This is a genomic window from Bacillus sp. (in: firmicutes), from assembly GCF_031983925.1.
Taxonomy (GTDB): Bacteria; Bacillota; Bacilli; order Bacillales; family Bacillaceae_G; genus Bacillus_A; species Bacillus_A pacificus.
Window position 1 is genome coordinate 115,344 of record NZ_DALYZR010000010.1, and the last position, 52,427, is coordinate 167,770.

Annotated in this window: 57 protein-coding genes and 1 pseudogene (1 of these 58 only partly in view); 15 read left to right on the forward strand and 43 right to left on the reverse strand. The window is 33.9% G+C overall.

The features are described 5' to 3' along the window. The 3 genes from RTP99_RS22430 to recQ form a co-directional block, all read right to left on the reverse strand. Positions 1 to 608, reverse strand: partial view of a class I SAM-dependent methyltransferase gene (locus RTP99_RS22430; RefSeq protein ID WP_001003783.1) — the 5' portion only. The gene continues 136 nt to the left of window position 1, outside the view; 608 of the gene's 744 nt are visible here — the first part of the coding sequence; its start codon is at positions 606 to 608; the stop codon falls past the left edge of the window. 164 nt (positions 609 to 772) lie between these two features. Continuing rightward, positions 773 to 1,156, reverse strand: a complete 384-nt coding sequence (locus tag RTP99_RS22435; RefSeq protein ID WP_000546571.1) for a gamma-glutamylcyclotransferase family protein — start codon at positions 1,154 to 1,156, stop codon at positions 773 to 775. Positions 1,157 to 1,181: 25 nt separating this feature from the next. Next, a complete protein-coding gene (gene recQ / locus RTP99_RS22440) occupies positions 1,182 to 3,299 on the reverse strand; it encodes a DNA helicase RecQ (RefSeq protein ID WP_000494287.1) in 2,118 nt (705 codons plus the stop codon). A gap of 1,058 nt (positions 3,300 to 4,357) precedes the next feature. Between recQ and RTP99_RS22445 the strand changes: the two genes are divergently transcribed. The 3 genes from RTP99_RS22445 (at position 4,358) to RTP99_RS22455 (ending at position 6,052) form a co-directional block, all read left to right on the forward strand. Beyond that, positions 4,358 to 4,981, forward strand: a complete 624-nt coding sequence (locus RTP99_RS22445) for a hypothetical protein (RefSeq protein ID WP_000283730.1) — start codon at positions 4,358 to 4,360, stop codon at positions 4,979 to 4,981. Positions 4,982 to 5,109: 128 nt separating this feature from the next. Continuing rightward, complete coding sequence (locus RTP99_RS22450) at positions 5,110 to 5,466, forward strand: hypothetical protein (RefSeq protein WP_000606242.1); 357 nt, start codon at positions 5,110 to 5,112, stop codon at positions 5,464 to 5,466. A gap of 133 nt (positions 5,467 to 5,599) precedes the next feature. Beyond that, positions 5,600 to 6,052 (forward strand): hypothetical protein, encoded by a 453-nt coding sequence (locus tag RTP99_RS22455; RefSeq protein ID WP_000877603.1) that lies wholly within the window; start codon positions 5,600 to 5,602, stop codon positions 6,050 to 6,052. On the opposite strand, the gene RTP99_RS22460 is transcribed toward RTP99_RS22455, so the two are convergent. The 4 genes from RTP99_RS22460 to RTP99_RS22475 all read right to left on the reverse strand — a co-directional run bounded on the left by RTP99_RS22460 (position 6,053) and on the right by RTP99_RS22475 (position 9,118). After that, complete coding sequence (locus RTP99_RS22460; protein ID WP_000576893.1) at positions 6,053 to 6,202, reverse strand: hypothetical protein; 150 nt, start codon at positions 6,200 to 6,202, stop codon at positions 6,053 to 6,055. A 235-nt stretch (positions 6,203 to 6,437) separates the two neighbouring features. Next, complete coding sequence (locus tag RTP99_RS22465; protein ID WP_000501816.1) at positions 6,438 to 7,268, reverse strand: GH25 family lysozyme; 831 nt, start codon at positions 7,266 to 7,268, stop codon at positions 6,438 to 6,440. Positions 7,269 to 7,693: 425 nt separating this feature from the next. Further along, entirely contained in the window at positions 7,694 to 8,428 is a 735-nt protein-coding gene (locus tag RTP99_RS22470; RefSeq protein WP_000135295.1) for an N-acetylmuramoyl-L-alanine amidase, read from the reverse strand. Between the two features lie 240 nt (positions 8,429 to 8,668). Next, on the reverse strand, positions 8,669 to 9,118 hold the full coding sequence (locus tag RTP99_RS22475; RefSeq protein ID WP_000824888.1) for a DUF6884 domain-containing protein: 450 nt from the start codon (positions 9,116 to 9,118) through the stop codon (positions 8,669 to 8,671). Between the two features lie 295 nt (positions 9,119 to 9,413). Between RTP99_RS22475 and RTP99_RS22480 the strand changes: the two genes are divergently transcribed. Further along, positions 9,414 to 9,611, forward strand: coding sequence for a DUF4017 family protein (locus RTP99_RS22480; RefSeq protein ID WP_000789868.1), 198 nt, complete (start codon positions 9,414 to 9,416; stop codon positions 9,609 to 9,611). Between the two features lie 18 nt (positions 9,612 to 9,629). On the opposite strand, the gene RTP99_RS22485 is transcribed toward RTP99_RS22480, so the two are convergent. From RTP99_RS22485 to RTP99_RS22500, 4 genes are all read right to left on the reverse strand, one after another. After that, positions 9,630 to 11,276: a M3 family oligoendopeptidase gene (locus RTP99_RS22485; protein ID WP_000931136.1), complete on the reverse strand. Its 1,647-nt coding sequence runs from the start codon at positions 11,274 to 11,276 to the stop codon at positions 9,630 to 9,632. Positions 11,277 to 11,380: 104 nt separating this feature from the next. Next, entirely contained in the window at positions 11,381 to 12,310 is a 930-nt protein-coding gene (ppaC, locus tag RTP99_RS22490; RefSeq protein WP_000416846.1) for a manganese-dependent inorganic pyrophosphatase, read from the reverse strand. A 211-nt stretch (positions 12,311 to 12,521) separates the two neighbouring features. Then, on the reverse strand, positions 12,522 to 13,187 hold the full coding sequence (locus tag RTP99_RS22495) for a lytic polysaccharide monooxygenase (protein WP_000850067.1): 666 nt from the start codon (positions 13,185 to 13,187) through the stop codon (positions 12,522 to 12,524). 197 nt (positions 13,188 to 13,384) lie between these two features. Then, complete coding sequence (locus tag RTP99_RS22500; RefSeq protein ID WP_001180580.1) at positions 13,385 to 13,888, reverse strand: GNAT family N-acetyltransferase; 504 nt, start codon at positions 13,886 to 13,888, stop codon at positions 13,385 to 13,387. A 107-nt stretch (positions 13,889 to 13,995) separates the two neighbouring features. Here RTP99_RS22500 and RTP99_RS22505 point away from each other — a divergent pair, with 107 nt between their 5' ends. Further along, positions 13,996 to 14,292: a P-loop NTPase family protein gene (locus RTP99_RS22505; RefSeq protein WP_000398675.1), complete on the forward strand. Its 297-nt coding sequence runs from the start codon at positions 13,996 to 13,998 to the stop codon at positions 14,290 to 14,292. 139 nt (positions 14,293 to 14,431) lie between these two features. On the opposite strand, the gene RTP99_RS22510 is transcribed toward RTP99_RS22505, so the two are convergent. From RTP99_RS22510 to RTP99_RS22540, 7 genes are all read right to left on the reverse strand, one after another. Continuing rightward, positions 14,432 to 14,869 carry a carboxymuconolactone decarboxylase family protein gene (locus RTP99_RS22510; protein ID WP_011040414.1) on the reverse strand — a complete coding sequence of 146 codons (438 nt, stop codon included), beginning with the start codon at positions 14,867 to 14,869 and terminating at the stop codon, positions 14,432 to 14,434. A 31-nt stretch (positions 14,870 to 14,900) separates the two neighbouring features. Beyond that, complete coding sequence (locus tag RTP99_RS22515; RefSeq protein ID WP_000437003.1) at positions 14,901 to 16,391, reverse strand: alanine/glycine:cation symporter family protein; 1,491 nt, start codon at positions 16,389 to 16,391, stop codon at positions 14,901 to 14,903. Positions 16,392 to 16,521: 130 nt separating this feature from the next. Then, positions 16,522 to 18,006 (reverse strand): aldehyde dehydrogenase family protein, encoded by a 1,485-nt coding sequence (locus RTP99_RS22520; protein ID WP_000956379.1) that lies wholly within the window; start codon positions 18,004 to 18,006, stop codon positions 16,522 to 16,524. Between the two features lie 18 nt (positions 18,007 to 18,024). Then, the gene (dapA, locus tag RTP99_RS22525) at positions 18,025 to 18,921 is read right to left on the reverse strand and encodes a 4-hydroxy-tetrahydrodipicolinate synthase (protein ID WP_000789613.1); all 897 of its coding nucleotides are present in this window, start codon (positions 18,919 to 18,921) and stop codon (positions 18,025 to 18,027) included. A 17-nt stretch (positions 18,922 to 18,938) separates the two neighbouring features. After that, the gene (locus tag RTP99_RS22530; RefSeq protein ID WP_001025539.1) at positions 18,939 to 19,880 is read right to left on the reverse strand and encodes a proline racemase family protein; all 942 of its coding nucleotides are present in this window, start codon (positions 19,878 to 19,880) and stop codon (positions 18,939 to 18,941) included. Then, the gene (locus RTP99_RS22535) at positions 19,877 to 20,914 is read right to left on the reverse strand and encodes a proline racemase family protein (protein ID WP_046647340.1); all 1,038 of its coding nucleotides are present in this window, start codon (positions 20,912 to 20,914) and stop codon (positions 19,877 to 19,879) included. Before RTP99_RS22535 ends, RTP99_RS22530 begins: the two co-directional genes overlap by 4 nt. Beyond that, entirely contained in the window at positions 20,911 to 22,086 is a 1,176-nt protein-coding gene (locus RTP99_RS22540; RefSeq protein WP_046647342.1) for an NAD(P)/FAD-dependent oxidoreductase, read from the reverse strand. The genes RTP99_RS22535 and RTP99_RS22540 overlap by 4 nt, the downstream gene beginning before the upstream one ends. A 180-nt stretch (positions 22,087 to 22,266) precedes the next feature. Between RTP99_RS22540 and RTP99_RS22545 the strand changes: the two genes are divergently transcribed. From RTP99_RS22545 to RTP99_RS22560, 4 genes are all read left to right on the forward strand, one after another. Then, positions 22,267 to 23,928, forward strand: a complete 1,662-nt coding sequence (locus RTP99_RS22545) for a sigma-54 interaction domain-containing protein (protein ID WP_000885709.1) — start codon at positions 22,267 to 22,269, stop codon at positions 23,926 to 23,928. Between the two features lie 74 nt (positions 23,929 to 24,002). Continuing rightward, positions 24,003 to 24,275 carry a (2Fe-2S)-binding protein gene (locus RTP99_RS22550; protein ID WP_000182236.1) on the forward strand — a complete coding sequence of 91 codons (273 nt, stop codon included), beginning with the start codon at positions 24,003 to 24,005 and terminating at the stop codon, positions 24,273 to 24,275. Beyond that, a complete protein-coding gene (locus tag RTP99_RS22555) occupies positions 24,272 to 24,604 on the forward strand; it encodes a (2Fe-2S)-binding protein (protein WP_000087050.1) in 333 nt (110 codons plus the stop codon). The genes RTP99_RS22550 and RTP99_RS22555 overlap by 4 nt, the downstream gene beginning before the upstream one ends. After that, positions 24,601 to 25,845, forward strand: a complete 1,245-nt coding sequence (locus RTP99_RS22560; protein ID WP_001000578.1) for an NAD(P)/FAD-dependent oxidoreductase — start codon at positions 24,601 to 24,603, stop codon at positions 25,843 to 25,845. The genes RTP99_RS22555 and RTP99_RS22560 overlap by 4 nt, the downstream gene beginning before the upstream one ends. A 57-nt stretch (positions 25,846 to 25,902) precedes the next feature. Here RTP99_RS22560 and RTP99_RS22565 read toward each other — a convergent pair whose 3' ends face one another. The 3 genes from RTP99_RS22565 to RTP99_RS22575 all read right to left on the reverse strand — a co-directional run bounded on the left by RTP99_RS22565 (position 25,903) and on the right by RTP99_RS22575 (position 27,527). Next, entirely contained in the window at positions 25,903 to 26,625 is a 723-nt protein-coding gene (locus tag RTP99_RS22565) for a hypothetical protein (RefSeq protein WP_000746568.1), read from the reverse strand. Between the two features lie 156 nt (positions 26,626 to 26,781). Further along, on the reverse strand, positions 26,782 to 27,090 hold the full coding sequence (locus RTP99_RS22570) for a YxcD family protein (RefSeq protein WP_000447760.1): 309 nt from the start codon (positions 27,088 to 27,090) through the stop codon (positions 26,782 to 26,784). Further along, the gene (locus RTP99_RS22575) at positions 27,078 to 27,527 is read right to left on the reverse strand and encodes a hypothetical protein (RefSeq protein WP_000914477.1); all 450 of its coding nucleotides are present in this window, start codon (positions 27,525 to 27,527) and stop codon (positions 27,078 to 27,080) included. Before RTP99_RS22575 ends, RTP99_RS22570 begins: the two co-directional genes overlap by 13 nt. A 259-nt stretch (positions 27,528 to 27,786) precedes the next feature. Here RTP99_RS22575 and RTP99_RS22580 point away from each other — a divergent pair, with 259 nt between their 5' ends. Further along, on the forward strand, positions 27,787 to 28,551 hold the full coding sequence (locus RTP99_RS22580; protein WP_000447224.1) for a DUF1836 domain-containing protein: 765 nt from the start codon (positions 27,787 to 27,789) through the stop codon (positions 28,549 to 28,551). A gap of 234 nt (positions 28,552 to 28,785) precedes the next feature. Next, a complete protein-coding gene (uptA, locus tag RTP99_RS22585; protein WP_000254808.1) occupies positions 28,786 to 29,391 on the forward strand; it encodes an undecaprenyl phosphate transporter UptA in 606 nt (201 codons plus the stop codon). A gap of 39 nt (positions 29,392 to 29,430) precedes the next feature. Here the strand turns inward: uptA and RTP99_RS22590 are convergent, their stop codons facing one another. Beyond that, entirely contained in the window at positions 29,431 to 29,919 is a 489-nt protein-coding gene (locus RTP99_RS22590; protein ID WP_000711955.1) for a DinB family protein, read from the reverse strand. A gap of 140 nt (positions 29,920 to 30,059) precedes the next feature. Here RTP99_RS22590 and RTP99_RS22595 point away from each other — a divergent pair, with 140 nt between their 5' ends. After that, complete coding sequence (locus tag RTP99_RS22595) at positions 30,060 to 30,284, forward strand: hypothetical protein (protein WP_000558702.1); 225 nt, start codon at positions 30,060 to 30,062, stop codon at positions 30,282 to 30,284. 38 nt (positions 30,285 to 30,322) lie between these two features. On the opposite strand, the gene dltD is transcribed toward RTP99_RS22595, so the two are convergent. From dltD to RTP99_RS22640, 9 genes are all read right to left on the reverse strand, one after another. Beyond that, the gene (gene dltD, locus RTP99_RS22600; protein WP_000782324.1) at positions 30,323 to 31,504 is read right to left on the reverse strand and encodes a D-alanyl-lipoteichoic acid biosynthesis protein DltD; all 1,182 of its coding nucleotides are present in this window, start codon (positions 31,502 to 31,504) and stop codon (positions 30,323 to 30,325) included. 264 nt (positions 31,505 to 31,768) lie between these two features. Next, positions 31,769 to 32,296, reverse strand: a complete 528-nt coding sequence (locus tag RTP99_RS22605; protein ID WP_000461352.1) for a GNAT family N-acetyltransferase — start codon at positions 32,294 to 32,296, stop codon at positions 31,769 to 31,771. 116 nt (positions 32,297 to 32,412) lie between these two features. Then, entirely contained in the window at positions 32,413 to 34,035 is a 1,623-nt protein-coding gene (locus RTP99_RS22610; RefSeq protein ID WP_046647349.1) for a peptide ABC transporter substrate-binding protein, read from the reverse strand. A gap of 21 nt (positions 34,036 to 34,056) precedes the next feature. Then, entirely contained in the window at positions 34,057 to 35,058 is a 1,002-nt protein-coding gene (locus tag RTP99_RS22615; protein ID WP_000755410.1) for a C40 family peptidase, read from the reverse strand. A 39-nt stretch (positions 35,059 to 35,097) separates the two neighbouring features. Further along, entirely contained in the window at positions 35,098 to 36,159 is a 1,062-nt protein-coding gene (locus RTP99_RS22620) for a dipeptide epimerase (protein WP_041184676.1), read from the reverse strand. A 143-nt stretch (positions 36,160 to 36,302) separates the two neighbouring features. Further along, on the reverse strand, positions 36,303 to 36,629 hold the full coding sequence (locus RTP99_RS22625; RefSeq protein ID WP_000271328.1) for a DUF3870 domain-containing protein: 327 nt from the start codon (positions 36,627 to 36,629) through the stop codon (positions 36,303 to 36,305). Positions 36,630 to 36,888: 259 nt separating this feature from the next. After that, positions 36,889 to 37,245 (reverse strand): FtsB family cell division protein, encoded by a 357-nt coding sequence (locus tag RTP99_RS22630; protein ID WP_001228718.1) that lies wholly within the window; start codon positions 37,243 to 37,245, stop codon positions 36,889 to 36,891. Between the two features lie 388 nt (positions 37,246 to 37,633). Continuing rightward, on the reverse strand, positions 37,634 to 38,230 hold the full coding sequence (locus RTP99_RS22635; protein ID WP_000981414.1) for a DJ-1/PfpI family protein: 597 nt from the start codon (positions 38,228 to 38,230) through the stop codon (positions 37,634 to 37,636). Continuing rightward, positions 38,227 to 38,718, reverse strand: coding sequence for an ankyrin repeat domain-containing protein (locus RTP99_RS22640; protein WP_000404573.1), 492 nt, complete (start codon positions 38,716 to 38,718; stop codon positions 38,227 to 38,229). The genes RTP99_RS22635 and RTP99_RS22640 overlap by 4 nt, the downstream gene beginning before the upstream one ends. A 184-nt stretch (positions 38,719 to 38,902) precedes the next feature. Here RTP99_RS22640 and RTP99_RS22645 point away from each other — a divergent pair, with 184 nt between their 5' ends. Further along, positions 38,903 to 39,334 carry a cytidine deaminase gene (locus tag RTP99_RS22645; RefSeq protein ID WP_000942286.1) on the forward strand — a complete coding sequence of 144 codons (432 nt, stop codon included), beginning with the start codon at positions 38,903 to 38,905 and terminating at the stop codon, positions 39,332 to 39,334. A gap of 259 nt (positions 39,335 to 39,593) precedes the next feature. Here the strand turns inward: RTP99_RS22645 and RTP99_RS22650 are convergent, their stop codons facing one another. The 3 genes from RTP99_RS22650 to RTP99_RS22660 form a co-directional block, all read right to left on the reverse strand. Next, positions 39,594 to 39,824: a hypothetical protein gene (locus RTP99_RS22650; protein WP_000789031.1), complete on the reverse strand. Its 231-nt coding sequence runs from the start codon at positions 39,822 to 39,824 to the stop codon at positions 39,594 to 39,596. 196 nt (positions 39,825 to 40,020) lie between these two features. After that, positions 40,021 to 40,284 carry a hypothetical protein gene (locus RTP99_RS22655; RefSeq protein ID WP_000432426.1) on the reverse strand — a complete coding sequence of 88 codons (264 nt, stop codon included), beginning with the start codon at positions 40,282 to 40,284 and terminating at the stop codon, positions 40,021 to 40,023. 202 nt (positions 40,285 to 40,486) lie between these two features. Beyond that, complete coding sequence (locus RTP99_RS22660) at positions 40,487 to 41,251, reverse strand: class I SAM-dependent methyltransferase (RefSeq protein WP_000490891.1); 765 nt, start codon at positions 41,249 to 41,251, stop codon at positions 40,487 to 40,489. Between the two features lie 189 nt (positions 41,252 to 41,440). Between RTP99_RS22660 and RTP99_RS22665 the strand changes: the two genes are divergently transcribed. After that, positions 41,441 to 41,722, forward strand: a complete 282-nt coding sequence (locus RTP99_RS22665; protein WP_011040419.1) for a hypothetical protein — start codon at positions 41,441 to 41,443, stop codon at positions 41,720 to 41,722. A gap of 59 nt (positions 41,723 to 41,781) precedes the next feature. Here the strand turns inward: RTP99_RS22665 and RTP99_RS22670 are convergent, their stop codons facing one another. The 3 genes from RTP99_RS22670 to RTP99_RS22680 all read right to left on the reverse strand — a co-directional run bounded on the left by RTP99_RS22670 (position 41,782) and on the right by RTP99_RS22680 (position 45,793). Further along, positions 41,782 to 43,575, reverse strand: a complete 1,794-nt coding sequence (locus RTP99_RS22670; RefSeq protein ID WP_000516710.1) for a Xaa-Pro dipeptidyl-peptidase — start codon at positions 43,573 to 43,575, stop codon at positions 41,782 to 41,784. A gap of 201 nt (positions 43,576 to 43,776) precedes the next feature. Further along, positions 43,777 to 45,153 (reverse strand): sensor histidine kinase, encoded by a 1,377-nt coding sequence (locus RTP99_RS22675; protein WP_001037286.1) that lies wholly within the window; start codon positions 45,151 to 45,153, stop codon positions 43,777 to 43,779. After that, complete coding sequence (locus tag RTP99_RS22680; RefSeq protein ID WP_000865980.1) at positions 45,146 to 45,793, reverse strand: response regulator transcription factor; 648 nt, start codon at positions 45,791 to 45,793, stop codon at positions 45,146 to 45,148. The genes RTP99_RS22675 and RTP99_RS22680 overlap by 8 nt, the downstream gene beginning before the upstream one ends. Before the next feature lie 121 nt (positions 45,794 to 45,914). On the opposite strand from RTP99_RS22680, the gene RTP99_RS22685 reads away from it, so the two are divergent. Beyond that, the gene (locus tag RTP99_RS22685) at positions 45,915 to 46,334 is read left to right on the forward strand and encodes a hypothetical protein (RefSeq protein ID WP_000591782.1); all 420 of its coding nucleotides are present in this window, start codon (positions 45,915 to 45,917) and stop codon (positions 46,332 to 46,334) included. Between the two features lie 51 nt (positions 46,335 to 46,385). Here the strand turns inward: RTP99_RS22685 and RTP99_RS22690 are convergent, their stop codons facing one another. From RTP99_RS22690 to RTP99_RS22715, 6 genes and pseudogenes are all read right to left on the reverse strand, one after another. Further along, a complete protein-coding gene (locus tag RTP99_RS22690) occupies positions 46,386 to 46,838 on the reverse strand; it encodes a GNAT family N-acetyltransferase (protein WP_000651674.1) in 453 nt (150 codons plus the stop codon). Between the two features lie 229 nt (positions 46,839 to 47,067). After that, positions 47,068 to 47,772 (reverse strand): alpha/beta hydrolase, encoded by a 705-nt coding sequence (locus RTP99_RS22695; protein ID WP_000916871.1) that lies wholly within the window; start codon positions 47,770 to 47,772, stop codon positions 47,068 to 47,070. A gap of 226 nt (positions 47,773 to 47,998) precedes the next feature. Next, on the reverse strand, positions 47,999 to 49,375 hold the full coding sequence (locus RTP99_RS22700) for a 5'-methylthioadenosine/adenosylhomocysteine nucleosidase (protein WP_001079702.1): 1,377 nt from the start codon (positions 49,373 to 49,375) through the stop codon (positions 47,999 to 48,001). Positions 49,376 to 49,396: 21 nt separating this feature from the next. After that, a pseudogene (locus RTP99_RS22705) lies at positions 49,397 to 49,950 on the reverse strand (phosphotransferase). Between the two features lie 13 nt (positions 49,951 to 49,963). Beyond that, positions 49,964 to 50,716 (reverse strand): WecB/TagA/CpsF family glycosyltransferase, encoded by a 753-nt coding sequence (locus RTP99_RS22710; protein WP_046647368.1) that lies wholly within the window; start codon positions 50,714 to 50,716, stop codon positions 49,964 to 49,966. 12 nt (positions 50,717 to 50,728) lie between these two features. Continuing rightward, a complete protein-coding gene (locus RTP99_RS22715; protein ID WP_001002158.1) occupies positions 50,729 to 52,312 on the reverse strand; it encodes a M3 family metallopeptidase in 1,584 nt (527 codons plus the stop codon). Between the last annotated feature and the right edge of the window lie 115 nt (positions 52,313 to 52,427).

Consider the following 52,427-nt stretch of genomic DNA (forward strand, 5'->3'; position numbering starts at 1 on the left):
CATAGATTACTAATCTCATCTACCGTATAACAACGTAAAGACTGTGTAACTATATCATTTGGATTATTAGGATGCCACCAATGATCTAACATTCTTTCATTTATGCTATCATATTCATATTTTCGCATAGCTGAACTTAAGAGCATTTCTTGTCCACTTACCTTTTTCCAATACAATGGTTGATAAATATCAATAAGTGCACATCCATCATCCTTCATCCAATTTTTAATCCGTTTTAATAGAATCAATTGTTCATCATCTGTTCCTACACCAAACCCATCTAAATAACTAACAACATCAAACTTTTCTTCAAAATTAATTTTATAAAAATCAGCGCAATGAATAGCAATATCATTAGTAGAATGCTCTTTTGCAAACATAACTAACTCTCGTACAAGCTCAACAGTAGTCATCTTTACACGTAACTTAGACATCGCCCTTGCAAAACCGCCATTTCCTGCTCCCAGTTCTAACATCGACTGAAATGGATGTCCAATTTGCTCTTTAACTTCTTTAGCGAGCTGCTCTAACCAGCTTTCTGTATTTATATCGTAATTCGACAGTTCAAATTGTTTTTGATAAAACTCCCTCACATCTAATTCGTTCATTATTCTCCTCCTGTAATAAGTTTTCCCGCTGTAGGTGACCGACTAATTTTCTGACACCTATGAAATTCCCTATATTTACAATTTATCAAAATAATAAGAATTTTGGAAGTAGTAAAACAAAAAGCAGATAACGGAAAATCCCACTATCTGCTCTACGGCTGCTCTTATTGTCCTTTTTGATATTCTACCCAATCACCAGAAATGATAACTTTCTTCAGCATCTCTTTGTCTTGAGCAACATACACAAATGCACGTATTTCTCTATCACCAAAGTATATTGTTTCGGTGATTCGGTCATATAAATCACTCTCTGCATTACCTGTGTATTCTTCCAGTTCATCTAATTTTTGCAGAACAGCATCATTTACTTCATAAACTTCTCCATATACCTTATCTTTATTTGAACAAATCATCGCTGGATACCCTTCGTTTGTATCAAATAATTTGCCATACGTCCATGCTTCGTCTACAATGCATATTGCACCTTGCATATAATGAGCATTCGTTTGCTCTTTTCTTAACGTGCCATACACAAAAACGTGATGCATAAATCCCTATCCCCTTTACATGTCACTACTTTCTAATTTGTAAATAAGCACGAATCATAAAGTAACTCACTTCATTCGGAAGTTGTTCCTTAATCGATTTCAGACCACCATCAGCATTTTGCACAGCAGTTTCAATCAGTTGTTCGTATTCTGCAGGAACAAAACTGTTCCAGTCTACTTCCATTCCATCTTCAAAACAACGAATTAAATGATTTTCAATCGTTTGTCTTGATAATCCACGTTCTTTCGCAATTTCATCTAGATTAATACCTTGTTTATACATTTCATACGTTTCCAAATGTGAATTTGCTGAAGCTTTCCCTGATTTTTTCCGCTCTGTCACCACTTCTGTTTTAATAGTTTCAGCATAGTTTGGGTTTTCCTCAATAAAGTGCTGAACTGCTTGTAAGAAGTGCGAACCATACTTCACAAGTTTGTGTTCACCAATCCCTTTCACAGTTAAAAGTTCAGAGTCGCTTTGCGGCATTTTTGCGCACATATCTTTCAACGTTTGGTCAGAGAAAATAACGAATGGAGGTACCCCTTCTCCTTGCGCAATTTCTTTACGTACTTCGCGAAGTACTTCAAATAAAGGATGATCTTGAACGATTTGTCTTGTCTCTACTCGTTCTTTACGTAAAACATTCTCTTTACCAAGTAACACTTCTTTCCCTTTTTCCGTTACTTTTAGTGTCGGGTAAGTACCATGTTCAACTGCAATTAGCTCGTCTGAAATTAAAAACTCAATAAATTCACTCACTTCTTTTACACTACGATTTGATAAAAGTCCGTAAGTTGGCAAAGTATGAAAATTAAATTCAATGACTTTCTTATTTTTAGATCCAGTTAGTACTTGTGCAATCATTTGTTTACCAAATCGTTGGTTCGTCCTAATCATACAAGATAAAACCATTTGCGATTCTCTCGTCACATCGATACTTTCTCGGTCGTCTGTACAATTACCGCAGCGGCCACAATCTTCTTTTGGTTCTTCTCCAAAGTATTGCAAAATAAATGATTGTAAACACTGTTCTGTATGACAGTAGTCAGTCATATTTTGCAGTTTTTCAAGTTCATTTGAAAAACGAGACTCTCCTGTCGATTGATCAATTAAAAAGCGTTGTACTTGTACATCTTGAGAAGAATAAAGCAATATACATGCACTATCTAATCCGTCACGGCCAGCACGTCCTGCTTCTTGATAATAACTTTCCATATTTTTTGGAAGTTGATAATGGATAACGTAACGAATATTCGATTTATCAATACCCATCCCAAACGCAGATGTGGCTACCATTACACTCACTTCATCACGTAAAAAGAGTTCTTGTTGCTCATTTCGATCGTTATCACTCATACCGGCATGATATTTTGATACAGAAACTCCCGCTTTCATTAAATCCTCATACAACTGATCAACTACTTTTCTAGTAGCTGCATATATAATCCCAGATTCCTTTTGATTTTGACGAATATAATCCGCTAAATATGCATTACGATCTTGTCCCTTAATAACAGAAAATGATAAGTTCTCGCGCTCAAACGTTGTCATAATCGTGTTTTCTTGATTAATTCCAAGCGTGTTGCAAATATCATCACGAACTTGTGGTGTTGCCGTAGCAGTTAATGCTAATACGAGCGGCTTTTCTGGAAGATAATCTAATATACGGTGTATATGTAAATAGCTCGGACGGAAATCATGTCCCCACTGCGAAATACAGTGCGCCTCATCAATGGCAATCATCGGGATTTTCATATCGATCAGTTGGTCAACAAACTCCATTGAATCAAGTCGCTCTGGCGCTACATAAAGTAACTTATAATGGCCCTGTTTCGCTAATTGAATTCGTTGATTCGCTTCTGTAATCGAAATAGAACTATTAATATATGTAGCTGAAATACCATTTTGTACTAATGTATCTACTTGGTCTTTCATAAGCGATATTAAAGGCGATATAACTAACGTTGTTCCTTCAAATACTAATGCGGGAATTTGATAACAAATTGACTTACCACCACCTGTAGGCATAATACAAACTGTATCTTTCCCATCTAATACATTTTTAATTGTTTCATCTTGTCCTCTTCGGAATGACGAATAACCGAAATAAGACGCTAAAAGTTCTTGTGCTTTTGTAAACAAAAAAGAGTCACCTGCTTTTCTTTATCTTTCATCTACTCCTATTATATCATCTCTTATGCGTCATGAAAGTGATGAATACATGACTAACGTCCTGCTTTTTCATTATTTTATGCTTCTTTACGTTTTAGAGATTGATTAACAACTATAACGAATTTCTAAATAAATACACATTTTATTAATTCTCCTTGAATACTACTAATCTTATACATATGAATTCAGGAGGTTACTATATGAAGCACCATAATATTAGTTTCATCAAACAGAAAAGCGTATCGAACCAACCCCAATTCTCAAATAATGAAGCGTGGAAATATGAATCATACTATAAGTACCAACCATTATTTTCTTATAGAAAGCTTTTTCATTTTCTTTCTCAACTTTTTAAACGTTAATACACGTGCGAAATAGATCGTTCATAATAATTTTCTCAATATGAACCTTATAGACTTAATACAATACAGTTGTTAACATATGAAATATTCTGTTTGATCCCCCCCTTAAGTTGACCTGCTTATTTGTGCAGGTCTTTTTTGATTTATATATATTTCAGTACACTTTTAGATGTGATTGTAAATCTTTTCTCCATTTTATAACCATACTCCACTCACAACAAATGATGATAATAGCAAGAAGTAAAATATAAGTTTTTAACATTTAATAAAGTAAATCTTTTTTTCTCAATACACAAAACGAATTTCACTTGTTACTATTAAAGTACTCCAGATGAGTTTTTGCTCATCGACATTATCTAGTCCAAGGGATCTGCCGCGGGAAGCAGATCCCTTGGACTTTATTAAAGATACACTTTCATTTGGACACATTTACCAGGTTTTTTTAAGCGAATTTTATGATAATATTACGTAGTCGAGTCCGACATCTCGGCAATACCCTTTTGATGCTCTGCAACTTCCCTTGCAGAGCATCTTTTACTTTATATTCGTTTTATCTGTATATCACAATTAAAACACTCAATTTTTAAAAATAAGCGAGGACACGTAACTAAATATAAATTTCCATCATACTTTGAGTTATACATGTTCAAAGGAGTGTTACCGTTTATGTATCCTTATTGGCAATCGTATTACTCCCCCTATCATAACCCTTATGTACAGTTTGATACATCTGTACGTAATTACCGAATTAGCAAAAACGAGAATTTTTTAAAAGGTTATATGCGTTCCTTATGGGAACAACACGTTGCTTGGACGAGATTAGCTATTATAAGTATTGTTTTTAATTTACCTGACGTAAACATTACAGTTGGACGGCTTCTTCAAAATGCAACACATATGGGACTGTCGCTTGAACCATTCTATGGTGAGGATGCTGTAAAAAAATATAGTGCACTAATTAAAGACCACTTAGTAATTGCAGCGGATCTTGTTAAAGCAGCAAAAGCTGGTGATCAAAATTCAGCTACTGCTATAGGGGAAAAATGGTACGCTAACGGAGATGAAATTGTTGCATTTCTTACTAGCATTAACCCATATATTGATAAAGAAGCATTTAGAAACATGTTTTATGAACATTTAGCACTAACTAAGGCAGAAGCACTGGCATTCCTAAATAAAGATTATGAAGCAGGCGTAAAACTGTACGATAAAATTGAAAAAGAAGCTTTAGAAATGGCCGACATGATAACAAACGCAATCGTAAAGCAATTCCCGCAAGTATTTCAATAACAATAAGCCGATTTGAAAACCAAATCGGCTTATTGAACTTTCTATCAATGATATTTCACCTGTCCTCTTTACATTTAACGTATATCGATATATTTTATTAATATCCGTTTTTTATAGGAGGAAACAGTTTGATTAACGCCATTGGTCTCGTATTTATACTCACAAATAAATATGAGAAAAAGAAGAAAGTTTATCTAAATGAAAAATTCGCATTAATAGACATTATTGATTCTAAGGAAGTAATTGATGATGAAGGAAACTCACTAGTAGAACTAACATGTAAATACAGTATATATTTAGATGAAAAATACTACTGTAAATCTCTTGATGATTATACTGGACAAGTCTTTCCTTTCTTAAGTGCTAAAATAGGAAAAGGAATTCTCAGAAACTTAAATTATTATTTTTCTTACGTTGATGTATACGATAAAAAACCACCGGTTAAAGAAATTAGACCACTTATGAAACAAGTAACTAACAGATAGCAAAAAATACAAAAAAGAAAGCATCTAACTCTGGATGTTTTCTTTTTTATTGAAAACTCATCAAATTTCATCCTCTTCTAAAAGTATGTATCCAAGCATATTTTAAATTAAAAACATTGGAGGATTAGACTGAATGAAATACTCAGAAACTATTGTAAGTAAACGACTACGAACGCTTAAAATGACGGGTATATTTTTCATGCTAGTATTAATAGCATGGATTGGATATACAAAATTACTTTATAAAAACGGATTTCTTCAAGAAAAAAAGAATTCAGTAGAAGTAATGAATACTAGCATTGCAGGAGAAATAGAGCAGTTTTTTCATATCAACTTACAAGGCTATCGAAAAACGAACCTTGATGCTGTTATAAAAGCAAGTAAAACAGATCCAAGCGAACTCTCCCTAATTGAACTAGTCAACAAATCCTGCTCGCGAGATTGCATAGGCGAACCAGTCACATATGTAAACTCAAACAATGGATATATCTTTTATAAGGAATCTAATGGAACTAATGTAGCTATAACGATTAAAAAGAAAGACATATGGTTAATTGTAAAGAAATCTGTTCAAGATGGAATATAATCACCCCAAAAAAGAGTACGTATCGTACTCTTTTTTATTATTAATACCCTTCCTCTTCATGCCTACAATGGCATTTCGCTTTTGTTTTACAATGACATTTTTCACACTCACACTTCGGTTTCTCTTTGCAACAACACTCATGAAAATCATTACGTTTACATCTCCTAAACATCAAATCATCCCAAAATTTATTACAATCTTAAAAATGTCCACAATGACAAGTATTTCTCATAAATATGCTTCCTCCTTGATAGAATGCATCATATTCTATGTTTGAAAGTATACAATGGCTTGTTTGTTAGTCTATTTTCTCCATATTATAAGTAGAATTAAAAGATTACATAAAAATAAAAAACCGTCACATGACGGCTTTTTATTTAGCAAACTATTCTTTTGTATAAAAATATTTAAGTCCTTTAGCATCTAACCACGCTGTCGCTCGATCTAATTCATTCCCTTGGCGATATGCTGTTTCAAATCTAACTAATCCTTGTTTATCTCCATATGAGATAATACGAGATTCATACCCAAGAGCATCCATCATTCCTAACATTTCTACTACTAACGCTGTACCAAATTCATACGTAACAACTTTACTAAATTTATTCACTATAATTCCAACTCCTTCTTGTTTTGTCGATTGTTCAACAGTTTGATTAGTAAACCAAACTAACGGTTTATTTCCCATTAACTTATTTAAATCACATTTTCCTATGCCTGCTACATTCCCTGTTTCTGTGTATTGCCAAATATCACATGGGTAGGCTGGTTTGTTACCACCATAACGAGGAATCCATACAAAATCACAATTGACATTTGCCATTCCAAATGGAGCATACATATGATGAGCGATGTATAAACCGACTTTCTTAGCTCCTAATCTTCGTAATTCATCAATAAAGGCTTGTGTACCTGCTCTCATATCGTTCATTGTTTTTACTTCTACGTCAGCTACCCAAACTGTTGCATTTTTATCACCACGGTTCCAAAAGTCTCTCGCTTCTATCCGTGCATCCTCTACTGAAACGAAACGACAGAACGCATAATTACCAAACGGAATATTTCTTACTTTCATTGCTTGTACATAATTTTTATATAAAGGATCTACATAATTTGAACCATCTTGCACACGTGCAATTACAAAATCTAATTGTGTTGCTGCAATATCCCAGTTAATGTCGCCATTCCATTTCGAAACATCTACAATGCAACCCATTATTTAACATCTCCTTTTTCGTTATTATATTCAAAGCTTGTTTTTTTGCTATTATCATCTAATAAATAGTATGAGAAGTATTGTATTATTTAGTAATAATTTAAAATTCGGCTTATGTATTGAGAAAATAAAATATTATTACGGGTTTAATAAGTAAAGACCTACAAAGCTCTAAACTATAATCAGTAGGAGGCCACAAGCAGTGCAATTCCCAGCTAATTTCTTAGCTTCATCCGAATTTTGAGGTATGAATTTTACTGCCCATTAAAGCGGGATACACAAAACCACCTTTCTGACAGGTGGTTTTGTGTACTACTTTACATATACATTATCCATATTTATAGTTACATAATTATTAATTACTTAATATACTTGTTAACTAAAAATAAGACAATTTTTAGTTTTTAATCAAACTAATTTTCGTTTTATCTCAAGTACTCATAGTACCATTTACGTGCATCTAACCAAGCTGTAAATTTATCGATATTTCCGGACGGATAGCCATTCGTTATAGCATAACCAATGCCATCTTTCTGAACGACAATTTGTCCATCAATACCCGCATCAACCATCGCCTGAGCCAAAGCTTGTAAATTGCTAAATGCTACACCACCAGTTTTTACTTTGAGCAAGTCCGTTGCACCTCCTCCAGTTTGTCCTGTAAGAGCAAATACAATAGAATTAGCGATTTTATCAACATTCCATTTTGCCATGTCGGATTCATTATCAATAAATCCTAATTCAATAAGAATAGCCGGTGCCTTCGTTCCATTTAATACCGCTAAATCTGTACGTTGTTTCGCACCTCGATCACGCCATCCAATATCTTTTGCTAGTTGAGCTGATATTTTAGCTGCCAAATCTTTCTGATCATAATACAAAACCTCAACACCCTGTCCATTTCCATCACTTGCATTAAGATGAAAAGAAATAACTAAATCCACAGCATGGGAATTGCTATTCCGAATGATATTATTTAAATTTTGTGATTGAGTTGTCCCTACCTCGTCCGTATCGTCATAAACCGTGTGTCCTAGGGATCTTAACTTAGTCGCCACAGCATCTTTAACTTGCCTATCTAGAACGTGTTCTTTCCGATTCCCAAAATTAGCCCCTTGAACAATACTATTGTGTCCTCCGTGCAAACTATATCTGGCCATTTACTTATCAACATCTCCTTTCTTAATATCATATTCAAAACTTGTCTTATTGCTATTCCCTCTTACAATCTTAACTGTCCCCATACGTCCTACATTTTTTATAGGTGAAGGCAAATCGTTTTCGATATAAAAAGTGGTGACACGAACAAAAAGCATCACCTTTTTGGCGATGCTTAAAAACTCTATTTTACGTTTTAGCTCCCTAAAAACAGTTTAAGCTCATGGTGACCGAAACTATACTTATATTTCCTCCTCTTCCTTCACTGCCTCTTTCAACCTCTGCAACATATACCCAATCCCTTTACAACCTGCTAACGGATACGTTATGGTTCCTTCTGGATATAATTGTGTTACTACTTTCTTATGCTTCTTGCCTGCAAGTAAAACGATTTCATCAAACTGAAGCAAGTCTTTTTCAATCATTTGTTGTTTTAATTGTTCCATACTAATAATCTCATCACTCTTTGAATTAAAAGCAAGATCATAGTTTTCTAGTACAATATCATTTGGCCTTAAAAATCCATGCTTCGCCGATAATATAACCCAATTCTCAAAAAACATCGTTGCATACGCCTGACACGCTTTTCCGAACGGGCTAATATATACATCTTTTGCCTCCATAGACCCGTAATCCGGATACTTATCCCAAATTTTCTTCTTTCCGCATGGAATTATACATAACCTTTTCATATATTTCTTACCTCTTCTTCTGCATAAGTAAAGTTAATTATTTTATACATTTTGCCCTCAACATGCTATATAATGATATTAAATATAAAAATTACATCTTTTACCATATGACCATCTTTTTTACTAATAATTCACTTTTTTAAGATTTGAAATCCCATTGCCCTATTTAAACATAGTACACTTTTTGTAAATATTATAATACTACAAATAATGGTACATTTACTTTTCAAAGCTCTTAATATTAATTAAAATATATGAATGATAAAATATTTTATCTTTAGAAGGAGGTGAACAAATGAAAAATATACTCCCTGCACTAGTACTCTATATTATTGTTTGCGTAATCGCTATGATTGCTCCAGCATCTCAAGGTTATAATCATGTGGGCTGGAAGTTGTTTGTTGGGCAAGCGTATGCTATACCTATTTTTCTCATTACAGCTATTATTACATTTTATATAAACAAGAAAAAATCTACGAACAAACAGCTATAAGGATAGCTAATGCTATCCTTATTTTAATTCATTAATCAGATCAACAATTACACTTGCAGTACTTTCTATCCTTTCTTCCGAAAAATCAAACGTGACACCTGTTTTTTCATATATTTCTTGTATTGGTAGGTTCCAGTCTGCACTCGCTCCCTCTTTAAAGAAAGTAATCGCTTTTTCTGGATCCTCTCGATAAATTTGAAACAATTGCATTGCTCCTATTTGCGCAATTGCATATTCAATTTTATAAAAAGGAAACTGAACAAAGTGAAATGACTCTACCCAACTCGAACCAATTTCATCTTCTATTCCGTCAATATTGACTGATGAATATTGATACCTTTTGCATAGTTCAGCGTATTTCTTATCACGCTCTTCTGGTGTATGGTTTGGATTTGTATAGATCCAATGTTGGAATACATCTCCTGCAATTGACGACAATAATAAAGACAAAGCACGATATAATTGTACGCGCTGCACTTCTTTATATTCATCCTCTTGCTTGTAAAAAATAGTAAGCTTATCCATTACTAGTAACTCAAGACTGAGGGAATAAAGCTCAGCCACCTCTTCACGAAGATACCTTTCCTGCATACTACTATCATTTTTAAATTGTTTATAAAAATGAAATGCATGTCCCACTTCATGTATGAGCGCGTTAATCGCATAAAATGATGGACTAAAATTAGAATACACAAAAACCCCTTTACTATGAGGCAAGGTAAAACAAGCAGCTCCTGGTGCTTTATTTTCACGTTCTTCTACATCAATTAATCCCGCTTTTCGTATATGGATAAATTCCTCATAAAAATATAAATCTGTCTTCCGAAACATTTCTTCCACCCCATCCAATAAATCAATGGCATTTTGAAATGGAGCTTTTAGTATATTACATGGAGTAAGATCCCAAGGGCGATACGTTTTTACACCGAGATTCTTTTTAGAAATACTCCCTAATTGTTTCCAAATTGGTACAACATACTTTTCTATAGATTCATGGAGCTTATAGCAATCTTCAATGTTATAATCTCTGTTTTTTTGTTTATAAGCATATTCACTATAATTATGAAATCCTGCATTTAAAGCGAGCTCATTCCGTAATTGTACGAGCTCATTCATAATACAATCTATTTCCATCTTCACTGCACTTCTTGCTTCACATAAAGCGTACCAAGCTTTTTCACGAATAGCTCTATTAGAGTTATCTAGCTGTGCTTTAACGTATGCATACGTCTTTTGCTCTCCCTCCCAATTAATTGTTATGTTAGACATTATTTCTCTATACCTCGTAATAAGCTCTTGCTCTTTAATAGAAAGAGCAATATTTTCTTCATTAAACATTCTACTCTTCACAAATCTTGCTTTTTTCATAAATCCATATTTCTGCTCATCTAATAAGTCGAAAAACGGACACTCTCTAAATTTCTCGTCAAATTTTGCAGTGTATCTTTTTAAAAGTGGTTGAATTGTATTTTGATTATACATATGTAAATCACGCATATTTCTGTCATCTGTATCTCTATACGTGGCGATTAAACTACTTGTTATCTCCTCTTCTACTTCAGCGGTTACACACAGTTCATCGAAAAGCCAACTTTCTAATTCTAAAACAGAAGTAATATTTCGCTCTAAAAGTGACTGTAATTTACTTTCAAATTCATTAAGCATACACAAACCCCCTATTAAAAAATTGAATCTTCTGTTTTCTGCAGATAGAAAAAGACAAGTAGCCAATCCGACTACTTGTCCTTTTCTATCTGTACTCAATAAAATTAAGCTTGGAATGCTTCTGTTAATACTGGTACGATTTGTTTTTTACGAGATACTACACCTTTTAATGTAGCAGTGTTGTTTTCTAGAGATACGTTGTATGCTTTCTCAACAACGTTTGCTGCGTTACCGATCGCAAGACCGACAGAATCATTTGTTAAGATATCAGTTACAACAAACAAGAATAGGTCTAAACCTTTTTCTTCTACTACTGCAGAGATAACTTTTTCAAGTTCTGCTTGGTGTACAAGAACGTCGTTCGTATCAACAGCGTTTACTTGTGCGATTTCAACTTTCGCATTACCCATTTGGAATTCTTTAGCGTCAAGAGAGATTAATTGCTCCATTGTTTTTCCGCTTAAGTCAGCACCAGCTTTTAACATTTCTAAGCCGTAGTTATCAGCATCTACACCAGCGATTTCCGCTAGTTCACGAGCTGCTGCTACGTCTTGCTCTGTGCAAGTTGGAGATTTGAATAGTAAAGAATCTGAAATGATTGCAGATAACATTAAACCTGCAACTTCTTTACGAATTGTAATGCCGTTTTCTTTGTACATCTTGTTTAAAATTGTAGCTGTACAACCAACTGGCTCACAACGGTAGTAAATAGGATCGCTTGTTTCAAAGTTAGCAATACGGTGATGGTCAATAACTTCTAACACACGAACAGATTCGATATCGTTAGCACTTTGTTGACGCTCGTTATGGTCAACTAAAATAACGTTGTCCACTTCGTTTGCAACTGTCTCAACAAAACGCGGTCCTTCTACTTTAAAATAGTCTAACGCAAATTGAGTTTCACCGCTGATTTCGCCTAAACGTACAGGCTCAGCATTCATTCCTAATTCTTTTTTTAATTCTGCATAAGCAATTGCAGAACAAATTGCATCTGTATCTGGGTTTTTATGCCCGAAAACTAGTACTTTTTCCATGTTTTCCACCTCTTCATGAAAAGGATATCTTAAAGAAGCAAATATGACAATATTTAAAGCATAATTTTTTATAAATAATTGCACTTTCTTCTATATTTTTCATCGTTTTTCGTAAAAAAAGATCATCTAAAATGAATTAGATGATCGAAATGTATATTTTATCCCGCTTTAATGTGCAGTAAGACCCCCACTGATTAAAGTTTCACTTTATTTAAAATAAGCTAGGAGCTTGCACTACATGATTTAGCGGAAAATTCGATGCCAAACCATTATTTACAAGGTTAACATCGATAACTTGATAAAATGCATTCCCAGTGTCTGCAATTTCCCACACAGCTAAAATAAGGTGATATCCATTTCTATCAGTAGGCACATTTGCTTCATGTGTTACGGAAGTTCCAGGTCTAGCTCCTCCATCATTTTTCACATAGAAAGGCACTAAATCTAAATCAGACCTCGTTAAAGGCTTATTTGGATTCCAATCTTTCTTCGTAATATAATATTTCCACTCTTTCGTACTATGAGGAGCCGTTAGTTTCCACTTGAATGTATTCGTCCCACCGTTTAAAGTAACTTTCTTCCACCTATCTACAGTCTGTACATCTAAAGCAGGGAAATGGCCAGCTCCTGCGATTTGACCATCCGAAGGTCCTGATTGCGGGAAGCCACCTATTCCTTCTACACTTTGCGGTTCATATTGAATCGGACCGCAATTTACATTTACCCCTTGCTTACATAAATAAGAGCGGCTCGCTGGTGATTCAACATATCCATGAGCGGAAGCTTTTTCTGAAAAACCGAAAGTTAACAATCCCGTAAGTAATATGCCACCACTTAATATAACTTTCTTCACCTTCTGTAAACCTTTCGTTTTCATCTCGTCATCCCCTTTCCCATAATAAAGCGAAAATAACTATAGTTGCCTAGTCATCTTCTCTACATCCATTATAAGTCGAGGGACATTACGAAAAGAACCCTCTAAAAACTTTCTCAAATTCAATTCGTATATTAAACAAATTCAAATAGCACAGCTAGAAAAATATTGACGGTGTTATTTGAATTTGAGCATAATAGCTATAAAACTTTATAATAAATAACTGTCGCATCTAAATTACCATTTGGAGAAATTGCGTATTCTGGTATTTTTCCAGCTTCTTGATAATCTAATGATTTATACAATTTATTCGAAGGATCTCCTTCTCTCGTATCTAGTACTAAAAGAGACCTATTTTCTTGCTTTGCTCGTTCCTCTGCTTTGCGCATAAGTGAACGTCCAATGCCATTACGTCTAAAGTTTGGATGAGTCATTAACTTACAAATTTCAGCTCTATGAATCCCATTAGGCTTTGTAACTAAATGTAATTGAATACTCCCTGCCACTTCATTATTTATTTTAGCAACATATAAGATCACTTCTGGTGCTAAAACAGTTTCCCAATACTTCGCTGATTCTTTTTGATCCAGTGGAGGTAAAAAACCAATTGACGCCCCATCATTTACAACCGTTTTCAAAAGTTTAGAAAGCTCTTCCATATCATCATTTATTTTCTTAATCTCTTCAATTACTAAATTTTGCATTACTAATCCCCCTTTTGTTTCATTGTACCAAGTTTTAAAGAAGGAATAACAGAATACTAAAAGGAAATATATATTTAAATAGAGCATACTTTTAGAATGTATGAATGATGGAGGGATTAATCATTAGCAAAATAGGATTTGACTTAATACATCATAAGGACGACTTTGATCTTGGATATGAGGATATAGAAGCGATATCTAAGAACTGTAAATTTTCTAACTGCTCTCATACAAATGAACCACATTGCGCAATTAAAAAAGCTATTTCCGATGGAATTCTTACAAAGGAAATAATGAATAGTTATTATCGAGATAAGAATGAATTCAAATATGTATGTAATCAAAAAAACAAAACAAAAGCTATTGATTATATGAAACAATTGAAACTTTTTAGAAAATCTTAAAAATAAATAGTTGTTTCTCATTCCCACTATATTTAAGAATCTTACTTTGCTACATCACATACAAGCTAATTTTCATACTCAAATTTAATCTCACGTAAAAGAACGTTTTAAACATAAAGTTTAAAACGTTCTTTTCTATTCAATGCTTATGATTTTTCAGTTCTGTTAAACACTCTTGTACTAAAGTTACTGCTTGACTCATTGCAGCTCCACCAGCAAATGCTGCTGATACACCACACGCTTCCAGAATTTCTTTATCTGAACACCCTTGATCAAGACAACCTTTTGTATGATAAACGGTACAATATTCATCTTGCGTTGCTAGACTAATTCCTAATGCGATAAGTTGTTTTTCCCTTTTTGTTAAAGAACCCTCTTGAAAACAAGCTTGCGTGAATGCATTATATGTTTCAGCAATTTCAGGAATTTGGTTTGTAAAACTACCGATACCTTCTTTATAATGATGTAGAACGTCATTTACTGAACTATGTTGTTCGTGCGCCATTTTATTATTACCTCCATTCCAATTATATGTACCTATTGTAGTATGTGATGAAAAGAAGGCAATATACGCCACCTAAAAAGAATGAATATTCAGTTTATTATAACTACAATTTCAGACTATCATCCACTACTGATTGTTCTTTATAGTTTTTCCTTTCAATCTCTTTACTTCTTTCTTCCCAAAAAGTTAGTCCTTCAATCCCTATATTTTTAGGATCAAACACTGGATCTTTCCCTTCTTTTTTCTGTGCTTCATAATCTTTTAACACTTTTAATGCAATTTTGCTTAATAGTAGAATCGCGATTAAGTTTAACCATGCCATACTACCGATTCCTAAATCTCCAAGATTCCATAAGAGCGATGCTGATTCTACACTACCGATGTAAACCATAATTAAAAATCCAATTTTCAAAACTGGTTTTAACCAACTATGTTTAAGCTCACGATCTAAATAAGTAAGTGTCGTTTCAGCGATATAGTAGTAAGCGAGTAAAGTTGTAAAAGCGAAGAAGAAGATTGCGATTGAAATGAATAATGGACCAAACCCAGTCATAACAGTTTCAACTGCTTGTTGAGTATAAATTGGGCCAGCATCAACATTCCCTATATTTTTTACAATAGCGCTTTTCCCTTCCGGTATAACATTATACATACCTGTTATTAAAATCATAAGAGCTGTCGCTGTACATACGACAATTGTATCAATGTATACAGAAAATGCTTGAACTAACCCTTGTTTTGCTGGGTGAGATACTTCAGCCGCAGCAGAGCTATACGTCGCTTCTCCAACGCCAGCTACATTTGAAAATACAGCGCGCTTTACGCCCCATGCAATTGCTGCACCGACGATTCCACCAAACATTTCATTTATACCGAAAGCACTAGAGAAAATTAAAGCAAACATACTTGGAATTTCCGTTACATTCGCAATTAATACGATACATGTAACAATTACATATCCAATTGCCATAAATGGAACCAGCATTTGTGAAACGCCTGCAATTCTCTTTACGCCACCAAAAATGATTGCTGCTAATAATAAGACTAACAATATACCCGTTATATATTTACTAATACCGTTAGAGTTTTCGAATCCCACTGCGATACTACTAGATTGAATACCTGGTAATAAAACGCCATATGAAAGTGTTACAACGACTGCTACAATGATTGCAAACCATTTCATTTTCAAGCCTTTTTCAATGAAATATGGTGTACCACCGCGATATTCATTTCCAACTTTACTTTTATATACTTGAGATAATGTTGATTCAACAAATGCACTAGCTGCTCCTAATAGTGCCATTACCCACATCCAAAATACAGCTCCAGGTCCGCCAAAAGCGATAGCTGTCGCAACCCCTGCAATATTACCTATTCCAACCCTACCAGATAACGCTAAACAAAATGCTTGAAAGGATGAAATTCCCGTCTCAGAGCTCTTCCCTTCAAATAATAGTTTAATCATTTCTTTAAAATAACGAATTTGTAGAAAACGAGTTGCAATTGTAAAATACACACCTGCTCCTAAGGCGAAAACAACTAATCCAATACTCCATACTTGCCCTACTAACCACTCTACTAATTGCTCCATCCAAATCCCCCTTATCATTATTCTGAAAACTATTTTATATATAAGAAAACGGACAACTATTATTAAATCTTCCAGTTGTCCGCCTATCTCATTATTTCATTCCTCTATTTATTAACAGTTAGATTCTCTATTACTTTATATTTACCCAAACACTCTTCACTTCTGTGTAATTATCAAGCGCATATGAACCTAACTCACGACCGATTCCAGATTGTTTAAACCCACCAAATGGTGCAGCTGCATTTTCTAAGTTATAATCATTAATCCATACTGTTCCTGCCTTTAATTTATTGGCAACTTGATGTCCAGTTTTAATATTTTGTGTCCATACGCCTGCAGCGAGTCCGTATGACGAGCGATTTGCTCTTTCGATTACCTCTTCTGTTGAATCAAATGGAAGTACAACGACAACTGGTCCAAAAATTTCTTCTTTCACAATTGTCATATCATCAGTAACATTTGTGAATACCGTTGGCTGTACAAAATAACCTTTTTCAAATGCACGTTCACCACCAGCAGCAACAGTAGCGCCTTCTGCTTTTCCTTGTTCAATGTAATGTAGTACACGCTCTTGTTGCTTTTTAGATACGAGTGGACCCATTTCTGTTTCCTTCTCCATACCTGCTCCAAGTTTCACGTTATTCGCCATTTTTACTAGTTCATTTACGACTGTTTCGTAATGTTTTCGGTGAACGAACACGCGAGATCCAGCACTACAATTTTGGCCGTGATTATACATAATACCTTGGAATGCGCCGTTAATCGCTTCTTCTAAATCAGCGTCTTCTAAAATGATATTTGGTGATTTACCACCAAGTTCTAACGTTACATGTTTAATAGTTTCTGCAGATTGACGCATAATATATTTTCCTGTAACTGTTGAACCTGTGAAGGCTACCTTATCAATATCATGATGGTTTACAATTGCAGCTCCCGCTTCAGGGCCGAAACCTGGCACAAAGTTTACAACACCTTTTGGAAAACCTGCTTCTTTAAAAAGTTTCGCTGTATATAATAACGATAAAGGCGTTTGTTCTGCTGGTTTTAATACGATCGTACAACCTGTCGCTAGTGCAGCTCCCATTTTCCAAGAAGACATAACGAGCGGAAAATTCCAAGGAATAATTTGTCCTACAACCCCAACAGGTTCATGGCGTGTATAATTTAAGTAATCTTTTGAAATCGGAATTGTTTGCCCGATAATTTTCGTAGCCCATCCCGCATAATAGCGGTAATTTTCTACAGTCGCTGCAATATCATCATCCAGTGCTACTTGATATGGTTTCCCGTTATCTAAAGCTTCTAACTGCGCCAATTCTTCTCCATGCTCTTCAATTAAGTCTGCTAATTTATAAATAAGATGTGCTCTTTCAGCAGTAGTCATTTCTGCCCAAGGTCCTGATTCAAATGCAGATCTTGCCGCTTTTACTGCGACATTAATATCCTCTTCTTGTGCTTCGCATACAACAGCTAAAACATCTTCAGTTGCTGGATTGTATGTCTCAAATGTCTTCCCGCTAATGGAAGGAACAAATTCACCATTAATAAACATTTTAATTTCTTCATTTAAAAACGCTTTCACTTTTGGTTTTAGTTCAATGTTTTTCGTTAACATATATGCTCTCCTCCTTATTTAAACAGCTGCATGAGCAGCAATTTTTGAAATAATCATTTGAAGCTTTTGATTCTCTTCTTCAGTTAATCCGAGTCTCGGATAGCGAGAAGGCCCTCCAGCTTGCCCGTGTAATTCCATTGAGCGTTTAACGATTTGTACATATTTTCCGGACCTTTCAAGAAACTCACAAAGAGGTAAAATCGCATCGTTTATTTCCCAAGCTTTTTCTAATTCACCATTTTGGAAATGCTCATACATTTTCGTAACAAGTCCCGGTACGATATTACCTGCTACTGAAACCCAGCCCGTCGCACCAACTAAATAAGATTCCATAACTAAATCTTCAGATCCACAGAATACTTGAAACGCACCTTCGCCTTGTCTTACTAAATCTCTTGCTTTTCGAATATCTCCGCTAGATTCTTTAATATGTGTAACATTTTCACACTCTTTTCCAATGCGTAGCATGAGTTCTGTACTCATATCAACACCAGATGTAAACGGGTTATTGTATAACATAATTGGAATATTTACAGCGTTTGAAATTTCTTTAAAATGAAAATATATTTCCTCTTCTTTCGGTTTACAATAATACGAATTTATAATTAATGCACAATCCGCTCCATACGCTTCTGCATGTTTCGTATATTCAATCGTCTCTTTCGTCGTCTCCGCAGCAGTTCCAACAATAACCGGAATACGACCATCCACTTCTTTTAATACTGTTTCTACCATTTTAAATCGTTCTTCTTTTGACAAACTAACAAACTCTCCTGTGCTTCCGTTTATAATAATGCCAGCCACTTTTTGCTCAATAAAGTAGTTTACATTTTGTTTTACACCGTTCCAATTAATTTCTTGAAACTCATCCATCGGTGTGATTAATACTGGAAATGCCCCTTTAATATTTTTCATATTTATCTCTCCCTTTACTATTTTAATAAAAATCCTGTCGGAAACGGATCTGTAGAGTCTAATAGAAACGTCTGCATCCCTGTAATAAAACCTCTACTTTCAAAACGGAAAATGTAAACCAGTTCTTCCTTCTTCACTTTTTCAACTGCTATAAAACTATTACATATACTTTCATTTATAAAAGGTTTATCCGCTATATAATCATTTTTAAATAACGCGTGAACATAAGACACAATAGTAGAAACAAAACCTGGCGATCGTACGATAAAGTTATCTTCATGAAAGGTAATCGACTTTATATGGTTCTTTTCTTTTTGCGAAGAATCTACTAAAATAAGCCTTTTTATTAACGACTGTTTTTGTATAGCTTGTAGTGTACTTTCTCCCCATTTTTTCAATTCAGAAATGTTTTCAATATGAATTTCTGGTGAATACGCATCTTTTTCTACAACTGCGTATACTTTATCTGCCTGTATGAGAGAGTAACTTATATTTTCAACTTGTAAATTTTTCTCAATCATATAACATACTTTACTTTCAAACGAAACAGATACAACTTCATCATTTTCTACATACGCATGGACTAAAAATATGCCAGATAACGTTTCGATTTTGTATTGATTCGTCTCTCTCTTTTTTAAATATCCGCTTTCTAGTAACATCGTTATGACTGCGACAATACCTCCGTAATGAAGAGGTATTGACCCTTCATGATTAAAAAATAATACAGCTGCATCGATTTCCGGATGAATAGAAGGAACGACGATACATCCATTTAAACCGATAAAACCACGCGGTTCATTTAATAAAAGCTGCATTTCTTCTGCTAATTCACCTGAAAATTGTTCGTTTAATTGTTCTAAATTGTAGTAGTACTTGCATGGTACATCTTTTATTACACGGAATGCCTCGCCATTTACGTGTACGTCTACTGCTGTATACATTTTTTGAATGTTCATTTTACATCCTCCGTTTCATGTTCCATCGGCGGAATTAGCAAAAAGCCTTCTTTCAGTGGATCCTTTTCATTGTAAAAAAATCTATGCATCCCCATAAGCCAAGCTGAACCTGTAATTTTCGTTACGACCGCTTCAATATTTTCAACATTTGTCGTATTTATGACACACCCTTTAAATAAAGAACCAACGATACTCTCATGAACAAACTCTTCATCAATCTCAATTTTTTGGTTCGCATATAATACCGCTAACTTTGCTGATGTTCCTGTACCACATGGAGAACGATCAATTCCTCCAGGCGGAACGACAACTGTATTTTTCACATGAGCGCTTTCATGAGTAGGATCTGTATAAAATTCAACATGGGTTAATCCTCTAATGAACGAATGCTCTGGATGAATGATTTCAAATTTTTCATTGATGATATTTCTTATATGAATTGCCTTATCTATGATTGTAGATGCATTTTCTGGTACTAACTCTAACCCTACTGATTTCGCATCGATAATGGCATAAAAATTCCCTCCATACGCAATATCAGCCTCTACAGTTCCAATGTCTTCGACGTCTACTGTAATATTTTTCAGTAAAAAAGCTGGAATGTTACAAAAGGAGACTTCTTTCGCTTTTCCATCTTGAACAAATATATCGACTTCAACTAATCCGGCTGGTGTGTCTAACTTTAGCGAGGTAATCGGTTCAACTACCGGAATGAAACCTGATTCAATTAAAGCTGTACATACACCAATTGTATCGTGACCACACATCGGTAAATATCCACCTGTCTCTATGTAAATAACACCAATATCTGCTTCAGGATGACACGGATCTGTTAATAGTGCTCCTGACATTACATCATGACCACGCGGTTCATTCATTAACAATTTACGAATCCAGTCATACTCCTTTTTCATATGTATCATCTTCTCTGCCATCGTCTCTCCTATTAACTTAGGCAGGCCGCTAATCAATGTTCTCGTTGGATTCCCGCCCGTATGTGTATCAATCGTCGTAAAGACTCTTTGTGACCTCATCCGTTTAACACCCTTTCTGTAAAACGACTCAAACGAAGTGGTTCAATAGGAATGATTGTTTCTTTTTCGTTTAATAACTCTTCAATCACTTTTCCTGTAACTGCAGCAAGACTAATGCCATCCCCTTCATGCCCTGCTGCTATAAAGTAGTTCGGGATATGTTCCACACGTGAAATGATTGGCAAATGGTCTTCTGTCCACGGACGTAACCCAGCATAGGAACGAATCACCATCATATCCACCATTTTTGGATAAAAGCGAATTGCTCTGTTCGCAATACATTTAATAACCTCGTTATTTATCCTCGTATGAAACCCTACAAATTCTCTACTACTACCAATTAAAAAATTTTGGCTTTCTGTCGGCTCAAATACAAGGGCTACCCCATATTTTTCAGTTAAAGCATCCACTTTTCGTTGTCCGCCAAATTTAGAAATTAAATAACCAAATTCCATTACTTTACGGCAACCAACGTGTTGTTGCCTTGAAGCTACAATAATATGCCCTTTTCTCGGTTCAATTGGGATATTTACATCCAACATTTGTCCAATTTTCGGAGCCCACACACCCGCTGCGTTCACCACTTGCTTCGCAGTAAACGTCCCATTTGTCGTTTCTACAATAAATGAACCGTCTATATCTCTTTTCATTTCTTTTACTTCCGTATGATTAAAAGCTTTCGTACCAAATTTCTTCGATTCTGCAAGAAGTGCAAAAGCAAGAAGATACGGATTTACAGTCGAATCTGTTGCGCATTCTAACCCGCCTAATAAATCATCTGCGAAAAATGGTGATTCTTCCCTTATATCTTGCCTATCAAGCATTCGAAATGGTAAACCAGCTTCTTTTTGACGATTTACCCATTGCTGCGCTGCTTCCATCTCTTCATCCGACTCACATACGAGAATACTTCCTGGTGCCCTATATTCAAATGAGTGCTCTAACTCTTCACTTAAATCCGTTACTAATTTTTGACTTACTAACGACATTTGACTATCAAATCCTGGGTCTTTATCAATAGCCAAAATATTTCCGTCACACCGTGAAGACGTCCCGCTGACAAATTCTCCTTTTTCAATGATTGTTACGTCTCTTCCGTATTTCGAAGTGTAATAAGCGATCGAGCAGCCAATAATACCGCCTCCAATTATTAAAACGTCGCAGTGCCTCACAAAATATTCCTCCTTCCCCTAAAGCTCTCACTTTCTTTTATGCAATTGACGTGCCAACTGTACATATATACAATTTTTATAAATAATATTTTTATTTGTAAAAATATTTTAAATTTATCGTAAATAAGTGTATTATTTTTTTATCACTGTCAAAATTTTTATACATAATAGGAGGACAATATGGCATTCTCATTTCCCACAATAAAAGAATTTCTAAAAATTTTATCCATTGATTATACATACTGCTTGCAACATATTGAGCAAATTAACGAAAAGTATTATTACCGCCCTTCTACTACAGAAAAATATAACTGCGCAGTAATATATGAAGATGATTCATTCACCGCTTTAATTGACGCGTTTTCCAATGAAATAGTGGTTATCATAATGAACGAAAATAAAGAGCCTATATGCTGTATAACAGCTCAGCAAATCATCCCGTTTCTTGTTAAGTCATACAATGAACTCCATTCTTTTTATAACACCGTAATACAAACAACGGATTCTTCCGTTACAGTCATCGATGATAAAGAACGCGTTTGCACCTGGACAGATGGCGCCGAAAAGATCTTTTCAGTCAAGCATAATGAAATTATTGGGCAACCTATCACTCATTTTTTTGACTATAAAGATTTGGAAATTTTGCAATCATTACATGACGGAAAAAGTATAATCGCTCAGTTCCATCAACCTCGTCCAGATTTGTTCGTATTAATTAACTCAAATCCAGTTTATTGTAACGGTGAAATTATAGGAGCAGTCGTTTCAGAAACTGACGTTACAAATCAAGTCGCATTAAATGAAAAACTATTCAATATGTCACATGAAATGCACCGTTTAGAACAAGAAGTAGCAAAGTATAAAGATGAATCAGATCCTTTTCTTGCGATGAATGGAAAGAGCCCTGTTATACAAAGAACAATACAATTAGCTAGAAAAGTTTGTTCGGTGAAATCAACCGTTTTAATACTCGGTGAAAGTGGTGTTGGAAAAGAAGTATTTGCGAAAGCAATTCATGAAGCTAGTGAGGCAGCGAAGGCACCTTTTATTTCAATTAACTGTGGTGCCATTCCAGAGGCGTTATTTGAAAGCGAATTATTCGGGTATGAGCGCGGGGCGTTTTCTGGTGCAAATAGTAAAGGTAAGAAAGGTAAAATAGAGCTCGCCCAAGGCGGCACATTATTTCTTGATGAAATTGGAGAAATGCCGCTAGATATGCAAGTGAAGCTTTTACGCGTACTACAAGAACGAAAATATTACCGAGTTGGTGGAGAAAAAGAGATTCATATTGACTTTCGTATTATCGCTGCTACCAATCGTGATTTACAAGAAGAAATGAGAAAAGGCACGTTCCGAGAAGATTTATACTATCGCCTAAATGTAGTTAGTTTGCATATTCCACCGCTGCGCGAAAGACGCGAAGATATTATTGAATTAACCTATTCTTTCCTAAACAATTTTTCAATTAACTATAACAGACCCATTCGCGACTTACCTTCAAGCATTATGCATGAACTGCTTCATTACAATTGGCCAGGTAATATTCGCGAGCTCCGTAACGTTATTGAAAGACTTGTCGTATTTGCGACTGACGGTATTATAAAGCAAGAATATTTACCATTTCATACAACCGAAACTTTAGATAATCATGCGGCTCATTCCTTATTACTCAGCAACAATCATACAATCCTCTCTTTGCAAGAAGAGATGGAGGAACATGAGAAAAAAGTCATTGAGAGGGCTTTACGCATTTTAAATGGGAATAAATTAGAATGCGCAAAACAACTTGGTGTTACGAGAGCCACCTTATATAATCGTTTAAAAAAGCTTGGGTTACAATAAACCTTCCCTCCTCTATATTGGCATAGTTTTTGCATTATATAATTTGTGCAAATCGAACTAGAGGAGGAATACATATGACGAATAAAGATCACTTAATTGTTTGTCGATGTGAAGAAGTTACATATGGTCAACTTCAATCGACAATTGCTGATTATAAATGCTCGGCAAGAGAATTAAAACTAAGAACACGTGCTGGCATGGGTTTTTGCGGTGGCCGCACATGTAGAATGATGATAGATCGAATGGTTGAAAATGCAAATCCAGGCGTAACTACAAATGATATTCCATTGAAATACCAACCACCGGTACGAGCAGTTACTTTTGGATCGGTAGGTGAAAGTAAATGAGTAGAATTACACATCACCCTATTTTAGGGAGTTTACATAATAGTAATCGCATCACTTTTCAATTTAACGGTCAACAATATGAAGCATATGAACATGAAACGATTGCAGCTGCTTTACTTGCGAACGGAATAAGAACATTAAGAGTGCATGAAGATAGCGGGACGCCACGAGGTATTTACTGTAATATTGGACATTGTTCTGAATGCCGCGTCACAGTAAACAATCAAGCAAACGTACGAGCATGCTTAACTGTTGTAGAAAACGGTATGGTTGTTATTAGTGGTAAACAACATCCAAATATCGTGAGAGAGATGGTGAAAAAGCGATGAACGATGTCATTATTATCGGTGCTGGCCCCGCGGGTTTATCAGCCTCTATCTCTTGTGCCCGTTTTGGACTAAAAGTACTTGTTATTGATGAATTTATGAAGCCTGGCGGAAGATTGTTAGGACAATTACATCAAGAACCTACTGGAGAATGGTGGAACGGGATAAAAGAATCCAAACGCCTTCACGAAGAAGCACAATCTCTTTCAGTTGATATTCGATGTGGCATTTCCGTCTATAATTTAGATAAAGATGAAAGTTCTTGGTTCGTCCATACGAATATCGGTACGTTAGAAGCACCTTTCGTTTTACTTGCTACTGGCGCTGCTGAGTACTCTATCCCTCTTCCTGGTTGGACACTTCCTGGGGTGATGTCAATTGGAGCAGCTCAAGTTATGACGAATGTACATCGTGTTCAAGTTGGGAAAAAAGGAATCATTATTGGTGCTAACATATTGTCATTTGCCATTTTGAATGAATTACAATTGGCAGGAATTAAAGTGGAACATATCGTACTTCCTGAAAAAAGTGAGTTAAGTCAACAGGCTGGTGAACCAGAAGAAGTTTTAAATTCTCTCTTACACGCTGCACACCTTGCCCCGTCACCTTTATTACGTATTGGTAGTCGATTGATGCAATATAATTGGGCGAAACAAGCTGGATTAAAGTTTTACCCTAATAACGGTATGAAAATAAACGGTACACCTCTTCATCTTCGAAAAGCAGCTCTTGAAATTATCGGGACAGATCAAGTTGAAGGTGTACGCATTGCTAATATTGATACGAAAGGAAACATCATCACTGGATCGGAACAAATATATGAGGCAGATTTCGTTTGTATTGCAGGTGGCTTATATCCTCTTGCTGAGCTAGCTGCTGTAGCTGGCTGTCCATTCCGTTACATTCCGGAATTAGGCGGGCACGTTCCTCTCCATTCTGAAACAATGGAAACCCCTCTTCCTGGTTTATTTGTAGCCGGTAATATAACTGGCATTGAAAGCGGGAAGATTGCAATGGCACAAGGAACTGTTGCAGGTCTATCTATTGCTAAATATGCAAGTGAAAAACGTGATATAGTCGACCAACAATTAACTCACGCCATTCAAAACGTTCACTTTGTTCGTCAGAAAGCTGCAATTCAGTTTAATCCGATGGTAGATATCGGTAGACGAAAGATGAATGATTTATGGCATAAATTCCAAACAAATGATAACGATTTCTATAAACAACAAGAAATTCTTTAATAAGACTTATTTGTAAAAAAGCTCTTCTTATCAAAAATATAAGAGGAGCTTTTCAAATTATTTCACTTCAATTGTCCAATCACCATCAGCTTGAATAGTAAATATATGTATACCATTTTCTTTTACAGGCATTTTTTTCGTAGTATCAGCGTTTCCGATTTCGTTAAATAAAGTACTATCATTTAGATGAACGATAAAATTACTTTTCCCGTTATTATGTATCCCATGAAATTCTTTTAAACCTTTTTCTAACTTTACAAATACAACATCACTACCATGCCCGCTTACTGCCCCTGGAGTCGTCACTACTTTATCCATCGGAATAGATTGAGACATATTAGCACTCCAGTGTCCGTCTGCTAGTGCATCAATGAAATACTTTCCACTCTCTTTTATAACAACTAATTTTTTTTGTTTACCATTTCCAATAAAGTTAGAAAGTGTTCCCGCATCATTTCCCTGTTCATCTTTCAAATGAAGGATTGCATTACTTTTCCCTTTATGTTCTACATCAGCAATTACAAAACCAGCTTTCAACTCAAAGAAATCAGAAGAATTTTTACCATCTCCTTCTATTGACACATTATGGTCTTGTGATAACTGTTCTACTGTACTTGCTGATTTTACTTCCTCAACTTTTTGATTTGCTGTGTCAGTTTTTTGTTCTACACTCTTCTCTGTTTTCTCTTTCGCCTTTACATTCTTTGTTTCTTCTGTTGAATTACAAGCAGTTAAAGATAAACATACCGTAGCTATTGTTGCTAATAATCTCTTTTTCATAATATCCTCCTATTAACATAAAATGTTTTCAATAATAATAACATATTTTTACCAATTCATAAGTTTATTAAAAATTGAATTTTATCCTAAAATAGGAAAAATACTAATAATAAAAATTAAAATAAAAAACTGCTAGAGCATAAAGCCCTAACAGTCTTATTGTTCGTCACTATTAAATTTCGCTAACGCGTAAATACCTTCTTCATCATCTAATTCAAGTTGTAATCTCGCCGCAAATGAATTGACGTTATATTCTCTGTCAAGTAATAAGCGTAGTGCTTCGATTAAGTTCGCTTGAATTAAAATTTGCTGGCGACCATTTACCTCTACTTCAGCAGAGAAACCATAGTCATCGTCGTACATAAGTTCAACTAAAACTTCTTCTGGACCAACTTGTCTTTTTTCAGCGATATATACGCAAAGGGCATTGATCAGTTCTTGTTCAGAAATTTTTATCGTTTCCATGCTACTTCATCTTCCTTTTTCTTACGTTGATCTTTAAAGTATTTAAATGCACGAATTGCTAACATTACGATACCAGCCATTACTAACATATTTACCATAAACGCTAATACAGAACCAAGAGCTCCCATATTTGCAAATAAGCTACCCATTAGTAAACCACCAAGACCACCTAGTAATAAACCTTTCATAAAGCTTCCTTTATTACTTTTTGGTGCTGTATTTGTTGCTTTTGTTTTTGAATCTGGAGTCGTTTTTTGCGAATTTACATTTGAGTCTTTTTTGTTTAAATCAACTTTTGACTTTTGACCTGAACTTGGTGTAAATGACTTTTTACCAGATTTGTAACTCTTCGCTGCTGCGTGATCTACAAACATGAAGCTACTAGCTCCAAAGATAACCATGAATGCTGTCATGACTGCTACAAGTTTTTTCAACATATTATATCCATTCTCCTTTTATATAGATATATGTGAAATCTACCTTTCTAGTAAATTCAGAATGATAGATTTATTTTTAAAAACATTTTAAAGGTTCTTATGAACTTATTATATGAACTTTTGTCGAAATATGCAAGTGTTATTTACTTCCGACAGTTTGGTGACAAAGGAAAAATTAAGCAAAACAGAATTGACTTTAAATGAAACAAAACATATTATAGGTTCATAAGAACTTTTTATTATTTATGGAGGTGAAAAGATGGAAACATTTCATCTCACACGAAACGAAATGGCTACCCTTCTTCTATCGTTAAGAGGATGGAATACGAAAAAGCCTCTCGGTATTTTACAAGAAGCTTGGGCAAAGTCACATAAAAAAGATATTGAAAGCGGACAAAGCGTAACTGCTTTTATTACTACCGCACTTTCACCTATTTTTGAAAAACTGATAAAAATTGACGATACAGACGTCGGTTTCTCTTTAAATGAAATAGTCGCGCTTGGCAATCAGATCGAAAACACAAGTTTCTCTGTAACTGCCATGCAAAACTGGGTGAAACGAGATATAAAAGAAATGATTGGCTCTCCTCAAAAAGGAAAAAAATATTCAATTGAACAAGCAGCCTTACTATTCATTGTTGAAGATTTAAAAACAGCACTTGATTTTGAATCTATTCGTAAGCTATTACGCCTTATCGTAAATGACCCAGCCGATCGAAGTGATGACTTAATCAATCCTGTTCATTTATATGGAGCATACTCTTCTCTATTTGAAGAACTCAATCAAGGGAATTGCTTACAATTAAATGCAACAGATACAATCCATACAATTGAAAACATCGTAAAAGAAAGAGCTGATAAAATTGCAAGCAAGTTCGATCAGGTTAATAACGAACAACGTGAAGCAATTCGTAACGCCATTATTATTGCCACACTTTCTGTACATACCGCTTATGTACAAATGTTAGCGAAACGTTACGTAACAGCAACTTTATTTTTACAGAACTTAGATGTGAAGCCTTAAAAAATAGGAGCAGAAATGCTTCTATTTTTTTATGAGAAATTTTTAATAATCTTTTCATTATCTCTTCATGAAAACGGAACTTACATACTTTATTATAATACTTATAAGAGGCATAAAAGAATTGAAATAGCAATCCCCTATACAAATAAGGTATAATCTACACATAGTGAATCTTTTATGTTATTAAGTATAAGGTTCACCTATTCAAAAATACATAAACTAGAAGGTGCAACAATGGTAAGTAGTTTTATTCATTCAGTATTAACGTTTTTTGAAGGATTAGGTTATTGGGGCATTATGCTTGGACTTATGATTGAGATTATCCCAAGTGAGATTGTCCTTGCTTATGCGGGATACTTAGTATTCAATGGTAGTATCTCATTTTTAGGCGCAATTGTATTTGGTACAATTGGCGGCGTTATTGCTCAAATTTTTATTTATTGGCTTGGACGATACGGTGGACGACCTATATTAGAACGATACGGAAAATATATTTTCATTCATAAAAAACATATAGATGCTGCAGAAGATTGGTTTAATCGTTACGGAACTGGCGTCATTTTTACAGCACGCTTCATTCCAGTAGTGCGTCATGCGATTTCAATTCCTGCTGGTATTACAAAAATGTCATTCCTACGTTTCACTACGTTAACAGCACTTGCAATCATCCCTTGGTCTATCATTTTCATTTATTTAGGTGAAAAACTAGGTGAAAATTGGGAAAATATTAACGATGTTGCTGGACCATATGTGAAATCATTCGCAATTGGTGGCGTCATACTTATTCTTTTATACTTCGTTATAAAAAAATGGACAAAAAAGCGTAAAAATCTTGCGTAAAAATATAAATAAAAACCGCTATACATTTTATTACAAATGTTAGCGGTTTTTATTATAGGCTTGATTATATATTAGAAATTGCTTTATTTCTTCTTTATGCTTTAAGTCATGCTGAATGAGTGAGGAAAAATAATGGTTTAGCCTCACTTTTTTAGTACCAAATTGATGGTCATTATAAAAATATTGGGTTGGAATTCGCTCAATTTGATCTACTAATTTTTTACGAGTAACACTAAATTGATCTAATATTTCTTCTTTTGAAATACCAGATCTCGCATATTTTATTGCTCCCTTATTCATTTCCTCAACATCTATTGGAACATTTGGTACAGATTGTCCACTTATAAAGTATGGAATTCTATGCTTTATTAAAAACGTATCCCAAACGATAAAATGTGAAATCACATCTGCAATTCCCCACGAACCATTTTTAAATGATCGAAGCCACATATCATCACTTAATCCCTTCAATGTTTGACACCATTCTATTAAATTTAATTTTTCTTCCAAAATATTCTCTTTCTTCATTATTCAATCCTTTCTCGCACTTATAATTCATTCATATTAATATCTTCTAGAAATTGTATAAAAAGCCTTCATACTTATGTGGATAAGCTACAATTCACTCATTCATTTCGTATATTATTTCAAAAAGGAGTGATTCCCCTATGCATTGGCAACAAAAAATACAATACTTAATCGGACGCCCTATCGGTATTTCCTTTATTAATGGGCAAGGAACCTCTGGTGTATTATGTTCAGCACATGATGGTCAATTGTATGTATATGAATACCTTTATCAAGCGCAGTTCGCAATGAAACATTATGATTTTAGACAAATTCAAGATATACACGCCTTTCCGAATTGCCCCCATCAAAATCATTTATTCTAAAAAAGGAACAGCTTATAGCCGTTCCTTTTTCTCCACACTTATTTTTCAGTATAAAAGTTTTGCACTGCTTCATCAAAGTAAATCCAGCCTTTCCAACCTAAATGAATTGTATCTTTTAAGAAATACTTATCATATTCATGGCCAGAGAAATCCACTACTGGGTATCCTGCTTTCTCAACTTGTTCCCTAACTTTTTTATAATACACTTCACGGCGCTCTTTAGGGAAACCAGCGTAATCATACCATGGTCCGTTTACAGGTACAGAAATAAAGAGCGGCTTGACATTTTTCTCTTTAAAAATATTTAAAACAATTTGTAAGTCATCATATTCTGGTGATTCTTCATACGATTCATTTGCTCTAAAGTTTTTTAGACCTTTTAACTTTTTCTTCAAATTATGTTTATAGTAATATGGATTTTCAATTCCGAATGTGTTTGTAGTAGATTCCGCTTTCCCTTCTTCTTCCGCATGTTTACGTGCATCTACCCAAGAAATTGAACGTAGTCCCACATTTGTTTTTTCTTTCATCGGCTCAATCTTAAATATGGAGTTAAATAAATCTCTATGATCTAAAATATTTCGATGCATATAAGCAAGTGGTTTAACTAAGCCCGCTTTTACGTTATGTTTCGTATCATTATATACAATACCTTCTAAGGAATTTTTTAATATATCATCTTCTTGAACAACTTTATAATCTAAAAGTCGTTTCGCAATTTGCTTCTTCATTTCTACATTTATTTTATCATTAAAAATAAAATGATATGCTTGTTGTTTGGAGAAATTGTTCGTAAAATCCCCTTGGGAAACCCCAGTCTTTGTAAACCATTGTGGCGATAAAACAAAGACTACTTTTTTACCTTCTAACTCATCCATAGTAGACGTCATATTTAATATATGAGCTAAACTTTGTGTACCGCCAATTCCGATTAAATATGGTGTAAAACCTGCAGGATTCACTTTAAAGTAATTAGATGGATGATATGCATCCATTCGTAAAAATTCAGATGAACCGTACATCGGTAAATACTGCGAATTCTCTAACATTTTCTGTTGCAAGAATACACTTTGTAATTTTTCTTTTTGTAAAGAAGTTGCCGCATCTTCTACCTTCTTATCACTAATCAGTGATACTAAACTTTTCGATGGGATGAGTATGATAATAAAAAACAGCACACACGCTAAAATTATGGGACCAAAAGCATGCTTCATTTTCATTTTTTGTTCCTCTTCCTATCGCAATTAAATTGTAACCCTTGCCTTTGACACGTCATCATTTCTCTCCTTTTTCTCTATACATGTTCCATTCTATTTATCTATTATATACATGTATGTATTTCTTTTCTTGTTCTATTAAGACCTATATAGCGCAAGAAAATGTTTCCATAGAAACACGTTAATTATACAAGATTCTACATACATTTCACACTGAAATTTTAGTAATAATTTTATTTTTTAACAATGAAAAAACATATGAAATGTCTAGAATTCTTCGGATGATGTATTGAGTTCAAAATATGATAATAGGCGCCCGCTATAATCAACTTCATGAGTATATATAAACCCTAGATTTCGTAAAAGTTTTTTCGAGTTCTCATTTGCTACTTTTACTCTAGCAATTATTCTTTTTACATTCATCATCTCTTTTGCATATTGAATGGAAGCCTTTGCTGCTTCTGACGCATATCCATTTCCCCAATATTCCGGATCAAGTAAATACATAATTTCTATTTCACCTGTTTCATCTATTTTTCTTAAACCACAATGTCCTAAAAGCTCTCCTGTATTTCTATTAACTAACAACCATACCCCGAAACCATACTGTTCCCAATGTGATATTAGTTGCATAATATAGTCCTTTACTTCTTCCTTTGACATTCCCTTTGATTTAGCAAGCCATTTGCCAACAGCCTCTTCTTTTACTATGCTATAAAATTGATCAACATCTTCTATAATGGGCTTTCTCATGAATAACCTTTTTGTATGCATTACTTTCTTTTCTTCAAACATAAAACTTCATTCCCCTCCAAAATTTTATACAGACTAGTAAATTATACCATGTACTATTTACCCGACTTTAACTAAAAAACAGACTACCACAAACGTGGAGTCTGTTTTCTCATCCTTTATTTTTGTACATCTGCCCACTTTAAACTTGTTGCTGGTCCAAATTGATGTACGTATAAATCTTTCACATATGGCTTTTGTAAGTAAGATAATCCACGCTGGAATACTGGAGCAATTACCGCATCATCCAGCAACATCTTTTCAGCATCTTGCAATGCTTTCCAACGAGTTTTTTCATCATTACCTAATTCTGTTTTAATCTTCTTAATTAACGCATCATATTCTGGATTTGCATATTCAGTATTGTTCACACTGCTTCCAGAAAGGAATACTTCTAAATATGTCATTGGATCTGGATAATCTGGTAGCCAACGTGATAATGACATTTCATATTCTTTCTTCTTCTCTAGCGCTAGCTTTTGCGTATGTGGTTGTAATTTTACATTTACCTTTAAGCCTGGTAAGTTTTTCTCTAGCTGTTCTTTAATGTATTCTCCTACTTTCTTAAAGTTTTCTAAATCATAGTTTAATAACTCAAGCGTTACTTCATTTATACCAGTCTCTTGCTTCGCCTTTTCCCAATATTCTTTCGCCTGTTTTACATCCGTTTTATTAAACTCACCTGCTGTACTTCTAAAATCTTTGTTATCTGGACCTTTTAAAAATCTTTTTGGCACGTAATAGTTTGCAGCAACCGAACCATCATTTAAAAACGAAGTCGCAAGTCCTTTCTTATCAAACACTGTACTTAGTGCAAGACGTGCATTTTTATTTTTAAGAATCGGCACATTTTCATTAAATCGGAAGAAGTACATAACTGGATCTGTATATTGTTTTAGCTCTTTATTATTTTTATATTTATCTACGAATTCTGTAGAAATGACAGCTCTATCAACTTTATCTGTTTCATATAAATTTACCGCAGTTGAAATTTCTTTAACAATTTGATAGTTTACTTCATCTAACTTCACTTCTTTTTTATCCCAATACTTATCGTTTTTCTTCATTGTAAAGCTCGCTTCATGCTTCCAATCAGATAGTGTAAAAGGCCCATTATATACCGTTTTATTTGCTTCTAATCCGTATTTATTACCTTGTTCTTTCGCATATTTTTCGTTAATCGGATAGAATGATGGTAAAATAAGTAATTTCGTAAAATACGGTACAGGATGTTCCAACTCTACAACGAACGTTTTATCATCCTTCGCTTTTACTCCTAATTCCTCTAACCCTAGTTGTTTTTTATTTATTTTCTCCGCATTTTTCACATCGTACGCAATGTATGCATATTGAGAAGCAGTATCCGGATTAATAAGCTGCTTCCAAGCATATACGTAATCTTGCGCTGTTACTGGATCTCCGTTAGACCATTTCGCATCACGTAAGTGGAATGTATATGTTTTTCCATCTTTGCTCACTTCATATTTTTGTGCTCCAGCTTCAATCACTTCATCATTTTTCGATAAGCGGAATAATCCTTCCATTACGTTATTTAAAACGTTAAATGATACTGCATCTGTTACTTTCCCTGAGTGTAATGACGGAATTTCACCCGTTTCTAGTAACTGTAATACTTTCTTCTCATCTTTCGGCTTTGTCTTTGTTTTTTCTTTTGCGCAGCCAACTAAAATTGAAGAAACTAACAGAGTACTAACTAATGAGTAACGAACAACTTTTTTCATTTGAAAACCCCCCTCTATTTTTTAAGGTAAGTAACGACGCGCACCAGCGTATTCTTCTATATATCCTGGTGTATTTAGTGGTATAATCTCTACCGATCTTTCAGCTCTTGGTGAGTGAATCATATTTCCGTCACCAATATACATAGCAACGTGATGAACACTACCTTTCCCTTGATCATGTGCGAAGAAAATTAAATCTCCTTTTTGTAAATGTTCTTTATCCACTGCAACTCCATTTCTCGATTGCGGTCCAGAATCTCGCGGAATGGTAATACCGTGCGATTTATAAATTGTATGTGTAAATCCAGAGCAATCAAATCCGAAGCCACTTGTACCAGCCCATATATACGGTAATCCTAAAAACATTTTCCCTGTGTTTATTAAATCATCGGCTGCCGGAGTTGGAATATCATTTTGAGAACGATAAAACGTTCCATCATTTTTTCGTAGCCAAGCTTTCTGTCCATTTGGTAACAACACGCGATATGAAATTGTATCTTCACTTAGTAGCGGCAGTCGCGTATTATAGCTCACTTCAAGCGATTTATGTTTTTCAGAAGGATTTATATATAAAATTGCTGTCGGTTTCGTTACTAATACGAAAGGTTCATTTGTTTTATCTGCAAATTCTTGATTATAAGTTAACTGTTTTTCAGGCATCCACCCTGGGTAACCTTCCTCATTTCGTGGTGTTGGCTGACCATGGACTAACACTTTCACCCAGTCCCCTTTTTTATCAACAACCGTTACTTCTTGACCTAATAGCGCTTGCGTTTCTAATTTATTTGCGTTTGTTAACCAAAGTTTTTCATCAAGCGTCATCGATTTCGTCCACTTCCACAAATCAACTGGATTTGTAGCGCTTGGTACATCAATTGGCCGTAATGAATCAGGTGCAGTCCAAAGTGTTGCGGCAGACACATCGATAAACGCCTTACTATCTTTCTTCTCTTCAGCATGTGCTGATGTAAACGATGAAAATATAAATAAAGTTGTTAAAAATGCAGTTCCTACTTTTTTCATACATATCCCCCTTAAAAGATAGTTTACTAGTCTCTTCTCCTAAGATTTACTATTCACTGTCGATTGAAGGTTTACCTTTGATCCAGAATAAGTCATTCCTTCTGGTTCTTCCATTAACCAAAGCGGTGCATCAAGATCGAAGTAATGAATATTAGGATGGGCAGCTGCTAAATGGGCTACAGCACTAACAGAAAGTGAGGATTCCATCATACTTCCGACCATACATTTTACACCAGCTGTTTCTGCGATATCAGCAATACGCCAAGCTTCACGTATACCACCGCATTTCATTAATTTAATATTGAGCAAGTCTGCATATCCTCCTTGAACGATTTTCAATGCATCACCCGCTGAAAATATGCTTTCATCTGCCATAATAGGCGTTTGTACATGATCTTTGACGTACTTTAAACCATCCAAATCTTTCGCATGAACAGGTTGTTCAATAAATTCAATATTTAAATGACGATTTTCCATCTCTTTAATGATAGAAACTGCCTCTTTTGGATTCCAACCTTGATTTGCGTCTAATCGTAACGTCGTATTTTTTGGTACGCTATTTCGAATCGCTTCAATACGTTCTAAATCTAAAGGGGCAGATTTCCCCACTTTAATTTTCAAAGTTTGAAATCCTTTTTCTACATGTTGCTTTGCCTCTTTCGCCATAATGAACGGTTCATCTACACTTACAGTAATATCTGTGTGAATTTCTTTTTTTCCACCTAATAATGCGTAAAGTGGAACGTTATGATATTGACAATACACATCATATAAAGCCATATCTACCGCCGCTTTTGCACTTGGATTTCCAATACAACTCATTTGAATGTGCTGTAGTAACTGCTGAAACTGAGTAATATCTTGACCAATTAAACTTGAACGCATCGGCCCTAAAATTGCTTCTTCAATCCCACTAGCGAAATCCCCCGTAATAACTGGTGTTGCAGCTGCAGCACCCTTGCCAACAATTCCTTCATCTGTATGAATATATACGTCTATACTTTCTATTTCGGTTACAGTACGAAGCGCCGTTTTAAACGGTGTATGCAGATTTACACGTCTACGATTTACTTTTACATCAGTAATTTTCATTTTGTTCATCCTTTCGTTTTCTTGCAAAATAGAACCTTAATTCTCAATGATTTTGGATCAATACATCTCCTCTTTTGCCTACTTTTCATGTGGAAGGTTAATGGGAAATAAAAAAATCCAGCCATAAGAAGATTCTTACGGCTGGATTTTGTCTAGGAATGTGTAGACAAAGCAGCGATTTGATTATATTTTTTCTGTGCATCTTTTAATGCTACAAGTAGTGCTTTTTGAGACGAACCGAAATAACGATCTTTTATTTCCATTACTAATTCGGGGTCATTAATATTTTTATGTAGAAATAAATATTTAACGAATTGAGATGTTAATGCAATTGTCGCTGAGCAATCTGCATCTACAATTTCCCCAGTCTCCTTAACAAGTACAAACGCTACAAAATAGCTTTTAAACTTTTCGGTAATGGGATTATTTTGAGGTGCTTTCGCATCCCCTACGACATAAATTGTATTTGAAGCGTACACAGCTCTCTTCCTTTCTAATACGGGATAACGGTTTTCTTAATAGTCGTATGAGTGATAAACTCAACATGGATTAAAAAATGTATCCGCTTACCTTGTATTATAATACAATTGACAGAATTTTAACAACATTTATTTTCGTATATATTCCATAAGTACAAAAACAGCTCGAGCTCTTCATTTTTACAATATGTAATTGTTTCTTGTACCATGACATTCATACATGAAAAAACAGCTAGCTATTGCTAACTGTTCTATTACACTACTTCGGCAACACAAATATAGTTTCATTTGATTTAGAAAATTGATATTCTTTTCTCGCAAACTTTAAAATTTCTTCTTCATCGTCTGTTAAATTTTCTATGTTAGTCTTTAAAGAAGCCTTATCTTTCTTTAAAGAAAGCAATTGTTTTTTTTGGTTCGTTATTGTATCTTTTTTTTCTACAATTATTTCTTGTTGTTTCGTTAAAATAAATTGAACGTACAAAGTAGCCGCCGCAATAAATATAAACATGAATATAAATCGCCTTAGTTTTTTCTTATTAATTGCTCGATTCTCATTAGACTGTGATAGTTGTTCTTGTATATTAGGAACATTTATTCGCTTGAGTTTCCTCATTATGAAATCCCCCTAACACATATATTTTCACTACCATCGGCATGATTTCTTATTAACTTTAATTCTATTCTTATAAAATAAGCTCCTTCACAAAAATATCTCACTAATTAACCAATTAAAGATAGCATTCGACGACATTTCCATATTTATATTGCACTTTTTTATGTATACTGGCATAAAATAGTAGTTTCTGTTATTCTTTTTCTACTATTGTAGAAGAGTTTTTTTACATACAAATTTCTCCTTGTTTTAACATGATTACAAGGAGAAAAGAAATGCATTGTCGTATATTTGATAAAACCAGAATGACTATTTAAGAGCTTAAGTTTAGAGCATAGATCATACCTATATACACTTAAAATAAGAAAAAAGCCCAATTTGGGCTTTTTTAATTTTGTAAATCAATATCATATTCCATACTTTTTGCCGTATCCTCAGCAACCTCCACACCTAACAAATTTTTCACAATATGAAATGACATATTAATACCAGCTGAAATACCTGCCGATGTAATGATGTGCCCTTCATCTACAAATTTCACATTCTCCATTACTTCTACATTCGGAAAATCTTTTTTGAACGTTTGAATACTAGCCCAGTGCGTTGTGGCTTTTAAGCCATCCAGTAAACCGGCTTTCGCAAGTAATAACGCTCCAGTACAAACTGAAGTCATTAGTTTTACTTCTTTCATTTGCTGACGAATCCAATTGATTATAATATCATTTTGCACTTCATTTTCCCGAACGCCTTTACCACCTGGAATAAGTAAAATATCAACTGGTGGTAAATCTTCAATACTATAATCCGGCTGTACCTTTAATCCGTTTCTTGCTGTAATCATTTCTCCATTTTGACTAACTGTATAAACAGTAAATGGTTTTTCTTCATCTGCTTCGGTTACAGAAAAAACTTCAAATGGCCCTGCAAAGTCTAACACTTCTACATCATCAAATAAAAATACACCTATACTCCATTTATTCATCATATGTTCACTTCCTGATGCAAATAATGTAAAAGGTGCTCATGTCCTTTTTCTAATGCAATATCATAGGCTGTTTTTCCATCATTTTTTTCAATCATCTTATTAGCTCCATTTTTAAGAAGCAATACGATAATTTCTTCATTCCCTAATAATGCTGCTTCGTGGAGACCCGTCCAACCACCACTTTGTATAACATTTACATCTGATCCTTTTTCAATTAAGAAAGCAACAAGCTCAATTTGCTTATTCGCTATTGCCGCTTGTAAAGGTGTATTTTCGTTTTCGTTCTTTGCTCTAATATGTATATCTGCACCACTTTCTAAAAGAAAACTCGCTAGCTTTTTTTGTCCAAAATAAGCCGCTAAATGAAGTAGCGTCCACCCATCTTCACTAAATTCATTAACTGCACTTGGATTCGTCTTTATAAACTCCACCACTTTTTCCTTATTACCACTTATAACAGCTTGTGTTATTGATTGTAAAATCTCCATAATAATCTCCCATCATTCAAAATATTTAATTACACTCTTCTATATGTTCTATTGATTATTATATTTTCCTCTTAAAATAACAGTTTACATAACAATATTATCTATTGTATTTCTATCTTTTATTTTAAATATTAAAATATTTAGTTAAAATATCAATAATCATGTTTTATAAGGAGGAGAAATTATGTTACAAGTAATGCCTTTAAATAGTGAAGACTATAATTTAATTACAGCTGCTGAAAAAGTAATCGAAAAAAACTATAAATATGGTCGTCATCATATCGGTTCAGCTGTACGAACTAAAACGGGTAATATTTATGCAGCAGTGCATGTTGAAGCAAATGTTGGAAGAATAACAGTATGTGGTGAAGCCATGGCAATAGGAAAATCTATTTCCGAAGGTGAACATGAATTTGATACCATTGTAGCAGTTGCACACCCACACCCTCATGAAGATATAGAAAAATGTTGGGTTGTTGCTCCATGTGGTATGTGTCGAGAATTAATAAGTGATTACGGAAAAAATACGAATGTTATACTCTCTTATAATGGTGAACTTGTAAAATGTAACGTAATGGAATTATTACCTGAAAAGTATACAAGTGAAGTAGAATAATCATTCCTGTTTTCCATTCATTAAATAATATTATTCCAATAAAAAACAATCCATTTTAAAAACGGATTGTTTTTTTATTTCTGTTTTTTGCAGTTTATTTTATTTTTCTATTTTCAATACTGATAGAATTACATTAATAAAAATGAAATTCAAATACGCAATCGAGCCTCGCCCTGTATTTTTCATTTGAAAACCAAAATAGAATTTACCCTTACATTCAAAAAACATTAATATAAGATCTCTAAAATGAGGAATCTTATCATACCAATCTATAACAATTCTGTCTTCTTCCCTTGCCTGTTTCCTTTAGTACATATGATTTTAAAACTAGTGCTGTTAATGAATCCGTTAATGTTTTATATGATAAATTAGATAATGCTAATAGATCGTTCGTATATAACATTCTATGCTTCTCTAATAATAATAGTACTAATCGTTCAGACGGTTTTAATGCCTCATCACTTTCTAGTATAAAGTCGATATTTTTCATTTCTCTAATTATTACTCCTTATACAAAAAAATACTTACACAACTAATTTAATATAAAAATAATACACAACAAAATCTGAAATATATTAAAATAACATTGTTTTGAAACACTATTATACTATAACATAGAAAAAGCATTTCCCGAAATAGGAAATGCTTTTTCTATATTACTTATAGGTTTCTTCTCAATTAACTCCTTAAATATTTCTTGCGATATGCGGCTTACTGTAATGACTTGTTCCACCGCCACCTACTACTACTTTACCGCCTTTTTCAAAAATTAATAATTTACTTGAACCATCTGCAAGAAGTACTGTTACTTCAGCATTGTTACTTGTTGCTACATAAATTACATAACCACTTTTTGATATACACGTTTCCCAATTCGCATCAAATTCTGATCTTACTACACGATTTGAATACACTTGATTCTCAATTCTATCTTGTTCTACGTTCTCCAAATTTATCCCCCTACTTCTCCAAAATAACATTTATAGAAAAATAACAGTTCTATTTAAAATAGTGACTGTCTCTAATATAAATATCATATGTAGTTAATAGAAAGATGCTTGGACGATGAAAACGAAATAGCATGTAAGTAATATACGATTAAAACAAGGCAATCGATATTATGTCGATCGCCTTGTTTTCTTAAGTAGTTCTTTATTTTTCTTTTCGCACGGCTTCAAAAGTAAACATTTGATTAGCATTTGACGGTTCTTTTTCATAAACATAATCAGCAGAACAAGTAATGTTAGAGAAACCTATACTTTCTAACAGAAGTTTAAACTCTTCTATTCCATACCAGCGCATCGCAAAGCGTTGTAGTTCTGTTTGTACTAACTGTCCTTTACTCCATTTTTCATATTTTAAATATGATAGAGTAACTTGGTTCAGCCAATCTATTTCAATTGATTTATTTTCTAATGTAATTCCGTCTCCGCTCGGCAAAGAAAAAGTCGATGTATGAATTTCTCCAGTCTTCCAGTCATGGGGAAGCATAATATCTACGATTAATCGCCCGCCTGGATTAAGATGTTCATAAAAACATTTCAATACGTTTATAGAATCCACACGATTTTCAATTAAACAAAAAGATCCAGTAGGAATGATAATTGCCTCGTATTTATGTGGCAGTGAAAATTGTTGTAAGCTTCCTTCATATAAATTAGGATGTAAGTTTCTCTCTTTACATCGCACGCGGCACGATTCTAGCATTTCAGGTGAATAATCTATCCCATCTACTTTAAATCCAGCCTCTAAAAGTGGAATGATGACGCGCCCTGATCCTACCGCTGCTTCGAGAATTCTTCCAGTGCAAGTTTTTAAACGTTCTTCGTAATACTCAATATCACCATTTAAAGAATAACCGACAGGCTTTGTGAAATCATAAAGTTCCGTGCAAAGTGTACTATAAAAACTAAACATTTATTTTCTCCTCCGTTTTTTACGTACGGAAGATTTTAATTCAATTAATCTTCCTGTACCTTTACTTTTAATGAAAATTCGAAAGAGCTGACTGTCATAATATATCACTCGCTTTCCATACAATATAATCATATTATATAACATTTCCTTGTGAATGAAAATTCAGAATTTTACCAAGAGGAGCCTATGATGAATTCATTCATTATATTTCTTTTACTTCTTATTGCTTTTAATGCTGTAATTTTCTTTATTGCAAAGAAGTATAGACGAATATGGAAAATTACAAGTGGCATTTTCATTCTTTCTTCCCCCATCGTTTTCTTTGCCACTTTGCATGTAATTGGTGAAAAAGTAGGAGATGGATTCGCTGGAGGTTTTGCTGGGCTTACATTTAGTGGCCTATTGATCATAAATGCAATTTTTTTATTTATTGTAAGCCTTTTTGTATCTACCAATAAACATTCACATTAAACTCCCCCTTTCAAAATGTAAAGAGCTTACTTTGTAGTAAGCTCTTTATCCATAACTATTTATTTCACAATTGGCAATGTCACTTCACTTAATTTCACTGTAAGCTTCGTGCCCGCTTTTGGTCTAATTGTATAATCATAATCACTTGCAATTAAAACAACTCCAATTTGATGCCCAGCTTTAAAGACATAATCATCTGGCTGCATGTCCCATGTAAATGTATAATCTTTGCCCGGTTGAATCGCTATTGAAGTTTCTATACTCTTTAAGTTTTGTGGATCCATCCAGCCTCGTGTTACGATTTCCGGCTTCGTTCCTCCATAGTCAACAAGTAATGCTGTTAAATTTGATACAGATCGATCAATATTTCCTGTAATTGAAATCTTTGGCGTACCACTTATACGCGTATCTTTTTGCAGTACAGGCATTGTATACACTAATCGATTGGCTACTTCTAATTCTGGGTTTGCTACTAATTCGTTTGATTTCATTTTTGCATCATCTTCGAATGAAAACACCTTATTAACAGCCCCCATGCTCAATGGTAAATTAACTGCTTTTTTACTTAAATACATCCGAATTTTTGACGGTACAGCTGCTGGATCTGGCCAATTTTTTAATTTTTCCCATGTTTTATTTTCACGTTGTACATCAACCATTGGTTCATTCATAATGCCATTTTCAATTCCATATAGCCAGTAATCAAACCATTTATTTTGTGTTTTTTGCCAGTCATTCGTTGATGTCCCACCGTGTCCACCTTGATGTAACCACATTTTACGAGGGACACCATTCTCTCCAAGCGCTTCCCACCACTGTGCAAACTGCTTCGTCTTTACATTCCAATCATTTAAACCATGAACAACAAATACACTCGCTTTTACGTTTTTAGCATCTTTTACATAATTACGTTTATCCCAAAAATTATTATAATTACCAGTTTTCCGGTCCTGTCCTGCTGTTAACTCTTTTATTACTTGTCCACAAACTTCAGGATTTTCTCTTGTTAGTACTGCTTCTGCCATATTATCTGTATCTTCTCCTTGGTATCCACCTGGCGCAATGACTGCACCGTTTGCACGATAATAATCATACCAACTACTAATCGCTGCAATTGGTATAATTGTTTTTAACCCTTCAACGCCTGTCGTTGCAACAGCATTCGGTAACGTACCATTATAAGAGACTCCAGTCATACCTACATTTCCTGTTGACCAATCGGCTTTAACTTCCTCACCATTTTCTGTATATGCTTTCGCACGTCCATTTACCCAATCAATGACAGATTTCGTCCCCAATATTTCTTGTTCGTCCCCAGTAGTCGGACATCCATCTGATTTTCCAGTTCCAATACTTTCACCTAAAATGACTGCATAGCCTCTTGGTACATAATAATTTCCGTATGAACCAAGATTAACAGCTCCATACGGTTTGCCTTCATACGCATACAATTCTTCATCTACATTATATACAGGAACGTCTTTTAAACCCGCTCGATATGGACTCATTTCATATATAACAGGAACTTTCACATTTGGATCAGTTTTTGGACGCATAACTTTTACTGATACTCGATCTTTTTTTCCATCTCGATCACTATCTACTTCCGTTTCTACAAATAAATTTTCAACAATCGCTTCATCAAGCGAGTAAATCGGTTTTGTCATCCCATTCTCTAATTCAATCTTCGTGTTTGAACGTAACGCTTCTGAGATTTTTCCATTTAATTTAACGTCATTCTTATTTATGTAGTTTGTGTCTTTATTGTCCGCATACGCAGTCATACTAGAAACACCTGATGCAATTGATAAAGATAATATTGCTGATAGTGTAGCTATTTTCTTTTTCCCCATACTCTTTCCTCCCCATATATTTCTCCTTTTACTATACAACAAAATTACTGAAAATTCAGTTAATATTTTATACAACCACTTGAGAAATTTGCAGAACACTCTTCCAACGATTTTTTGAAGTTATTTATTCTCGTTTACTACTCACATATAATCAATTAGAAGCATCGCCTATTAATAGACGATGCTTCTAATCGTATTAAATTATTCATTCTTCATAGTTATATAAAACCGTATTTCTCCCTCTATAGTAGATACACCATAGTCAAAACCATGCCTTTCTAAAATACTTTTCACGATTGCTAAACCTAGTCCTGTACCTGAATGGTCTTTACTACGAGAAGATTCTAAGACGTAAAAAGGCTCCCAAATTTTATCGATATCTTTCATTTGTTCAGCATTCATACCATTTTGAATTTGAAAATATACACTTTCATTTCGATCTTCTAAAGTAATTTTTATATTTTGATTTGTTGTATATTTTATCGCATTGGAAATTAAATTTTGTAATACCATACTCATTTTATTTACATCTGCATAAATAATTGCATCGCCAACATTATAATTCACATGCAAATCAATTTCTTTCGAATCCAGTTCAATCTTATGCTTATCTATAATACTCTGGAGCAGTGATTTAATAGAGAATTCTTCTTTTTGCAAAACATCTCTTTCCAATTTAGAAAATCGTAATAATTCTTCAATTAAATTTGATATTTGATCTGTTTGTTTAATGATTGTATCTATGTACGTACCATCATCTAGACCATCTTTTATTCCCATAGAATATGCTTTTACTAGTGCTATTGGTGTTTTTAATTCATGCGTCACATCACCCATAAATCGTTTTAAATGTTCATTTCGGTCTGTTAAATCTTCATGCGCTTCATGTAGTTTTTCACTCATGATATTAATACTAGTGGCTAAGTCTCCTATTTCATCATTCGTTTTCACTTTTATCTTTTTAAACTTTAAACGTGAAATATCTTCTGCGACATCACTTAATTCTTTCAGTGGTGTCGTAATTGCTTTTGACAATATCCATACAAGTACAATAATAAGTAAAATCGTCATACCTAAAATGAATACATAAAATGTGTTTAACGTTTTTATTATTTCATTCGAATGTGCGATAGAAACCCCTACTAAAATCAACATATCGTTTTTCGCAATATATTTCACAAAAAAACTAGATTTGGTTTTCTCTTGATCATATATTTTATTCAATTGTCCGAAGTTCTTTACTTTTATTATTTCACCTTTTGTAATCCAAAGTTTATTAAGGGCAACTCTTTTCCTTGTAAGTTGCAAGCGTAACTCATCATTAATATGATCTTCCGAATTGTTAATTGATGTATACGCAATCGTAACAGTTCCTTTATTTTCAATGCTAGAAATTGCTTCATCTATTTGTTCGCTCGGTATGGACTGTATTTGTGCTGTAATACCTTTTAAACTTTCTCGTGTTTTGTAAATATTATATTTCGGTAAAAGATAGTTAATTAATAATAAAGAAATCGTAAAAATAAGAATAACAGTTAAAGAAATGCTGAGAAATAGTTTTTTTCCAAGTTTATTCACTCTGTTCCTCCAAACTATATCCTAGCCCACGATGCGTCTTTATAATATTTTCTCCAACTTTTTTACGTAATCTTCTTACATGTGTATCAACAGTTCGCTCTTCTCCAAAGTAGTCAAATCCCCATACGATATCTAACAATTTTTTACGAGTTAAAATCATGCCTTTATGATTTAAAAAACACTTTATTAATTCTAGCTCTGTTTTTGTAATATCTAACTCTTTGTCATTTTTATAAACTTTATTTTTCGTAAAATCAATTTTCAAATCTTGAACTTGAATGACATCATCATGCTGTATTAGCTTTTTCGCTCGCGTAATGAGTACGCCTGGATGAAATGGTTTTTTTACGTATTCATCTGCCCCACTTTGAAGCGCTGCTAATTCATCTTCACTTTCACTTTTTGCCGTAAGCATTAATACCTTTACGCTTGAATTCTTTTTTATTTCTTGACAGACAGTAATACCACTATGTTTCGGCATCATCCAATCTAAAATAGCTAAATCAATTTTCTCATCATAAAATATTTGAAGTGCTTCCTCTCCATCTTTCGCTAATAACACTTCGAAGCCTTCTTTTTCAAAATAAGCTTTTAAAATCCTTAACATATCTTGTTCATCATCTGCAATTAATACTTTCATGAATGATCCTCCATTACTTTTAAACAAAAACCAAATGTATTATACAACTTCTTTGTTACATAAATGTGACAGAAAAATATTTGAACTTTTTAAGGGTATAGTAAAGACGAGGTGTTATATTATGATTAAAAAAATCGGGGTCATTACTCTTCTTTGTTTCTTATTATCGACAAACGTGTTCGCAAATAGTAATCAACAAATTGAAGTATTTGATTGCAAAAAAGAAATGGTCGTTCAAAAACAATCTTTAGATTCAGCTATTCAAAAAGAAGCTGTTCAATATGCTAAATCTATTACTGGCCCGTTCAAAAACTTAAATGTCGTTCCAAAAGATGGTCACATGATAAAAATCCCTTTATCTAAACCAGTTTCTATTACAAATCAATGGCTACAAACTACAATTGATGAAGTACTTATTCTTCTACCACTTAACGAAAAACCTTATATTATGCTTTACGATGATGAAAACAACCCGCATTTTTATTATGTGAAAGGTGATCCGAAGGGATTATTGAAAGAAATGAACGTTGAACATAATTGACTAGAAAAAAGAGACTTCATAAGCTTATGTTTCGAAGCTGAGGTCTCTTTTTTACTCATATAATACTTTATAATGACTAGATCCTTTAAATAATTCCCCTTTCACAAATCCATTTGCAGTATAAAATGCATCGCCTTGCTTTGTATCTGTATGTAAAACAACTACTTTAAAATTCTTTTCCGCATAAGATAATAGTTGGTTTAATAACAACTTCCCTAGCCCTATACGACGATAATTCTTTAAAATATAAAATCTCCTTAATCGGCCAATCTTATTATTTTCTGTATAAGGATCCTCATTCAACCCTCCTATTCCAATTAACTTTTCCCCTTGAAAAATACCATATAAACATTCACCAGTTTTATTAAATGTGTTTATTTTATTTTCATATTCACTTATTAGTTTTATTAGGAAATTAAATCCTTCTTCTTTGCTTTCTTGAACAAGGTAATTGTGTTCGTATAACATTAAATCTTCAATTTGTTGAATATGTATATCTTTCAAATAAATTCCTCCTTAATATGAAAATACATAAAATGCTCAAGAACTATTTATTCTGAGCATTTTTATGGTTGTTACTTCATTCAATTTGTGTCATGCGTATTTTGCACTTCAGATGTAAATCGATAATATAATTGTTTAATTGCTATACGTTTAAAACTATTTGTACTCAAATATGATGAAATATTATATTAGTTTATTCTCAAACAGACCCAAGATAAATTATACTTCGTTAATTGATATGTTTGTGTAACCACTGTTGAAATATCTTTAACTGTTCTGCAGTATGAAAGTAATGTTCACCCGTCTCCATGACTTCTAATTCACAACGATGTTTTTTTGTAAAATCATTAATAATTTTAAATTCGCACAGTTCATCCTTGGCCCCGTACATAATATATGTATCTGTATTCCATGTATTAATAGGATGTTCTTTTACATAACATAAATAATCCCAATATAACTTTTGACCAATCGGTGTCTCTATAGTCATTTCTTTTTGCAAAAGCTCTGGTGTTACATTAAACCATTTCATCATATTTTCGATAATTCGTTCCATATTAACTACTGGTGATAAAAATAACGCCTTTTCTATCACATCATTTTGATAAGCTAAAAGGCTAAAATACGCACCTATACTACATGCAAACACACTTACTTCTTTCCAATGTTCTTTTGCGTAATTCATAATTATAGATAATTCACTAGCACAAACCTGTACTTTGCAAGGGGTATTATCATTTGTTCTTTCTCCATGCTCAGGTAAATCAAAGCTTAATACTTGATAGCCTTTTTGATTAGCTTCTTCAGCTAATATTTGAATAACTGTATCTTCCTTATTTGATATATTTCCATGTACTGCAATAAAAATCTTCTCACTCTTATCTCCCCATAAAACTACAGGAATGTTACTAATTTTAAAATTATTTTTAAGCATATTCCCTCCATAGAATGAGACATATAGGACTTGGTAAAAAACGCACACACTTTATAATCCAATTCAAACTATTACTAATTTATCACAAATGAATTATACTATCTCTCTACCTCTTTATTGCAGAGTCTACTTTGTATTTAACATTCAGAAGCCACAAGTATTTTTTGGGGTTCCCTATTGAGCTAATCTATTCCGTTAGTAGAAAGAGGATTATTAAATAACTTTATTATCTCTGTACAGCAGGTAATATCCCCTTCAACTCCATTAAATCATCTATTACTATATCTGCCTGAACAAGTTCATCTTCTTGTGCAAAATCAAAATTACATCCAATCGCAAATAAGCCATTATCTTTGGCTGCGTTTATATCAGATAATCGGTCCCCAACTATAGCTGCTTCTTTTATATCATATTTGTTCAAAATACTTTTTACTAAGTCGCTTTTATTAAGCGAGTTTATTTGTTCAATACTAAATGTTTCAGTAACCCATTGGTCTAAAGCATAATAAGATACGATTGCTCGTAAGTATTCAGTTAAACCATTACTTGCAATATAAATTGAACAATTATTTTCTTTTATATATGTAAAAATCTCTTTTACATTCGGATATAAAGCACCTTTTCCACTCTTAATGTTTTCAATTAATCTTTCTAAAAAATATGCATCAGTTTGTTCTCTTACTTCAATAGAATGATTCGGTAATAAAGTTTCCCAAACTTTCGGTAAAGGCACACCCATAATTTCACGGTATTTTTCAATAGGTGTTACCGTATCCCATAATTGAAGGGATCTTAAGTGATCAAATGTATCATCTAACGATAATTCTAAAATTTTATCTGTTTGAAATAACGTTCCGTCCATATCAAAAATGAATGCTTGTAACATTTCATTCCCTCCTTTTGAACTATACGTTTTACTCGATATATTTTTCAACATCTCAACGATAATTTCTGAACAATAGTTTGCGGCCGTTTTCGCGAAGTCATCATAAGAAATTTGTGCTTCATCGTCTGCACTGTCAGAAATGCATCGTATTACGAGAAACGGTACTTCATTTATGTAAGCAACATGTCCAATTGCTGCACCTTCCATCTCTGTACAATGCGCTGCATATTCATCTATTAATTTCGCTTTTAGTTTTGAATCTTCAACAAAACATTCACCGCTTACGATTCTTCCTTCATGAACCCCAATATGTAAACTACTACTATTGCATGCAGTACGTGCTAACTCCATTAATTTCTTACTTGCGTGAAATTCCTCTTGGAACGGGAATAAGTTTTTCATTTGAGTCTTACTTACATCATGATGGGTTACGTTAGTTGAAATGACTACATCTCCAACTTTTACATCTGGATGTAGCCCGCCAGCAACACCCGTATTAATGATAGCATCTACATCAAATTTATGAATTAACGTTTGCGTACATGCGGCTGCATTTACTTTCCCTACACCACATCTTGTAACAATCACTTCCATTCCCATGAATTCTCCAACGTAAAAAGGCATCCCCGCAATTGTCTGTTTCTCTTGTATAGCTAGTTTTTCTAAAAGTAAGTCTATTTCAATTTGCATTGCTCCGATAATGCCGATTCTGTTCATGTATGTTGTCCCCTTTTTTTCTTATAAATCTGCCAATATATTATGTAATGCACCGTAATTTTCAGCTATCCAATTCATTTCATTCGCAAAACGTGAAGGTGGTACACTATGCTGATCCATATTGGCATGAATCCACCAAGTACTCTCCATGTACCAAAGCATTTGAATTGCCCGAACAATATTCCCTACTGGAATGTCTAATTCATTGCGGTACCCCGCTAAGAATGATGCAACAAGACTCTTATTTAAACCCCCATCATGTAAGGTACAAGATATAACCGCACGCCCAATATCCAATTCTACATAATCATAATCTATACGATCAAAATCTAGAATTGCTGAGACTTTATCGTTATGGAATAAGAAATTATCTACCCATAGATCGCGTATCGTTCTTTATTATATTGCTTTCATACAAAGTTCCCTACATCCGTTTCGAGTTTCCACTTCAAGTTTAACCAACCACGATGAATTGGAATTACTTTTTGTATTTGAAATTCAAATAAAGATTCGCACTCTACTTGCAGCTCTTGTAATATCATATTAGCTTTTTCATTAGATAACGACTCTATCATCTTTTTTCCTTTCTTAACTTGCTGTTCCTTTCATCCTCTCTACCATAACTGAAATTAAAAATTTTGGAAGTACAAGTTGTCTCTTAAATCTTTTCGGCTGTGAAAGTAACCTATATAGCCATTCAGTTCCAGTATCCCTCATAATTTTTGGTGCTCTTTTTACAGTACCAGATAATATATCGATCATACCACCAATACCAATAGATAGTGGAACGTTTAATGTTTGTATGTTTTCATAGATGAATTCTTCTTGTTTTGGTGAACCTAGTCCTACTAGCAATAAGTGCGGCTTGAATTTCTTTATTTTCATTTTTACTTCTTCTATTTCCTCACCATTTACAAATCCATGCTGTCCTTTAAACTGTGCTCCTGGGAACTGCTCATTTAATTTTACTAATGCCTTTTTATTACTTTCTGGTGCAGCTCCAAAAAGAAAGACACGGTATCGATTATCGTTACAATATTTTATTAAATCGTGAGTGATATCTGCCCCAGTGACGCGTTCTTTCAGCGTTCCTTTTAATATTTTCGAGCCAATTATGACACCAATTCCATCCGCTGTTATTAAATCCGCAAATAGTAACATCTTTTTAAACTGTTTAGATTTAGCCGTATTTTCCTTTGCAGACATAACAATTTCAGGATTTGCAGTTACTACAAATCTTGGTTTCTCTTGTTGTTCATACAGCCAACCTTTTAATAAACTTATAGCTTTTGCATATTCTAAAGTTGAAAAAGGTATTCCCTTTATAAGTTGGTGATCCACTATACTCTCTCCCTACATAAGCCTCAAATATTCATCAATATCTTTAGAAATTTGTCTAAAAGCTTTATCCCAAAATACATAGCTCGTTATATCTGTTTCAAAATGTTTTTTCATCAGTTCTTCCACTGGAGCTTTTCCTGTTTCTCGTAAAAACTCTTTATATTTCAAGTGAAAAGTACTTTTACTTTCTTGAGCTATTTCTAATAAACTAAAACTAACTAAATAGCCAAATGTGTATGGATAATTATAAAAAGGAACATCTGCTATATAAAATTGAATATATTTCACCCAAACAAACGGCTGATATTCTAATAATGCATTCCCGTATGCTTTTTCTTGCGCTGCTATAGATAATTTCTCAATTTCATCAGCACTTAAAGGACTTTCTTTACATTTCTCATAAAAGTTCTTCTCAAATTCGAACGATGCTCGAATTGCCATTACATAATTCAAACAGTTTCTTATTTTCCAGCTAAGCAATGACTTTTTCATATCTATACTATCTGTTGTTTGAATTAAATAATTTATAAGCACCGTTTCAAAGAAAATAGATGCTGATTCAGCTGTACTCATTGGCAAATAATCATCTAAAAAAGAAGAGGATTGTTCAAAACTCATATTATAAAAATGCCAAGCATGTCCTAGTTCGTGGGCAAGTACTCTTACACTATCGATACTTCCGTCGTAACGCATAGAGATTCGTGATTCTTTCTCACTGAAAAAAGGTGCACAAAATCCACCTGGTGGTTTACTTTCTCTCGGCTCTGCATCTACCCAACCACTTTCTATCGCATGACGTGCAAATTCTGCTAATTCTTCATCTATATTTTTTAAAGCATCGTATATGTTTTGTACTGCTACTGAAAAAGGAATAATAACCTCATTATTCTCCTTTACTGTCATAAGTTCATGCCATGTAATCGAAGCTCTGTCTTTCTTATACACATTTAAAGCACTAACTAATTTATCTAGATTTTCTTCTGTCGCATTCCACATTTGCAATAATACAGTTTCTGAAATGCCATTTGCATGTAAAGATTGAGTTAAAATATCTATGTCTTCTAATTCATTACTCTTTGTATTACGCAATCTTCCTATTTGATTTAATACAGTAGCAAAAATTTCTTTCTCCTTATGTAAAGCACATGTTAATGACTCGAATACTTCTAGCCTTTCCTTTTCATTATCACTATTCATTGCAACATGATTTCCTTGTCCAAATGATAATTGCTTATTATTGTGCTTTATTTCTATCCTATTCCTTAATTGTATGTACATATTTTCCCACGCATTTAGTTCATCTTTTATTAGCCTAGTATTATCGGTAATTTCCATCTCACTTTGCTGTATGACTTGCTGCACTTCACTTTTTACTTCCTTTACTTTCACAGTCAATCTAGTGTTATCCGATGCAACACTTTCTTCAGCCAATCGACAGTACAAATAGTATTCTGCTTTTTCAATAGCTTGTATAAGTTTTGAAAGAATATCTATATCTTTTGTTACAAAATATTGTTCTTTCAACTCCAATATTGGTACTAGAATATCCCCCTTTGAATACAATCGATCTAAATCCCACGTAGCAATTTCATTCATTTTTATAGCCGCCTCCTATTTTTACAAATAGTTACAGATATTCTCCCTACACAATTATATGTCAACAACCCGCCACTTAACACCCTTACGGGTCGTTTGAAGTGGGGGCTTGCGT

Excerpts from the sequence above, each read along its gene's own strand:
- RTP99_RS22535 (WP_046647340.1), bottom strand. The coding sequence starts at position 20,914 with ATGAGGTCACAAAGAGTCTTTACGACGATTGATACACATACGGGCGGG.
- RTP99_RS22495 (WP_000850067.1), bottom strand. The coding sequence starts at position 13,187 with ATGAAAACGAAAGGTTTACAGAAGGTGAAGAAAGTTATATTAAGTGGT.
- RTP99_RS22670 (WP_000516710.1), bottom strand. The coding sequence starts at position 43,575 with ATGGGGAAAAAGAAAATAGCTACACTATCAGCAATATTATCTTTATCA.
- RTP99_RS22660 (WP_000490891.1), bottom strand. The coding sequence starts at position 41,251 with ATGTTTAGTTTTTATAGTACACTTTGCACGGAACTTTATGATTTCACA.
- uptA (WP_000254808.1), top strand. The coding sequence starts at position 28,786 with ATGGTAAGTAGTTTTATTCATTCAGTATTAACGTTTTTTGAAGGATTA.
- RTP99_RS22455 (WP_000877603.1), top strand. The coding sequence starts at position 5,600 with ATGAAATACTCAGAAACTATTGTAAGTAAACGACTACGAACGCTTAAA.
- RTP99_RS22700 (WP_001079702.1), bottom strand. The coding sequence starts at position 49,375 with ATGAACAGAATCGGCATTATCGGAGCAATGCAAATTGAAATAGACTTA.
- RTP99_RS22460 (WP_000576893.1), bottom strand. The coding sequence starts at position 6,202 with ATGATTTTCATGAGTGTTGTTGCAAAGAGAAACCGAAGTGTGAGTGTG.
- RTP99_RS22645 (WP_000942286.1), top strand. The coding sequence starts at position 38,903 with ATGTTACAAGTAATGCCTTTAAATAGTGAAGACTATAATTTAATTACA.
- RTP99_RS22500 (WP_001180580.1), bottom strand. The coding sequence starts at position 13,888 with ATGCAAAATTTAGTAATTGAAGAGATTAAGAAAATAAATGATGATATG.
- RTP99_RS22560 (WP_001000578.1), top strand. The coding sequence starts at position 24,601 with ATGAACGATGTCATTATTATCGGTGCTGGCCCCGCGGGTTTATCAGCC.
- RTP99_RS22465 (WP_000501816.1), bottom strand. The coding sequence starts at position 7,268 with ATGGGTTGCATTGTAGATGTTTCGAAATGGAATGGCGACATTAACTGG.
- RTP99_RS22505 (WP_000398675.1), top strand. The coding sequence starts at position 13,996 with ATGGAGGGATTAATCATTAGCAAAATAGGATTTGACTTAATACATCAT.
- RTP99_RS22695 (WP_000916871.1), bottom strand. The coding sequence starts at position 47,772 with ATGCTTAAAAATAATTTTAAAATTAGTAACATTCCTGTAGTTTTATGG.
- RTP99_RS22605 (WP_000461352.1), bottom strand. The coding sequence starts at position 32,296 with ATGTTTGAAGAAAAGAAAGTAATGCATACAAAAAGGTTATTCATGAGA.
- RTP99_RS22620 (WP_041184676.1), bottom strand. The coding sequence starts at position 36,159 with ATGAACAAAATGAAAATTACTGATGTAAAAGTAAATCGTAGACGTGTA.
- RTP99_RS22470 (WP_000135295.1), bottom strand. The coding sequence starts at position 8,428 with ATGGCCAGATATAGTTTGCACGGAGGACACAATAGTATTGTTCAAGGG.
- RTP99_RS22580 (WP_000447224.1), top strand. The coding sequence starts at position 27,787 with ATGGAAACATTTCATCTCACACGAAACGAAATGGCTACCCTTCTTCTA.
- RTP99_RS22545 (WP_000885709.1), top strand. The coding sequence starts at position 22,267 with ATGGCATTCTCATTTCCCACAATAAAAGAATTTCTAAAAATTTTATCC.
- RTP99_RS22565 (WP_000746568.1), bottom strand. The coding sequence starts at position 26,625 with ATGAAAAAGAGATTATTAGCAACAATAGCTACGGTATGTTTATCTTTA.
- RTP99_RS22610 (WP_046647349.1), bottom strand. The coding sequence starts at position 34,035 with ATGAAAAAAGTTGTTCGTTACTCATTAGTTAGTACTCTGTTAGTTTCT.
- RTP99_RS22480 (WP_000789868.1), top strand. The coding sequence starts at position 9,414 with ATGAAAAATATACTCCCTGCACTAGTACTCTATATTATTGTTTGCGTA.
- RTP99_RS22615 (WP_000755410.1), bottom strand. The coding sequence starts at position 35,058 with ATGAAAAAAGTAGGAACTGCATTTTTAACAACTTTATTTATATTTTCA.
- RTP99_RS22485 (WP_000931136.1), bottom strand. The coding sequence starts at position 11,276 with ATGCTTAATGAATTTGAAAGTAAATTACAGTCACTTTTAGAGCGAAAT.
- RTP99_RS22575 (WP_000914477.1), bottom strand. The coding sequence starts at position 27,527 with ATGTTGAAAAAACTTGTAGCAGTCATGACAGCATTCATGGTTATCTTT.
- RTP99_RS22630 (WP_001228718.1), bottom strand. The coding sequence starts at position 37,245 with ATGAGGAAACTCAAGCGAATAAATGTTCCTAATATACAAGAACAACTA.
- RTP99_RS22475 (WP_000824888.1), bottom strand. The coding sequence starts at position 9,118 with ATGAAAAGGTTATGTATAATTCCATGCGGAAAGAAGAAAATTTGGGAT.
- RTP99_RS22515 (WP_000437003.1), bottom strand. The coding sequence starts at position 16,391 with ATGGAGCAATTAGTAGAGTGGTTAGTAGGGCAAGTATGGAGTATTGGA.
- RTP99_RS22590 (WP_000711955.1), bottom strand. The coding sequence starts at position 29,919 with ATGAAGAAAGAGAATATTTTGGAAGAAAAATTAAATTTAATAGAATGG.
- RTP99_RS22665 (WP_011040419.1), top strand. The coding sequence starts at position 41,441 with ATGAATTCATTCATTATATTTCTTTTACTTCTTATTGCTTTTAATGCT.
- RTP99_RS22550 (WP_000182236.1), top strand. The coding sequence starts at position 24,003 with ATGACGAATAAAGATCACTTAATTGTTTGTCGATGTGAAGAAGTTACA.
- RTP99_RS22640 (WP_000404573.1), bottom strand. The coding sequence starts at position 38,718 with ATGGAGATTTTACAATCAATAACACAAGCTGTTATAAGTGGTAATAAG.
- ppaC (WP_000416846.1), bottom strand. The coding sequence starts at position 12,310 with ATGGAAAAAGTACTAGTTTTCGGGCATAAAAACCCAGATACAGATGCA.
- RTP99_RS22650 (WP_000789031.1), bottom strand. The coding sequence starts at position 39,824 with ATGAAAAATATCGACTTTATACTAGAAAGTGATGAGGCATTAAAACCG.
- dapA (WP_000789613.1), bottom strand. The coding sequence starts at position 18,921 with ATGAAAAATATTAAAGGGGCATTTCCAGTATTAATCACACCGATGGAT.
- RTP99_RS22570 (WP_000447760.1), bottom strand. The coding sequence starts at position 27,090 with ATGGAAACGATAAAAATTTCTGAACAAGAACTGATCAATGCCCTTTGC.
- RTP99_RS22595 (WP_000558702.1), top strand. The coding sequence starts at position 30,060 with ATGCATTGGCAACAAAAAATACAATACTTAATCGGACGCCCTATCGGT.
- RTP99_RS22680 (WP_000865980.1), bottom strand. The coding sequence starts at position 45,793 with ATGAAAGTATTAATTGCAGATGATGAACAAGATATGTTAAGGATTTTA.
- RTP99_RS22520 (WP_000956379.1), bottom strand. The coding sequence starts at position 18,006 with ATGTTAACGAAAAACATTGAACTAAAACCAAAAGTGAAAGCGTTTTTA.
- RTP99_RS22715 (WP_001002158.1), bottom strand. The coding sequence starts at position 52,312 with ATGAATGAAATTGCTACGTGGGATTTAGATCGATTGTATTCAAAGGGG.
- dltD (WP_000782324.1), bottom strand. The coding sequence starts at position 31,504 with ATGAAAATGAAGCATGCTTTTGGTCCCATAATTTTAGCGTGTGTGCTG.
- RTP99_RS22530 (WP_001025539.1), bottom strand. The coding sequence starts at position 19,880 with ATGAACATTCAAAAAATGTATACAGCAGTAGACGTACACGTAAATGGC.
- RTP99_RS22555 (WP_000087050.1), top strand. The coding sequence starts at position 24,272 with ATGAGTAGAATTACACATCACCCTATTTTAGGGAGTTTACATAATAGT.
- RTP99_RS22435 (WP_000546571.1), bottom strand. The coding sequence starts at position 1,156 with ATGCATCACGTTTTTGTGTATGGCACGTTAAGAAAAGAGCAAACGAAT.
- RTP99_RS22635 (WP_000981414.1), bottom strand. The coding sequence starts at position 38,230 with ATGATGAATAAATGGAGTATAGGTGTATTTTTATTTGATGATGTAGAA.
- RTP99_RS22685 (WP_000591782.1), top strand. The coding sequence starts at position 45,915 with ATGATTAAAAAAATCGGGGTCATTACTCTTCTTTGTTTCTTATTATCG.
- RTP99_RS22445 (WP_000283730.1), top strand. The coding sequence starts at position 4,358 with ATGTATCCTTATTGGCAATCGTATTACTCCCCCTATCATAACCCTTAT.